The sequence below is a fragment of the Alcaligenes faecalis genome (genome assembly GCF_002443155.1).
GTDB classification, from domain to species: domain Bacteria; phylum Pseudomonadota; class Gammaproteobacteria; order Burkholderiales; family Burkholderiaceae_B; genus Alcaligenes; species Alcaligenes faecalis.
This window is the reverse complement of sequence record NZ_CP023667.1, coordinates 2,175,134-2,232,804: the sequence shown is the minus strand read 5'-3', so window position 1 is coordinate 2,232,804 and position 57,671 is coordinate 2,175,134. Positions and strand designations below refer to the sequence as shown.

General features: G+C 57.0%; 46 protein-coding genes (1 of these 46 cut by a window edge). 35 read left to right on the top strand and 11 right to left on the bottom strand.

The window, feature by feature from the left end; translation table 11 throughout:
- Positions 1–126: 126 nt before the first annotated feature.
- Positions 127–855: a helix-turn-helix domain-containing protein gene (locus CPY64_RS10475; protein ID WP_009455938.1), complete on the bottom strand. Its 729-nt coding sequence runs from the start codon at positions 853–855 to the stop codon at positions 127–129.
- 324 nt (positions 856–1,179) lie between these two features.
- On the opposite strand from CPY64_RS10475, the gene clpB reads away from it, so the two are divergent.
- On the top strand, positions 1,180–3,771 hold the full coding sequence (gene clpB, locus CPY64_RS10470; RefSeq protein ID WP_042481631.1) for an ATP-dependent chaperone ClpB: 2,592 nt from the start codon (positions 1,180–1,182) through the stop codon (positions 3,769–3,771).
- A gap of 320 nt (positions 3,772–4,091) precedes the next feature.
- Here the strand turns inward: clpB and CPY64_RS10465 are convergent, their stop codons facing one another.
- A complete protein-coding gene (locus CPY64_RS10465) occupies positions 4,092–4,790 on the bottom strand; it encodes an epoxyqueuosine reductase QueH (RefSeq protein ID WP_026483517.1) in 699 nt (232 codons plus the stop codon).
- A gap of 102 nt (positions 4,791–4,892) precedes the next feature.
- Positions 4,893–7,649: a bifunctional [glutamate--ammonia ligase]-adenylyl-L-tyrosine phosphorylase/[glutamate--ammonia-ligase] adenylyltransferase gene (glnE, locus tag CPY64_RS10460; RefSeq protein ID WP_042481628.1), complete on the bottom strand. Its 2,757-nt coding sequence runs from the start codon at positions 7,647–7,649 to the stop codon at positions 4,893–4,895.
- A 100-nt stretch (positions 7,650–7,749) separates the two neighbouring features.
- Between glnE and CPY64_RS10455 the strand changes: the two genes are divergently transcribed.
- Together CPY64_RS10455 and bla are read left to right on the top strand one after the other, a co-directional pair.
- On the top strand, positions 7,750–11,355 hold the full coding sequence (locus CPY64_RS10455) for a YhdP family protein (protein ID WP_042481626.1): 3,606 nt from the start codon (positions 7,750–7,752) through the stop codon (positions 11,353–11,355).
- 90 nt (positions 11,356–11,445) lie between these two features.
- Positions 11,446–12,321 (top strand): class A beta-lactamase, encoded by an 876-nt coding sequence (gene bla / locus CPY64_RS10450; RefSeq protein WP_042481623.1) that lies wholly within the window; start codon positions 11,446–11,448, stop codon positions 12,319–12,321.
- Positions 12,322–12,354: 33 nt separating this feature from the next.
- Here the strand turns inward: bla and CPY64_RS10445 are convergent, their stop codons facing one another.
- Positions 12,355–13,035, bottom strand: coding sequence for a GntR family transcriptional regulator (locus CPY64_RS10445; RefSeq protein WP_042481621.1), 681 nt, complete (start codon positions 13,033–13,035; stop codon positions 12,355–12,357).
- Positions 13,028–13,537: a V4R domain-containing protein gene (locus tag CPY64_RS10440; protein ID WP_042481619.1), complete on the bottom strand. Its 510-nt coding sequence runs from the start codon at positions 13,535–13,537 to the stop codon at positions 13,028–13,030. The genes CPY64_RS10445 and CPY64_RS10440 overlap by 8 nt, the downstream gene beginning before the upstream one ends.
- A gap of 160 nt (positions 13,538–13,697) precedes the next feature.
- On the opposite strand from CPY64_RS10440, the gene CPY64_RS10435 reads away from it, so the two are divergent.
- The 7 genes from CPY64_RS10435 (at position 13,698) to CPY64_RS10405 (ending at position 21,666) form a co-directional block, all read left to right on the top strand.
- Entirely contained in the window at positions 13,698–15,221 is a 1,524-nt protein-coding gene (locus CPY64_RS10435) for an ABC transporter substrate-binding protein (protein ID WP_042481616.1), read from the top strand.
- An 82-nt stretch (positions 15,222–15,303) separates the two neighbouring features.
- On the top strand, positions 15,304–16,317 hold the full coding sequence (locus tag CPY64_RS10430; protein ID WP_042481614.1) for an ABC transporter permease: 1,014 nt from the start codon (positions 15,304–15,306) through the stop codon (positions 16,315–16,317).
- Entirely contained in the window at positions 16,314–17,198 is an 885-nt protein-coding gene (locus CPY64_RS10425; protein WP_042481611.1) for an ABC transporter permease, read from the top strand. The genes CPY64_RS10430 and CPY64_RS10425 overlap by 4 nt, the downstream gene beginning before the upstream one ends.
- On the top strand, positions 17,198–19,084 hold the full coding sequence (locus CPY64_RS10420; RefSeq protein ID WP_042481608.1) for a dipeptide ABC transporter ATP-binding protein: 1,887 nt from the start codon (positions 17,198–17,200) through the stop codon (positions 19,082–19,084). The genes CPY64_RS10425 and CPY64_RS10420 overlap by 1 nt, the downstream gene beginning before the upstream one ends.
- A 32-nt stretch (positions 19,085–19,116) precedes the next feature.
- Positions 19,117–20,430, top strand: coding sequence for an aromatic ring-hydroxylating oxygenase subunit alpha (locus tag CPY64_RS10415; protein WP_042481606.1), 1,314 nt, complete (start codon positions 19,117–19,119; stop codon positions 20,428–20,430).
- A 5-nt stretch (positions 20,431–20,435) separates the two neighbouring features.
- Entirely contained in the window at positions 20,436–21,038 is a 603-nt protein-coding gene (locus CPY64_RS10410; protein WP_157766851.1) for an aromatic-ring-hydroxylating dioxygenase subunit beta, read from the top strand.
- A 7-nt stretch (positions 21,039–21,045) separates the two neighbouring features.
- On the top strand, positions 21,046–21,666 hold the full coding sequence (locus CPY64_RS10405; RefSeq protein WP_157766850.1) for a flavin reductase family protein: 621 nt from the start codon (positions 21,046–21,048) through the stop codon (positions 21,664–21,666).
- 213 nt (positions 21,667–21,879) lie between these two features.
- Here CPY64_RS10405 and gdhA read toward each other — a convergent pair whose 3' ends face one another.
- From gdhA to trxA, 3 genes are all read right to left on the bottom strand, one after another.
- Entirely contained in the window at positions 21,880–23,220 is a 1,341-nt protein-coding gene (gdhA, locus tag CPY64_RS10400; protein WP_042481600.1) for an NADP-specific glutamate dehydrogenase, read from the bottom strand.
- A gap of 141 nt (positions 23,221–23,361) precedes the next feature.
- Positions 23,362–24,618 (bottom strand): transcription termination factor Rho, encoded by a 1,257-nt coding sequence (rho, locus tag CPY64_RS10395; protein ID WP_009455931.1) that lies wholly within the window; start codon positions 24,616–24,618, stop codon positions 23,362–23,364.
- 69 nt (positions 24,619–24,687) lie between these two features.
- Positions 24,688–25,014, bottom strand: a complete 327-nt coding sequence (trxA, locus tag CPY64_RS10390) for a thioredoxin TrxA (protein WP_042481598.1) — start codon at positions 25,012–25,014, stop codon at positions 24,688–24,690.
- A gap of 234 nt (positions 25,015–25,248) precedes the next feature.
- Here trxA and CPY64_RS10385 point away from each other — a divergent pair, with 234 nt between their 5' ends.
- The 9 genes from CPY64_RS10385 to CPY64_RS10345 all read left to right on the top strand — a co-directional run bounded on the left by CPY64_RS10385 (position 25,249) and on the right by CPY64_RS10345 (position 36,746).
- Positions 25,249–27,210, top strand: a complete 1,962-nt coding sequence (locus CPY64_RS10385) for a DNA topoisomerase IV subunit B (RefSeq protein ID WP_042481595.1) — start codon at positions 25,249–25,251, stop codon at positions 27,208–27,210.
- Positions 27,211–27,230: 20 nt separating this feature from the next.
- A complete protein-coding gene (gene parC, locus CPY64_RS10380) occupies positions 27,231–29,540 on the top strand; it encodes a DNA topoisomerase IV subunit A (RefSeq protein ID WP_026483503.1) in 2,310 nt (769 codons plus the stop codon).
- 61 nt (positions 29,541–29,601) lie between these two features.
- Positions 29,602–30,636: a CDP-6-deoxy-delta-3,4-glucoseen reductase gene (locus tag CPY64_RS10375; protein WP_009455928.1), complete on the top strand. Its 1,035-nt coding sequence runs from the start codon at positions 29,602–29,604 to the stop codon at positions 30,634–30,636.
- A gap of 37 nt (positions 30,637–30,673) precedes the next feature.
- Positions 30,674–31,927 (top strand): D-amino acid dehydrogenase, encoded by a 1,254-nt coding sequence (locus tag CPY64_RS10370; protein WP_042481591.1) that lies wholly within the window; start codon positions 30,674–30,676, stop codon positions 31,925–31,927.
- A 7-nt stretch (positions 31,928–31,934) separates the two neighbouring features.
- Positions 31,935–33,248, top strand: a complete 1,314-nt coding sequence (locus CPY64_RS10365; protein WP_042481588.1) for an extracellular solute-binding protein — start codon at positions 31,935–31,937, stop codon at positions 33,246–33,248.
- A 103-nt stretch (positions 33,249–33,351) separates the two neighbouring features.
- Positions 33,352–34,341 (top strand): TrbG/VirB9 family P-type conjugative transfer protein, encoded by a 990-nt coding sequence (locus CPY64_RS10360; RefSeq protein WP_123794758.1) that lies wholly within the window; start codon positions 33,352–33,354, stop codon positions 34,339–34,341.
- The gene (locus tag CPY64_RS10355) at positions 34,338–34,928 is read left to right on the top strand and encodes a hypothetical protein (RefSeq protein ID WP_123794756.1); all 591 of its coding nucleotides are present in this window, start codon (positions 34,338–34,340) and stop codon (positions 34,926–34,928) included. The genes CPY64_RS10360 and CPY64_RS10355 overlap by 4 nt, the downstream gene beginning before the upstream one ends.
- A gap of 293 nt (positions 34,929–35,221) precedes the next feature.
- Positions 35,222–36,313 carry a hypothetical protein gene (locus CPY64_RS10350; protein ID WP_123794754.1) on the top strand — a complete coding sequence of 364 codons (1,092 nt, stop codon included), beginning with the start codon at positions 35,222–35,224 and terminating at the stop codon, positions 36,311–36,313.
- A complete protein-coding gene (locus CPY64_RS10345; protein WP_123794752.1) occupies positions 36,279–36,746 on the top strand; it encodes a hypothetical protein in 468 nt (155 codons plus the stop codon). The genes CPY64_RS10350 and CPY64_RS10345 overlap by 35 nt, the downstream gene beginning before the upstream one ends.
- A gap of 273 nt (positions 36,747–37,019) precedes the next feature.
- Here the strand turns inward: CPY64_RS10345 and CPY64_RS10340 are convergent, their stop codons facing one another.
- Both CPY64_RS10340 and uraH read right to left on the bottom strand, forming a co-directional pair.
- Positions 37,020–38,252, bottom strand: a complete 1,233-nt coding sequence (locus CPY64_RS10340; protein WP_042481574.1) for a urate hydroxylase PuuD — start codon at positions 38,250–38,252, stop codon at positions 37,020–37,022.
- Positions 38,253–38,310: 58 nt separating this feature from the next.
- Positions 38,311–38,664 carry a hydroxyisourate hydrolase gene (uraH, locus tag CPY64_RS10335; protein ID WP_026483497.1) on the bottom strand — a complete coding sequence of 118 codons (354 nt, stop codon included), beginning with the start codon at positions 38,662–38,664 and terminating at the stop codon, positions 38,311–38,313.
- A 232-nt stretch (positions 38,665–38,896) separates the two neighbouring features.
- Here uraH and CPY64_RS10330 point away from each other — a divergent pair, with 232 nt between their 5' ends.
- From CPY64_RS10330 to trmD, 7 genes are all read left to right on the top strand, one after another.
- Positions 38,897–39,625 (top strand): GntR family transcriptional regulator, encoded by a 729-nt coding sequence (locus CPY64_RS10330; protein WP_042481571.1) that lies wholly within the window; start codon positions 38,897–38,899, stop codon positions 39,623–39,625.
- A gap of 11 nt (positions 39,626–39,636) precedes the next feature.
- Positions 39,637–40,569, top strand: a complete 933-nt coding sequence (gene puuE, locus CPY64_RS10325; RefSeq protein ID WP_042481568.1) for an allantoinase PuuE — start codon at positions 39,637–39,639, stop codon at positions 40,567–40,569.
- Between the two features lie 284 nt (positions 40,570–40,853).
- On the top strand, positions 40,854–43,481 hold the full coding sequence (gene alaS, locus CPY64_RS10320; RefSeq protein WP_042481566.1) for an alanine--tRNA ligase: 2,628 nt from the start codon (positions 40,854–40,856) through the stop codon (positions 43,479–43,481).
- Positions 43,478–43,732 carry a sulfurtransferase TusA family protein gene (locus CPY64_RS10315; RefSeq protein WP_042481564.1) on the top strand — a complete coding sequence of 85 codons (255 nt, stop codon included), beginning with the start codon at positions 43,478–43,480 and terminating at the stop codon, positions 43,730–43,732. The genes alaS and CPY64_RS10315 overlap by 4 nt, the downstream gene beginning before the upstream one ends.
- A 136-nt stretch (positions 43,733–43,868) precedes the next feature.
- A complete protein-coding gene (rpsP, locus tag CPY64_RS10310) occupies positions 43,869–44,129 on the top strand; it encodes a 30S ribosomal protein S16 (RefSeq protein ID WP_009455906.1) in 261 nt (86 codons plus the stop codon).
- 32 nt (positions 44,130–44,161) lie between these two features.
- On the top strand, positions 44,162–44,761 hold the full coding sequence (rimM, locus tag CPY64_RS10305) for a ribosome maturation factor RimM (protein ID WP_042481562.1): 600 nt from the start codon (positions 44,162–44,164) through the stop codon (positions 44,759–44,761).
- Between the two features lie 88 nt (positions 44,762–44,849).
- A complete protein-coding gene (trmD, locus tag CPY64_RS10300; protein ID WP_042481559.1) occupies positions 44,850–45,608 on the top strand; it encodes a tRNA (guanosine(37)-N1)-methyltransferase TrmD in 759 nt (252 codons plus the stop codon).
- A gap of 222 nt (positions 45,609–45,830) precedes the next feature.
- Here the strand turns inward: trmD and CPY64_RS10295 are convergent, their stop codons facing one another.
- Positions 45,831–48,683: a valine--tRNA ligase gene (locus CPY64_RS10295; protein WP_042481558.1), complete on the bottom strand. Its 2,853-nt coding sequence runs from the start codon at positions 48,681–48,683 to the stop codon at positions 45,831–45,833.
- Between the two features lie 253 nt (positions 48,684–48,936).
- Here CPY64_RS10295 and ndk point away from each other — a divergent pair, with 253 nt between their 5' ends.
- From ndk to hisC, 9 genes are all read left to right on the top strand, one after another.
- A complete protein-coding gene (ndk, locus tag CPY64_RS10290) occupies positions 48,937–49,362 on the top strand; it encodes a nucleoside-diphosphate kinase (protein ID WP_009455885.1) in 426 nt (141 codons plus the stop codon).
- 148 nt (positions 49,363–49,510) lie between these two features.
- Positions 49,511–50,659, top strand: coding sequence for a dual-specificity RNA methyltransferase RlmN (rlmN, locus tag CPY64_RS10285; protein ID WP_042481555.1), 1,149 nt, complete (start codon positions 49,511–49,513; stop codon positions 50,657–50,659).
- On the top strand, positions 50,656–51,150 hold the full coding sequence (locus CPY64_RS10280; protein WP_042481552.1) for a helix-turn-helix domain-containing protein: 495 nt from the start codon (positions 50,656–50,658) through the stop codon (positions 51,148–51,150). The genes rlmN and CPY64_RS10280 overlap by 4 nt, the downstream gene beginning before the upstream one ends.
- A complete protein-coding gene (ispG, locus tag CPY64_RS10275) occupies positions 51,147–52,433 on the top strand; it encodes a flavodoxin-dependent (E)-4-hydroxy-3-methylbut-2-enyl-diphosphate synthase (RefSeq protein ID WP_042481550.1) in 1,287 nt (428 codons plus the stop codon). The genes CPY64_RS10280 and ispG overlap by 4 nt, the downstream gene beginning before the upstream one ends.
- Before the next feature lie 42 nt (positions 52,434–52,475).
- The gene (gene hisS / locus CPY64_RS10270) at positions 52,476–53,759 is read left to right on the top strand and encodes a histidine--tRNA ligase (protein WP_042481546.1); all 1,284 of its coding nucleotides are present in this window, start codon (positions 52,476–52,478) and stop codon (positions 53,757–53,759) included.
- Between the two features lie 2 nt (positions 53,760–53,761).
- Complete coding sequence (locus CPY64_RS10265) at positions 53,762–54,397, top strand: YfgM family protein (RefSeq protein ID WP_042481543.1); 636 nt, start codon at positions 53,762–53,764, stop codon at positions 54,395–54,397.
- 3 nt (positions 54,398–54,400) lie between these two features.
- A complete protein-coding gene (bamB, locus tag CPY64_RS10260) occupies positions 54,401–55,579 on the top strand; it encodes an outer membrane protein assembly factor BamB (protein ID WP_042481540.1) in 1,179 nt (392 codons plus the stop codon).
- Complete coding sequence (gene der, locus CPY64_RS10255) at positions 55,576–56,934, top strand: ribosome biogenesis GTPase Der (protein ID WP_042481539.1); 1,359 nt, start codon at positions 55,576–55,578, stop codon at positions 56,932–56,934. Before bamB ends, der begins: the two co-directional genes overlap by 4 nt.
- Positions 56,934–57,671 carry the 5' portion of a histidinol-phosphate transaminase gene (hisC, locus tag CPY64_RS10250; RefSeq protein WP_042481536.1) on the top strand. The gene runs 345 nt beyond the window's last position, so only the first 738 of its 1,083 coding nucleotides appear in the window; its start codon is at positions 56,934–56,936; its stop codon lies beyond the right edge, outside the window. Before der ends, hisC begins: the two co-directional genes overlap by 1 nt.

Sequence of the window (57,671 nt, the reverse complement as noted above, 5' to 3'; positions counted from 1 at the left end):
CTTAAAAGAAAAAAGCGCATGCAAATTGCATGTGCTTTTTTTGTGCGCAGTGTGTGCCCAGGAGCGGTGCAGCAGGCCGTAGCGCGTTCAGCAAGCTATTTGAGGCCTAGGCAAGGGCCAGGAGCTTTAATCGCACTCCGTGCCTGCCAGCGTACGCAGGGCGGCCAGGTCCAGCAAGTGGACTTCGCGCTGGGAGATTTTCAGCAAACCTTCGCGCGCAAAACGCGAGAACAGGCGGCTGACCGTTTCCAGTGTCAGGCCCAGGAAGTTGCCGATTTCTTCGCGGCTCATGCGCAGAATGAATTCGTAAGGGGAGTAGCCAAGCAGCGACAGGCGCTGGGACAGGTTCAGCAAGAAGGCGGCCAGGCGTTGCTCGGAACGCAGTCCGGCCAACGTCATCATCAACTGATGGGCGCGGTTGATTTCCTTGCTCATCAAGCGACGGAACTGCTGTTGCAAGATAGGCAGCTGGGCCGACAGACGGTCCAGATCATCGAGGCGGATCACACAGACCTCGCTGTCTTCCAGGGCGATGGCGTGGGAGACATGGCGATTTTCAACCAGACTATCCATGCCCAGGATTTCTCCTGGTAATAAAAAGCCCGTAATCTGGATGTGGCCGGTGGAATCTTCCAGCTGCATCTTGATCGAACCAGAGCGCAGGCCATAGATTCCCTCGACCGAGTCGGCCAGTCGAAACAGCACGCCGCCCTTGGGGATGCGGATGCGCTCCTTGACTAATTCGTCCAACCGCTCCATTTCATGCTTAGGCATCCCAAGAGGTAGACACACCTCATTGAGCATACAGCTGGAGCAGCGTATGGAGTCAGCGGTAACCGAGATACGTTTTTGCATAAGGAATAATGTCAGATGGCGAAACGCTAAATCTTTGAGTCAAATCAAGTGTAATTGTAGCTTTTTATTGGTTGGTATTCCCGCTAATCCTTAATATGTTTAGTTCTTAAGGCTCGCCCCATGCGGGAAATGGCTGCTCATGCCGGGTACAGCGTGGTCAGACTGCTCTTGCCAGGTTGTTGTTTAAAAGCGATCCAAACACTTGAATACTTGGTTTTTGTCCTTATCTTCAATTCATCCTGTTATTTGTTGCGAGATCTGGGCGAGCAGTATTTAGTAACTGTTTGCTTTAGCTTATCGCATATTTTCTCAAGTGAAAATTCTATGCGAATCGATAAATTGACAACGAAGTTTCAACAGGCTCTAGCCGATGCGCAGAGCCTGGCTGTTCGCGAAGACAACCCCTATCTGGAACCTGCCCACGTGCTGGTCGCCTTGCTGGCTGATGCCGACTCTGGCACAGGCAGCTTGCTGGCTCGTGCGGGCGTTGCCATTCCCCGTCTGGAAAACGAGCTCAACCGCCTGATCTCCAATCTGCCCAAGGTACAAGGGGCGGAAGGTCAGCAGCAGCTCAGCTCGGCTCTGCAAGCCGCCTTGGCCAAAACTGACAAGGAAGCCGCTCAGCGCGGTGACACCTATATCGCCAGCGAATTGTTCCTGCTGGCCTTGGCTGATGACAAGAGTGAAACGGGTCGTGCCCTGCGCGATGCCGGTTTGCAGCGTCGTGCGCTGGAGGCCGCTATTGAAGCCGTACGCGGTGGTGCCAATGTGAATGATGCCGAAGGTGATAGCAACCGTGAGGCGCTGGACAAATACACCACAGACCTGACCGAGCGTGCCCGTCTGGGCAAGCTGGACCCGGTGATTGGTCGTGACGACGAAATTCGCCGCACGATCCAGATTCTGCAGCGTCGCACCAAGAACAACCCTGTGCTCATTGGTGAGCCCGGGGTGGGCAAGACCGCCATTGTGGAAGGGCTGGCGCAGCGTATCGTGAACAACGAAGTGCCTGAAACCCTGAAGGGCAAGCGTGTTCTGGTGCTGGACCTGGCGGCTTTGCTGGCCGGTGCCAAGTATCGCGGTGAGTTTGAAGAGCGTCTGAAAGCTGTCTTGAAAGAGCTGTCCAAGGACGATGGCAAAACCATTGTCTTTATTGACGAGCTGCACACCATGGTGGGCGCCGGCAAGGCCGAGGGCGCCATGGATGCGGGCAATATGCTCAAACCCGCCTTGTCGCGCGGCGAGTTGCACTGTATCGGTGCCACCACGCTGAACGAATACCGTCAGTACATCGAGAAGGATGCCGCTCTGGAGCGTCGTTTCCAGAAGGTGCTGGTGAACGAGCCGGACATGGAGTCCACGATTGCGATTCTGCGCGGTTTGCAGGAGCGCTACGAGCTGCACCACGGTGTGGCGATTACCGACCCGGCCATTGTGGCCGCGGCCGAGCTGTCGCAGCGTTACATTACGGACCGCTTCCTGCCCGATAAGGCCATTGACCTGATCGACGAGGCTGCTGCCCGTATCCGTATGGAGATCGACTCCAAGCCCGAGGTCATGGACAAGCTGGATCGCCGCATCATACAGTTGAAGATCGAGCGTGAAGCCGTCATCAAGGACACGGACGAGGCCTCTCAGCGTCGTTTGCAGGCCATCAATGACGAGATGGAAAAGCTGCAGCGCGAGTACAACGACTATGAAGAGATCTGGAAAGCCGAAAAAGCGGCGGTTCAGGGCTCGCAAGTTGTTAAAGAGGAAATCGAGAAAGTCCGTGCCGAAATGGCCGAGCTGCAACGCAAGGGTCAGTTCGACAAGTTGGCTGAGCTGCAATACGGCAAGCTGCCCGAACTGGAAGAGCGCCTGAAAGCGGCTGAAGCCAATATGGACAAGGCTGATCAGGACAAACCTCGCTTGTTGCGTACGCAGGTCGGTGCCGAGGAAATCGCGGAAGTGGTTTCGCGTGCAACCGGTATTCCGGTGTCCAAGATGATGCAGGGCGAGCGTGAAAAGCTCTTGCAGATGGAAGACTACCTGCACAAGCGTGTGGTCGGTCAAGGTGAAGCAGTACGTTTGGTATCGGATGCCATCCGTCGCTCGCGTGCGGGTCTGTCTGATCCGTCCCGCCCATATGGTTCCTTCCTGTTCCTGGGGCCAACTGGCGTGGGCAAGACCGAGCTGACCAAGGCATTGGCCAACTTCCTCTTTGACTCCGAGGATCACATGATTCGTATCGACATGAGCGAGTTCATGGAGAAACACTCGGTGGCCCGCTTGATCGGGGCGCCTCCCGGCTACGTGGGCTATGAAGAGGGCGGTTACCTGACCGAGGCCGTGCGTCGCAAACCTTATTCGGTGATTTTGCTGGACGAGGTAGAGAAAGCACACCCCGACGTCTTTAACGTGCTCTTGCAGGTGCTGGACGATGGTCGTTTGACCGATGGCCAGGGCCGTACGGTGGACTTCCGCAATACAGTGATCATCATGACTTCGAACCTGGGTTCGCAGCATATTCAGCGTTTGTCGGGTGAGCCTTACGATGTGATCAAGGAAGTGGTGTGGGAAGAAGTGAAACAGCATTTCCGCCCCGAGTTCCTGAACCGTATCGACGAAGTGGTGGTGTTCCACGGTCTGGAAGCAGAACACATCGAGTCCATTGCTCGTATCCAGCTTGAACGTCTGGATCAGCGTCTGGCCCAGCGTGATATGCATCTGGAAGTCAGCGAGGCTGCTTTGGCGCAGTTGGCCAAGGCTGGGTTTGACCCTGTGTTTGGCGCACGTCCTTTGAAACGTGCTATCCAGCAGCACATTGAAAACCCGGTGGCACGCCTGATTCTGGAAGGCCGCTTTGGTCCTAAAGATGTGGTGCCTGTGGACTGGAAGGACGGCGAGTTTACGTTCACCCGTAGTATCCAGTAATCAGCAGGCTCTGATTTCTGCTGTGCTGGTGAGCGTTGAGCAGTAGAGCTGACCAGCACATGCAGTAAACCGTAGTTGAAACGGCAGTAAAAAAGCGCCTTGGGAAACCAGGGCGCTTTTTCTTTGGCTCTACGGAATGTTTCAAGCCTAGGTTGCTTTCCCTCTGATCCGAGCCACCCACTTGGTTTTTGGCAAAGACAAAGCTATTCAGAATCCTGGTGGAGCTTATCGATGCACTGCTCGTATAAGGGACAACTGTCAAGCAGAGGCTGTTTCAGCCAGGTGTGCTGAGTCCGTCAGGACGAACGGTCAGGCTTTGCTTAGGCGTTCTCGTGTGCCGGAGCCGGAGGCGGTGTCAGGTCCAGTTCATCCTTGCCGTAGAACTTCACACCGATCTCGACACGAGGGCGGCCTTGCGAACGGCGGTGGCGGTTGGTGTCCCGCAGCGAGTACACGCAACCGCAGTATTCCTGCTGATAGAAATTCTCGCGTTTGCTGATTTCCAGCATGCGTTGCGAGCCGCCACCTTTGCGCCAGTTGTAGGTCCAGTACTTCATCTCCGGATAACGGGCTGCGGCGCGTTCGCCACAGTCGTTGATCTGGTTCATGTCTTTCCAGCGCGAAATACCCAGCACGCTGGAGATGATGTCGTAGCCATTTTCATGGGCGTAGAGGGCCGTGCGCTCAAAGCGCATGTCAAAGCAGACCGTGCAGCGCTCGCCACGCTCGGGAGCGTGCTCCAGGCCGCGTACACGTTCAAACCAGTTATCTACGTCGTAGTCGGCGTCAATGAACTCGATGCCGTGCTGTTCGGCAAAGCGGATGTTTTCCTGCTTGCGCAGTTCGTACTCGCGTACAGGATGGATATTGGGGTTGTAGAAAAAAACGGTGTATTCAATCCCCGAGGCGTGCAAGGCCTCCATCACCTCGCCCGAACAGGGGGCGCAGCAGGAGTGCAGCAGCAATTTCTCGCGCTTCTCCGGCATGGTTAAAACTGGACGATTGAGCTGAGTGGACATGAATCTGAATCCGAGTAAAAAGGCGTCCCGAGTCGGTCGCACAATAAATCAATGCGACTATTGTAGATTCTTGGCAAAGTTTAGTGAAATCAATCTGTTGCCTTAGTACCCCAGGACCTCGTCCCATAGTCGCGTAACGGCCTGCCGCTCCTGGGTCAGCTCGGTTTGCGGCACACGGGCTTTTTCTGCTCCTTCCAGACGCAAAGCGTGCTGACGACGGCGCAGGGCGCGGTAGGCATCGGCCACCTCCTGAGCATGGTCGACCGCGATCAGGCCCGCCTGCGCGGCAATGCCCAGCAAGGCGATATTGCCCAGGTTTTCCAGCAGTTTGGGATGCTCGCGGCTATGGCACAGCACCAGATACTGGGTGATGAACTCCACATCCACCATGCCGCCACGGTCGTGTTTCAAGTCAAACAGCTCGCTGCGATTGGGGTGCCCGGCACTGATCTTGTCACGCATGTCCAGAATGTCGGCGCGCAGTTTGCGACGGTCCCGTTCCATCAGCAAGATGGAGCGGCGGATTTCATCGAAACGTTCCTTGATCTGGGCATCCCCGGTCACAAAACGGGCGCGGGTAATGGCCTGGTGCTCCCAGGACCAGGCACTGCGGGTTTGATACTGCTCGAAGGCATCCACGCTGACAGCCAGCAAACCGGCATCCCCATCCGGGCGCAATCGCAGATCAATATCGTAGAGACGGCCGGAGGAGGTCATGGCGGACAACCAACTGGTCATGCGGCGGGCCAGCTTGATGTAGCGCTCCACATTGTCCTGGCTGGGGTCGTCGTACAAAAACACCAGATCCAGGTCCGAGGCGTAGCCAATTTCCTTGCCGCCCAGCTTGCCATAGGCAATGACGGCAAAGCGGGGCGGGGTGTCATGTTCGGGGCCCAGGCTGCGGGGGCGCGTCAGAGGCCAGGTACGTTCCAGCGTTTCGGCCAGCATCATGTCGGCCAGGGCCGAGAGCTGGTCGGCCAAGGCCTCCACCGTCAGCACGCCTTCCAGATCCTGAGCCAGCAACTGGAAGGTGATCTGGTGCTGCCAGTCGCGCATCATGTTCATTTGCTGTTCGACGTCGGCCTGGCCATCGGGCAGGCGGCACGCGTCCAGATCGCGGCACATTTGCTCGGACAGGGCCGCAAAGTCCGGAATTTCCATCAGCGAATGCCATTCGATCAGACTGTCCAGCAGGAGCGGATACTGAGACAGATACTGCGCGGCCCAGGGGCTGGCCGAAACAATACGGGCAACGCGGGCCAGCGTGTCCGGGTATTCAGCCAGCAAAGCCAGATAGGCGCTGCGCTGGGCAATCAGCTCGATCAGGTTAAAGAGCCGGGTCGCCGTCATTTCCGGGTTTTCGGAGCGGTAGGCGTAGTCCTCGGCCAGAGGAATCAAGCGTTGTACGCGATCCAGGCTGGCGTTGGGCAGGCTGCGCAGGCGATGGCTGTTCAGCAGGGCCTGACGCAATTGTTCGATGCGTTCCTGCAAAGCCTGATCCTGCTCGGCGCTGTTGACTTCAGGGGCGGGGGCGGCCGCGGCAGGAGGTTCGGCACTGGCTTCCTCGCCCATACCTGCCAGACGGAAGGCATTGCGGAAGGTATGCGACACAAATTTTCGGTGCTGGCCTAGCTGCTCGTCGAAATCGGCCAGGCTCAGGTCTAAGGTGGCCGCCAATTCGGCGCGCAGTTCTTCGTCCTGGGGCAGCAAATGGGTTTGCTCGTCCTCACGGTACTGCAGGCGGTGTTCGACACGCCGCAAGAAGGTATAGGCGGCCAGCAGCTTGTCGCAGACCTCCTGGTCCAGCAGTCCGGCCGCGCATTGACCGCGCAAAGCCTTGTGCAGGCTAGTTGTTTGCAGGGAAGGCTGTCGTCCACCGCGTATCAGTTGATTGAGCTGAACCACAAACTCAATTTCTCGAATCCCGCCATCCCCCAGCTTGATGTTGTGCCAGGTCTCCACGCCATTGCGGTTCAGGGCGCGGCGTGTCCAGTCCTGACGGATGCGCTCGCGCAGGCCGCGTAGGGCGGACAGGGCATCAAAGTCAAAATATTTGCGGTACACAAAAGGGGTACGCAGCGCTTCGAAGTGATGCACATCACCCGCGCTGCGGCTGCCTTCAAAGGCCTGGGCCTTGATGGGGCGGGCCTTGATCCAGGCATAGCGTTCCCATTCCCGGCCCTGGTTGACCAGATAGTTTTCCAGTGCCTGCATGCTCCAGGCCAGCGGCCCGGAATCGCCGTCCGGGCGCAGGCGCAAGTCGGTACGAAACACCTGGCCGAAGGCATCCGTATCGGACAGCACGGGCATCATGCGCTGGGTAACTTTGCCGTAAAACTCGTGATAGCTCAGGGGGCGGCGGCCATCGGTTTCGCCGTCCTCGTCGTAAAGCATGATCAGGTCAATGTCCGAGGAAACGTTTAATTCCCTCCCGCCCAGCTTGCCCATACCCAAAATAATCATCTCCTGGGGCAGGCCAGTTTCCGAATTTTTAGGAATACCGTGGATTTCCGCCAGTTGCTGCGCCACGGTTTCATAGGCTTGTGCCACGGCAAGATCAGCCAGGCTGCTCATGGCCTGCATGACTTCTTCCAAGGGCGCCAGGCCATTGATATCGCGGATCATCAGCACCAGGAAAACCCGCTCGCGCAGTTGGCGCAAGGCCTGGCGCACTTGTGCCAGACGATCATTATCGGGTTCGGGCAGCAAAGTCCTATACCATTGCGTAATCAGTGCGGGGGTGACAGGGTGCTGGGCTTGCTCTTCCAACCACGTTCCAAATTGTGGTTGAGCGTTTACTTTTCGACGCAAGGGGCCGGACCATTGCATCACGGGCTTCAATATAATGGACTGGCTCATACGATAAGAGGCTTTTCGGATAAGGGGGAACGGCAAGTGAAATGACTTGTCTGACTAGGCCGGAAATGACCGCATCTAACTATACTCGGGAATTGATTGCATGGTAGTTCGAGGGCTTGTGCGACTGGCGCTGGTGCTCTATTTTGCGCTGATGCTAAGCCTTGTCGGGCTACGTTATTTGTTCGTGCCCCAGCTGGACAATCTGCGTCCCTATCTGGTGCAGAAAATCAGCGAACAAACCGGCCTGCAAGTCCGGATTCAAGAATTAAAAGGCGACTGGCAGGGCTGGAATCCCCATCTTTCCGTGACGAATCTGTCGCTGGCAGAACCCGGGCAGGAGCCCATGTTGCAGTTGCCCAAGCTGCAGGCCGATATCAGCTGGAAGTCCTTGTTCAGTGGTTCGCTGCAGTTGCGTCAGCTGGATGTGCAGGGTTTGACGATTCCGGTACGGCGCGACCCCCAGGGACAGATTCTGGTGATGGGCCAAGTGCTGGATTTGAATGATGAGAGTGCGCCCTCAGAACCGGAAGCATGGCAAGGGCCGGTTCGCTGGCTGCTGGAGCAGCGTGGTATCCGCATTCAGGGCATGTCCTTGCAATGGCAGGATGATATGCGCGGCGCACCTGCCTTGCACCTGCCCGCGATTGAATGGCAGATTGGCTATCGACAGGGCTGGCACGAGGTGAACCTGGCTACCGCCTTGCCAGCCAATCTGGGTGAATCCCTGGCCCTGTCCTTGCGTGTACAAGGCAAACGTCGTCTGCCTGAAAATGTGGATGTGCTGGATCTGCCTTGGGAAATGACGGCACAGGCCAAGGCAGTAGACGCACCCGCGCTGCGCCCATGGCTGGACGTGCCAGTGGCCTTGGACAGGGGCTGGGTCAATATGCGTGCGCAGGCCAGCCAGCCCAAGGCCGAGCAGACCATACAGATGCAACTGCTTGCTCAAGTGCGGGATATGGCCGTACTGACTGAGAGCGAAGATCGCCTGCAGCTGGAGCAGGCCAGTCTGGAGCTGGAGGGTGGTCTGAACGATTTGCAAGCACTGGCCCAAGGCAAGCAAAGTGGTGATGTCCAGTGGGCGCTGGCAATGACTGGCTTTGGCCTGCGTGTGCCGGATTTGTTTGCCCAATACCTGGCGGTGGATCAGCTCAATGCTCAAGGGACCGTTCACCGCGATGAGCAGGCCAGACTCAGCGTCAGCAAAATGAATCTTGCTTTTCGCAATCCTGACCTGGATGCGCAATTAACAGGAAGCTGGCGTGAGGATGCCAAGTTCGAGGCCGGTGTGGCCGATTGGCAGGGGCAATTCAAGCACCTGAATCTGGCGGCTTTGGTGAATTATCTGCCTTTGACGGTCAACCCTCTGGCGCGCGAATGGATGCAGGCTGGATTGGTGCAGGGGGCAGTGCGAGACGGAACAATCCGGCTGCAAGGGGGGCTGGATACCTTTCCGTATGGCTTGAGTCCGGAGGATGGCAGTTTTGAAGTGGCTGGTAGATTGGACGATGGGATTGTGGATTATCAGCCCGCCCGTCCCCAGCGTTTGGCCTGGCCGCGTCTGGAAGGCGTGCAAGGCAGCATACGCATGCATAACGACAATCTGGACATTGTGGCCCAGCAGGCGCGTATGCCTATCGCCAAGCAGCAGGATATTGCACTGCGCGATATTCAGACCCACATTACTTCCTTGGAGCAAAACAGCTTTTTGAAGCTTGAGGGCGTGTCGCAGGCTCCGGCGACCAGTTATCTGGCCCTGGTTCATCAATCGCCCTTGAATGCCTTGCTGGATGGTTTGCTGGTCGACAGTCGCGTCAAAGGGGATTGGACCGTACCCATCAATTTGCAGATTCCTCTGGATAATGCGGACGACACCCAGGTACAGGGCCAAATCCAGATGAGCAATGGCGAGTTTCAGTACATGCCTGAAGCCCCCTCGTTTACGGCCTTGAGCGGCGAACTGGCCTTTAGTGAAAAGGGTGTCAGTGCCCGGACGCTGACGGGCAAGATGCTGGGCGGTGATACCCAGATCAGCGGTGTGCTGGAACCCGGCAAGCCCGGTTTGCAGCTCAATGGTGTGCTGACTGCGCAAGGTCTGGAGCAGTACCTGGAACTGAAGGGCGTACAGCGCTTGCAGGGCCAGACTCCCTACAAGGTGCTGATGAAGCTGGATGCCAAGAGCTCTTTTTCCTTTGGTGTGGAGTCCGATCTGACGGGGCTGGCGCTGAACTTGCCCGAGCCTTTCCACAAGCCTGCCGAGCGCGCAGCCAAATTGAAGGCGGATTGGAGTAGCGACTCCGCCGCAAAAATGGACCGTTTGCAGATCAGCCTGGAAGATAGACAGACCTTTTTGCTGAACTTGTTGCATGCCCAAGGCTCGCGCCAAGGCAGCTATTTTCAAAGTGGCAGCATGGGGACGCCGGGGCTGGTGAACTGGCCCAAACGCGGTCTGGAACTGCATAGCCGTCATGACCGTATGGATCTGGATGCCTGGGAGAGGGTGGTCGAGGAGTTTGGTCAGAATCTGGATGGCAGTCCGTTGACGCCTTCGGGCCGTCCCTTGCTGCCTTTGCTGGAGCGGGTGCGCCTGCAAGCGGATCAGGCATTTTTCAGAGGGCAAGTGCTGGATCAGCTGGAGATGGAAAGCACGGAAGATGCCGCTGGCAGACTGTTTTTGCGCCTGAAGGCCAAGCAGGCAGAGGGGCGTTTGCAGGCCCAGCATCAAGATGGTCGCTACATCGGCATGTTCAATGCCAATTTCTCTCATTTGTACCTTGATAGTGGCAGGCCCGATTGGGCCTGGCCCGACGCTGAACAGCCCATGAATGACGATCTGCTCTTGCCCGCAATCTCGTTCAAGGTGGATGACTTGCAGATACAGGGCGTGCGCTTTGGCAAGCTGGAAGCCAAGGGCAAGCCTGCTGGAAAAGGAGCAAAGTGGACGCTGGAGAACTTTTCCTTGAATGCCCAAGGGATGCAACTGCACGGTTACGGCTCTTTGGCATTGACTGGGCCGCAGCGCGGGCTGGAATTGGTTGCCAATAGTCAGGTGAGCAATCTGGGACAGTTTGTAGATGTCAGCGGTTTGCTGACCGAGTCCATCAAGGATGGCGACGGAACCGTGCAGGCGGCCTTGTTCTGGGGCGATTTTCCCTGGTCTTTTGACAAGCGCAACATTCGCGGCCAGTTCAATGTGGATTTGCGTAAAGGGCGTTTTATCAGCCTGAAATCACGCTCGGCCAAATTGCTGGAGCTGCTCAGCCTGCAGTCCATCTCGCGCTTGAGCCGCCTGGATCTGGACTTGTTCGGTGCGGTGAAGGAGGGGTTTGCATTTGATAGCCTGACCGGGCGCATGAACCTGTCGCAGGGCAAGCTGGAACTGGACAATTATCAGATCAAGGGCCCGGCGGGGGCGATCAGCCTGAAGGGTTGGGTTGATATCAAGGACGAAACGCTGGACTTGATTGCCGTGGTGGACCCGAATCTGGACATGAGTGGCGCAGCGATTGCGGCTTATTTCACTGTCAACCCCATGGTGGGGGTAGGGGCCTTGCTGACGCAGTGGTTGATGCAGATTCCGATGAGCAGTCACCTGTCGGTTACCTACGCCGTTACGGGCAAGATTGACGATCCCCAGCTGAAAGAGCTGGAGGTGCCGGCGGTCAGTGCCGCGAAACAAGAGAAACAGCCGCGTGTTGAACCTTGATGCCAGCGACCTGACTCATAGCGAGTTTCCCTGAGTTCGAGGTGCTGCAAGTTGTTTGCGTGTTTTAACCCCTTTGTGAAGGATGGGCCGATGAGTGCACATAGACTGAAACGACTGGCAGTGACATGGATTCTGGCTGGCTGGTCTGTCCATGCTGTCGGGGCGCAAACCCATCCGGTGGTTCAGGCGGCACAAGAGGCTGAGCAGTCCTTGCAGGCCCGTATCGGTCTGGCCGTGCTGGATACGGCAGATGGCCAGCTTTGGCAGTATCGCGCCGACGAACGTTTCCCCATGGCCAGCACCAGCAAGGCCTTGATTTGTTCCGCCTTGTTGGCCAGAGGTCCGGGTGCGATGAAGACGGCCTGGCTAATTAAAGAGGAAGTTGTTCAGTCTTACGCCCCTACGACGGAAAACCTGATCGGCCAGTATGTGTCAGCGGCCCAATTGTGTGCGATTACGATGCGCAACAGCGACAATACCGCCGCCAATGGGGTGCTGGAGATGCTGGGTGGACCGCAGGCCGTCACCTCCTTTCTACGCACTATCGGCGATACGGTGACGCGTCTGGACCGTAATGAGCCCAGCCTGAATGAAGCCACGCCCGGGGACCTGCGCGACACAACGACCCCGCAAGCCATGGTGCAGACCTTGCAAAGTCTGGTCCTGGGCGATGCGCTTAAAACCTCAGACCGTGATCGGCTGACTGATTGGCTGCGCCATAACGAAGTGGGTGGGCCTTTGCTGCGGGCGGGAGTACCTGAAAGCTGGACCGTGGCAGATCGAACGGGAGCAGCAGGATACGGCACGCGTGGGGTGGTGGCGGTGATGTGGCCACCAGAGCGTGCGCCGCTGGTGGCTGCTGTCTACATCACGGAAACGAAAGCCTCGATGGAAGCGCGCAATGCGGCCATCGCGGCTATCGGCAAAGTAATTGCACAGGCAGTGGATCAGAAAGCACAGCCTTGAATCAGCTGGTGGGTACTGGCGGGGACAGGCCACTTAGCCGGCCTGACGCTCCAGCATTTCATCCAGCGTTGCGTAATAGCTCATGGAGGCATGACGCAGATTCGTGCGTACATGCTCGCGCGCCTGTTCCGGATCTTTATCCAGAAAGGATTGCAGGATGCCACGGGTCGCCTGCATGGACAGTTCCCGATAGCGCGTATCGCGCAAGGTGGCCAGACGTACCGCTTCTACGTGGTCACTCAGGCGAAAAATCATGGTGCTCAAATGCGGGTTGGGGCATAGCGAAATCCAGCTTTCCCGAAACGCATCGTTGGCAATCATGTATTGCATGGGGTCGGCGGCAGCATGGGCTTTTTCTGAGGCATTGGCCGCCTTGTTCATCAAGGCCAACCCTTCCAGATTGGCTTGCAAGCAGGCAGCAGCGGCCGCTTCAGGCTCGAGCAACATGCGTATTTCAAAAATCTGCGCAATATCGGCCGGGGTGAAGCGCCGCAGCATGAAGCCGCGCGAGGTGCCCTCCAGCAATCCTTCGTTGGTCAGTTGCAGCAGGGCTTCGCGCACAGGCATGCGCGAGACTTGCAGTTCCGCAGCAATTTCATGGTCGACCAGACGGTCGTCATAGCTGATGTCGCCACTGCGCATGCGGCTGCGCAGGTGTTTGTAGACCTGCTGGCGTATGTTCAGTTTGGGGGCGGCAGGCTGGTTTTTATTCATTGGTTTTGGGTAAGACGGTGAACAGGCAGTCGGCATGGCGTCCCTGTGCGCAGCAGTGTGTTTCCTGCACCTGGACGGGCTGATCGTAGATCAGTTGGCCGACGGCTGTAAGCATACCAACGATAGGCCGGCACAGGGGCCGATCATGGGAGCCAAATCCCCAGGCAAAGGGGCTGTTGTGCACGCGAACCTGCAAAGCTCCCGTGGCCTCTGTTTGAATGTCCCAGTTCCCCCAACCCAGCTGTGCCGAGATGTCGGCAATGCTGTCCAGCAAGGCCTGTGGGTCGTGATTAATGGCTTTCCAATACGCTTGGGCAGACAAACCACCTTGTTCCATTACGGCCTGCCCCAATGCATCCAGCGCCTGCGTTCGGGCGGGTTCATCCAGCCGGCGAAACAGCCCCATCAACACGTCGACACGCATCATCAAGTAGCGCCGATCAGCGTCCAAAATCTGGCCCTGTGCCGTATCCCAGCTTAATTTGTCTTTGAATTCAGTCATTTTAAATGAAAAGTATATTGTTTTGTTTTTAGATAATAGGTTGATATTAAAGCAAATAAATTATAGGGAAAACCATTATCTATTTAATTTAAGAATAAACTATATACTTTTTCGCAAGGCGGACTAGCGCTGGAATGAAGTGCATAACAAAAGGGGACACATGGTGAAAGCGTTGCGAAAAAGCGTAGTGGGGCTGGCCTTGGGGGCTGCCTTGATGATGGGCTGGGGGACGGCCAGCCAGGCAGCCGGGAGCGAGCTGAAAATTGCGTTTCCGGTTGATATTCCGTCCTGGGACCCGACCTCGGTTACCTTTCCGGCTGGCCAGTCGATTTACAAGGCCGTGTTTGATTCACCCCTGTTTGTGGGTGACGATCTGAAGGTGGCGCCACGCCTGATCGAGTCCTGGGAATGGGCAGACGAGCAAGGTCAGGCCTTGAAAGTAAAGCTGCGCGGCAAGGTGAAATTCCATGACGGCAGCGACATGACGGCCGAGGATTTGAAATTCACCTTCGATCGTGCAATCAACAAGAAAACACTGGCTCTGAACGGCATGTTGCCCACTCTGAAGTCGGTGGAAGTGACCGGCCCGCTGGAAGCCATTATTCATTTCAGTTCGCCCACGCCAACGGCCCCCAAAGGCCTGGCCTTCTTGTCGGCCTATATCCTGCCCAAAGCCTATTTCGAGAAGGTAGGGGAAGAGGAATTCCTGAAGCGCCCAATTGGCGCAGGCCCATACAAGCTGAGCGATTATCAGCGTGGTTCCCGCATCACTCTGGAAGCCTTTGAGGACTACTGGCAAGGTGCGCCAGACCTGAAGCAGGTCGTGTTTGAAATTGTGCCGGATTCCTCGGCACGCGTCGCTGCGGTTGAGTCCGGTCGGGCTGATGTCTCGGTTCAGATCCCGGTGCGCGAAATTGCCCGTCTGGAGAAGAATCCCAAGCTGGAAGCCAAGGTCTACCCGTATAGCGAGATCTACATTTTGCAGATGCCCAGCTATGTAGAAAGCTTTAAAGACGTGCATGTACGTCGTGCCATGAACATGGCCATCGACAAGGCCGGTCTGTCCCGTGCTTTTTACAAAAATGTCGCGCAGCCCTTGTCGGTTCTGGCCACCAAAGGCTCGCCCGGCGATGTGCCTGATCTGAACATTCCTTTCGACAAGAAAGCAGCCGTAGAGGAATTGGCCAAAGCGGGTTACAGCACGGAAAAACCGTTGACCATTACCTTGTACTCCACCAATAACACCTTCCCATCGGACTACGATGTGGCCCGTGCGGTGGCGCAAATGTGGAGCCAGATTGGTGTGCAGACCACGGTTGAGGAAATTACCGTGGCCAAGTATCTGGAGCTGAGTCATTCGTCCAAATTGACGGGTGTGATGCTGTACAGCTGGGCCAATGCAACGGGCGATCCGGAGATTTTCACGGGCCGCATTCTGGATCCGCGCCTGCGTTTTTCCACCTGGAAAGAAGAGCGTTTGGCGGGCACCCTGGATGAGCTGAACCGGCAGATGGACGAGGACAAGCGAGTAGCCGGTTATCAGGCGCTGAATCGTGAAGCGGCGGAACAGGCCTGGAGTCTGCCGGTGCTGCAGTCCATCTCCACCATTGCCTACAAAAAGGGCTTGAAGCTCAACACCTATCAGACGGGCTACATCCTGCCGCAGGAATATTCCTGGCAGTAAGCCTTTCATGCACCCCGCAGCATCGTGCTGCGGGGTGGTCTACCGGGTTCCTCCCGGCGTATTTTCTCCTGCGGTTCTCTTCATGAAAAACGTTTGCTTCCTGATGGCGCGCAAGCTCGTCTTCGTGCTGGTGACGGCGTTCCTGCTGTCCATGATCGTGTTCTTCATGCTGCGCGTCATTCCCGCTGACTCTCTGGGCATGATGCTGCCTCCTTCGGCCACCGAAGCCGATGCGCAGGCGCTGCGTGTTGAGCTGGGCATGGATGGCTCGGCCTTGCATCAGTACCAGGTTTGGTTGAGCGGAGTGTTTCGCGGCAATCTGGGCAACTCCATCTTCTTTCATCAGCCAGTGACAGGCTTGCTGGCCCAGGCTTTGCCACCCACGCTGGAGCTGGCCTGTATCAGCTTGCTGATGGCTTTGCTGATCTCCATTCCCGGCGGCCTTGTTCTGTACTTGCTGGACAAGAAAAAGATCGAATTTGTGGCCGACTTTGTGCTGGTGCTGCTTCTGTCAGTGCCGTCCTTTCTGTGGGGCATTATTTTGATCGTGGTGTTCGGTGTGCTGTTCCCGGTCCTGCCCTTTATGGGGCGGATGGAAGGGACACCCGCTGTGGATGGCGGCACGGGCTTTCTGCTGTTTGACCTCTTGATACGCGGTCAGTGGCAAGCCTGGTGGGATGCCTTTTCGCATTTGCTTCTGCCCGCCCTGGCCTTGGCCCTGGCTTTCAGTCCCATCGTGATTCGTGTGCTGCGCTCCAGCCTGATTGAAACGGCCAATAGCCAGTACGTGAATGTCGCCCGTCTGCGTGGTGTGCCGGAATGGCGCGTGCTGCTGGTGCACATGCTGAAAAACGCGGCCCTGCCTACCTTGACCCTGATCGGCGTGCAATTTGGCTTTTTGTTTGGCGGCACCTTGCTGATCGAAGTCATTTTCTCCTTCCCCGGTATTGGCAATCTGATGGTGCAAGCCATCAAGAACCACGACCTTCCCCTGATTCAGGGCGTGGCCCTGGTGTTCTGTTTGATGGTGTTGGCCGTCAACTTCTGTGTCGATGGCTTGTACAGCGTTATGAATCCACGTCTGAGGTCCGCATGAGCGCGCATCCACATTCTTTCTGGCAAGCGCGGCTGCGGCCTGTGCTAGCCCATCCCAAAGTGCTGGTTGGCGGCACTCTGGTCTTGATCTTTGCTCTGGTGGCCTTGTTTGCCCCCTTGCTGGCGCCCAACGATCCTAATGCACAGGACTTGCTGGCCACGCTCTTGCCTCCCGCGTGGCAGGACGGCGGTCTGGCGCAGTATCCCTTGGGAACGGATGGCCTGGGGCGATGTATTTTGTCGCGCCTGATCTATGGTAGTCGCGTGGCCTTTCAGGTTGCAGTGACTGCCGCCGCCGGCACCATGGTGCTGGGCACGGTGTTGGCGATTTTGGCCGGTTATATCGGTGGCTGGTTCGACCGGGGAGTCAGCTCCCTGGTGGTGTTGTGGATGGCATTCCCGCCCGTGGTGTTTTCCATGATGTTGATGGTGGGCTTGGGCACGGGTCTGTTCAATGTGATTCTGGCCGTGGTGCTGGTGGACTGGACCCGTTTTTATCGCGTGGTTCGGGCCGAAGTGCTGGTGGTGCGTCAGCGTGATTATGTGTATGCCGCGCATTTGCTGGGCTTTTCCCACCTGCGCATCATGCTGCGCGAAGTGCTGCCTAGCGTGGCGCCACTAATCGTCACTTTGTTCAGCCTGCAAATGGGGGTGGCTATTGTGGTTGAAGCCATCCTCAGTTTCGTGGGCCTTTCTGTTCCTTCTGATGTGGTGGCCTGGGGCGTGATGCTGGCTGATGGTCGTGACCAGATTTACCAGGCAGGCTGGGGTCTGATGGCGCCAGTGATTGGCATTGTGTTTGCAGTGCTGGGTTTCAATTTGCTGAGTGATGGTTTGCGCACCACGCTGGATCCTCGGCTCAAGCAACGAGGAGCGCACTGATGAGCGTGCCGGTTATTGAATTCAAGCAAGTCAGTGTCTCGGTGCCGGTACAAGGGCAGTCGGTAGAACTGCTGCGCAAGGTCTCGTTTGCAGTGCAAGCAGGCCGCACCTTGGGTCTGGTCGGGGAGTCCGGCGCGGGCAAGAGCATGATAGGGCGGGTGATCTCGGGCATGTTGCCCAGCAACCTGCGTCTGTCCTCGGGCCAGGTCTGTTTTCAGGGCTCAGTGGTCACGGGTGCACAAATGCGTCGTCTGCTGGGTCGCAAAGTGGCTTTTGTGCCGCAGGAGCCCTTGTCCTCGTTGAATCCGGTGCTGACCATACGCCAGCAGATGTTCGAGCACTTGGCTCGACTGGGTATTCCCCGTGCATCCCGCGAGCAATATTGCCTGGAACGTCTGCATGAAGTGGGTCTGCCTGATCCACCGTCCTTGCTGGGACGCTATGCCCATGAGCTTTCCGGCGGACAGTGCCAGCGTATCTTGATTGCCATGGCTTTTTCCGGCGACCCGGAATTGATTGTGGCTGATGAGCCGACAACGGCTTTGGACGTGATTACCCAAGCGCAAATCATCCGGATTCTGCGCGATGTGCAGCAGCGCCATCAAACCGCCGTGATTCTGATCACCCACGATCTGCGCATGGCTGCTCACGTCTGTGACGAGGTGGCCGTGCTGTATGCCGGGGATGTGGTCGAACAAGGTCCTGCTGCAGATGTTTTGGATACACCTTTGCATCCTTATTCCTGGGCCTTGAAGAACGCGACGCCAGCATTGAATGGCCCTTTGTACGCCTTGCCGTCGCTGGCCGACATCATGCCTGGCTTGAAAGACATGCGGGATCTGCCGGGTTGTCGGTTTGCCCGTCGTTGTCCTACGCGTAATGCGGTCTGTGAACAGCGCGCGCCAGAGTTGGAAGCGGTGAAACCCGGTCATTGGGTCAGTTGTGCCGGTCCCTGTATGACGCGTGATGTGGCGGCGCAAGCCCAGCTGCATGTCCTGCCGCAAGGGCCTTCTGACGAGTCCGCCCCGCTGGTTGAATTTCAGAGCGTGGAGCGTAGCTACCGAGTGACACGCAATGGTCGCCGTAGCCTGATGTATGCCTTGCGGCCCCTGTCATTGAGCGTGCGCCCCGGCGAGATGGTTGGCGTGGTGGGGGAAAGCGGCAGTGGCAAAAGCACCGTCGCCCGTTTGATGGTGGGTTTGTTGCAGCCCAGCGGTGGCCAAGTGCTGGTGCAAGGTCAGTCCCGCGAGCAGTTTGCCAAAGGGCAGGGCGAGTCCTTGTCGCAGACGATTCAGATGGTCTTTCAGGACCCGGATTCGGCCTTGAACCCACGCCGCAGCGTACAGCAACTGGTAACGCAGGTACTGGAGTTGCAGCCGGGGATGACGCCCGAGCAGCGTCGTCAGAAAGCCGACGAGTTGATGGCGCAGGTGGGCATTGCCCAGGATGCGGGTTTGCGTTTCCCCTCGGAACTGTCCGGTGGGCAAAAGCAACGCGTGAACATTGCCCGCGCCTTATGCGTGCAGCCGCGTCTGTTGGTGGCGGACGAGATTGTGTCTGGTCTGGATGTGTCGGTGCAGGCGCTGATCTTGAATCTCTTGCTGCGACTGAATAAGGAATTGGGCATCGCAGTGGTGTTCATCTCGCACGACTTGTCCGTGATTCGCTATTTGTGCACACGAGTGCTGGTGATGAAAAACGGTGAAGTCGTGGAGCAAGGAAATACCGCCGAGGTGTTTGCCGACCCGCAGCATCCCTATACCTGTCTTTTGCTGGGCAGTGTGCCGCCGGATGATTCCAGCCAGATCTGGCCTGCGCCTCTGGATTGTCCATCCCAAGCCGTGGGAAAGGTTGCACCCGCTTTAGTACCCGCTATGGCGGTCTGAATCCCGTTTTACTCGTATTTACAGGAAGCACTATGAGTTATGCCAATAACGAGGCCGCCTTGTCGGGCCTGACCCAGGACCATCAGGTCCATCGGGATGCCTATCTGGACGAGGACGTCTTTCAACTGGAAATGGAACGGCTGTTCAGCCGTGCCTGGCTCTATGTGGGCCATGAAAGTCAGGTGCCCAAAACGGGCGATTATGTATCGGTGACCTTGGCACAAAGCCCCGTCATCATGCTGCGCCATAGCGATGGCTCGGTGCGGGTGGTGATGAACCGTTGCGCCCATAAGGGGGCCAGACTGGTCAGCGAACCCAGCGGTAATGTGGGCAAGATGCTGCGTTGTCCATACCACGCCTGGACCTATAGGCTGGATGGCTCGCTGCTGGCGGTGCCGCTGAAAAATGCCTATGAAAACACGGAGTTTTCACAATGTCCGGCTGCGGGCGGCCTGTCCACCCCGGGGGCGGTAGAAAGCTATCGCGGCTTTGTGTTTGCCCGCCTCAGCAAGGAAGGGTTCAGCCTGCAAGAGTATTTCGGTGATGTGTTGCAGGCCCTGGACAATATGGCGGATCGCTCTCCGGAAGGGGAGTTGCAGGTGGCTGGCGGTTCGATTCGTACCGTCATCAACTGCAACTGGAAGATGTACATGGAGAACATCAACGACACCGTGCATCCCATCTCCACGCATGAGTCGGCCTCCAGCTCGGCAGCCAAAGTGGGTGAAGTGTTCAAGGAAGAAGACCCCACCGCGCTGGAGCAATTGCTGCCCTTCGGTTCGGGCTATGACTTCTATTCACGTATGGGCGTGGAAACGTACCCGAACGGGCACAGCATTCTGGGCACCAAGTTCAGCATTCATACCGACTACTCCGGGATTCCAGGTTACGAAGCCATGATGAACGAAGCCTGGGGCGAGGAGAAAGCGGCTCGGGTGCTGGGCTTCAATCCACAAAATGTGGTGTTTTACCCCAGCATGGCAGCCAAGGGTTCGCCGCAGATTATTCGTGTATTGCGACCTTTGGCGGTAGACCGAACCTTGCTGGAAGTGTGGGTGTTTCAGCCCAAAGGGGCACCGCGTGAAATGCTGGATCGCGGCCTGACTTATAGCCGTCTGGTTTACTCCCCCATGAGTGTTGTCGCCCATGACGATGTGCACTTGTTCGAGAGCCAGCAAGCCAGCCTGAAAGCCCAAGGCAATCCGTGGGTGAATCTGCTGCGTCAATACGATGCGCAGGAAGGTGAGCAGGGCAAGGGCAGCTTTGACGATGCGAATAATGAATGGGTCATACGCAACCAATACCGTGCCTGGAAGCAAGGCATGAAGCAGCAGGAGCAGGAGTGATGGGGATGGCGCAAGAGCAGGGCCAGCGCAGTGGCCAAGTACAGCATGCATTGCAAGAGGGGCAGCAACAGCAACAACCATTGAATCCGCAGCAAAGCCAGGGGCAAGGTCAGCGTCTGGACCAAACGACGAGCCTGCAACAGAGCCTGCAGAACTTTGTATGGCAAGAGAACGCCTTGCTGGATGAGGGGCATTTTGATGATTGGTACGAGCTATTCGCGCAAGATGGCCTGTACTGGATTCCCGGTGAATCCGGCCAGGAAAGCCCGGAAGGGCGCATGTGCATTGCCTTGGAAAATCGTATGTTGATGCGCTTGCGTATTGATCGCCTGTCGCATCACCGTGCCTTTTCCTTGCAACCCGGTGTACGTGGCCTGCGTGTGATTCAACATCCACGCGTTCAGTCCGAACATCCTGACGAGGACGGCTGCTATACCGTGCGCACCAATCTGATTTACTCGGAGTATCAGAAGCAAAAAACCGAGGTTCTGCCTGCCACTGCCTCCTACCGTTTGCGCGCCGTCGATCAGGCTTGGGAGATCGTGGAGAAGCGGGTGGACTTGTTGAGTGTGGATGGTTATTTACCCACCATTCAGCTCTTCATTTAGGCCACCCATGCACACGACTGACATATCACCCCGCTATCGCAGTCTGTCTTGCGAGGGCATGGACGACAGCATGGCTTACCGCCTGCTGACGTCCCTGATCGTGCCGCGTCCTATTGCCTGGGTATGTACTATGGAGGAGTCGGGCAGTGTGAATCTGGCGCCGTTCAGCTCCTTTAATTACGTGGCGCACAGCCCGCCCATGCTGGCGATAAATATCAACCGTAATGATGACGGTAGCTTGAAGGATACGGCCCGTAATTTGCAGGCCAGTAAAGAATGTGTGGTGCAGTTATGCCGCGAGTCTGATCTGGCGGCGGTTCACGCCAGTGCTGCTGCCTTGCCGCCCGGTCAAAGCGAGGTACAGGAGTTGGGCAGGAGTCTGGTGCCCAGCCAGCATGTGCGCGTGCCTCGCCTGGGTGGGGCCGCCGTGCAGATGGAGTGCAAGCTGGATCAGGTGGTGGATTTAGGGCGTGGCGTGAACCAGCTGCATATTATGGAAGTGCTGGCTTTTCACGTTGATTCGTCCTTGATGGACGAGAAGGGGAAAGTAGATCTGGAGGTGTATCGGCCTTTGGCTCGGTGGGCTGGGCCGTATTATGCACAGCGTGGGGATATTTTTCTGCCTTGATGTTGTTGCCTGGTTTCTGGTCTGGTTTCCGGCCATGTTTGTAGACAAGCAGGGCTTCGCTACGACCATGGTGGGTGACTCTACACGGGTAACTGGACCAGGACTTTCAAGGGCAGATAATTCCAAACCTGCGACAGACACTTCCGGTTTGGCCATAAACAAAAAAAACCGCCTTGTGGGCGGTTTTTTTGACTACTGAGCAAGGCGCAAAACTTAATAAACACCTTGATGACGCATGGCATTGGCGACTTTGACAAAGCCGGCAATATTGGCGCCGTTAACGTAGTGGATGAAGTCGCTTTCTTGACCATAGTTCACACAATTTTCGTGGATGTCACGCATGATGGAGTGCAGCTTTGCGTCAACTTGTTCGCGTGTCCAGCTCAAACGCTGGGCGTTTTGGCTCATTTCCAGACCAGATACGGCAACACCACCTGCATTGCTGGCTTTGCCTGGGGCATACAGAATCTTGGCGTGGATAAAGGCATCGACTGCGTCCAGCGTGCTGGGCATATTGGCGCCTTCGGCAACGCAACGCACACCGTTCTTGATCAGGACTTCAGCATCTTTGCCATCCAGCTCATTTTGGGTTGCGCAAGGCAGAGCGATGTCCACAGGGACGTGCCAAGGACGTTTGCCTTCTTGAAAGAGCAAGCCGTGTTCTTTGGCGTAATCCACCAGACGACCACGTTGCACATTTTTAACGTGCATCAGGGAAGCCAGTTTTTCGCGGGTAAAGCCGTCCATGTCCACCACGCAACCTTGCGAGTCGGAAACGGTAACCACTTTTGCGCCCAGATCCAGACATTTTTCAATGGCGTATTGAGCCACATTGCCCGAACCGGACACCGAAACTGTCATGCCGTCAAAGGACAGGCCTTTGCGAGCCAACATTTCTTGTGCGAAATATACGGTGCCATACCCCGTGGCCTCAGGACGAATCAAGCTGCCGCCAAAGCACAAATCCTTGCCGGTGAACACACTGGCTGCGCTGTTGGAGAGTTTTTTCATCATGCCGGCCATAAAGCCCACTTCACGTGCGCCCACGCCGATATCACCGGCAGGAACGTCAGTATCTGGACCCAGGTGACGGTACAGCTCAACAATCAGGGCCTGGCAAAAGCGCATCACTTCGCCATCCGATTTGCCCTTGGGATCAAAGTCCGAGCCGCCTTTGCCGCCGCCCATGGGCAGAGTGGTCAGGGCGTTTTTGAACGTTTGTTCAAAGGCCAGGAACTTCAGAATGGACAGGTTCACCGAAGGGTGAAAGCGCATGCCGCCCTTGAAAGGACCGATGGCATTGCTGTGCTGAATACGGAAACCGCGATTGACCTGAACCTGACCGCGATCATCTACCCAGGAAATACGAAACTGGATGGTACGTTCGGGTTCGACCAGACGCTCGAGCAGACCATGATCGGCGTACTGGGGGTTTTTCTCGATGAAGGGCCACAAGCTGGTCATCACTTCCCGTACGGCCTGCATGAATTCAGGCTGGTTGGGGTCGCGGGACTGCACTCTGGCTAGGAACTGTTCTAGAGAGATAGATTTCATTGCAAGCGAACTCTGTTTGCAATACTGAGATTTCGAGTAGAACTCAGCAGATTGAAAGAATGGATGCACGGGAATGCACCCGATCATACGCCCATCGCAAGCAAGCCTCTCGTATAGAGAGGCTTGCGCAGGATGTTCGATTTACTTCTTCATCATGTCGAAGAATTCGGAGTTGGTCTTTGTGGCCCGGATTTTGTCCAGGATAAACTCCATGGCTTCAATTTCATCCATCCCATGGATGAACTTGCGCAGGACCCAGACCTTTTGTAGAAGGTCGGGCTTGATCAGCAACTCTTCACGACGTGTACCTGATTTGTTCAGGTTGATGGCAGGGTAAATGCGTTTCTCGGCCAGACGGCGCTCCAGATGGATTTCGGAGTTGCCGGTACCTTTAAATTCTTCATAGATGACTTCGTCCATGCGGCTGCCAGTTTCGATCAGGGCAGTACCGATGATGGTCAAGGAGCCACCTTCTTCCAGATTACGGGCAGCGCCAAAAAAGCGTTTGGGGCGCTGCAGGGCGTTGGCGTCCACACCACCGGTCAAAACCTTGCCCGAAGCAGGGACCACGGTGTTGTAGGCGCGAGCCAGACGAGTGATGGAGTCCAGCAGGATCACCACGTCTTTTTTCAATTCAACCAGGCGTTTGGCCTTTTCAATGACCATCTCGGCCACTTGCACGTGACGCGTGGCGGGTTCATCAAAGGTGGAGGCCACCACTTCGCCGCGCACGGTGCGCTGCATTTCGGTCACTTCCTCGGGGCGCTCGTCCACCAGCAGGACGATCATGATGGCCTCGGGGTAATTGGTCGTGATGGCGTGAGCCATGTGCTGCATCATCACGGTTTTACCGGATTTGGGGCTGGCCACGATCAGGGCGCGCTGGCCTTTACCGATAGGCGAGAAGATATCCAGGATACGACCTGTGATGTTCTCTTCGCTTTTGATGTCGCGCTCCAGGCGCATGGGCTGATCGGGATGCAGCGGGGTCAGGTTCTCAAACATGATGCGATGTTTGATGGCCTCGGGCTGCATGCCGTTAACCTTGTCAACTTTTACCAGGGCAAAGTAGCGCTCGCCGTCTTTAGGGGTACGCACTTCACCTTCAATGGAGTCACCCGTGTGCAGATTGAAACGACGTATCTGCGAAGGGGAGATGTAGATATCGTCTGTGCTGGCCAGGTAAGAGGTTTCTGGCGAACGCAGAAAGCCAAAACCATCAGGCAGGACTTCAAGCACCCCGTCGCCGAAAATCTGCTCGCCTTTTTTGGCGTGCTTTTTCATGATGGCGAACATCAGCTCTTGCTTGCGCAAGCGGTTCGCGTTGTCGATTTCCAGAGTGGCAGCCATTTCTAGCAGCTGCGAGACGTGCAGAGCTTTTAATTCGTTCAGGTGCATGGGAGTGGGGAAGGGCTTTCAGCAGCAGACCGCAGGCCAGCAAAGGGCCTGCGTGCGGTTAATCAGAGATTACAGGGAGCTGTCGAGAAACGCGCTAAGTTGGGACTTGGAAAGTGCGCCGACTTTAGTCTGGGCCACTTTGCCGTCTTTAAACAGCATGAGCGTTGGAATACCGCGAACACCGAATTGAGCAGGGGTGTCGGGATTTTCATCGACGTTGAGCTTAGCGATGATAACACGACCTTGGTACTGTTCGGCTGCTTCATCCAGCAAAGGTGCAATCATTTTACAGGGACCGCACCATGCAGCCCAGTAATCGACCAGAACGGGAAGTTCGGCTTTGAGGACGTCGCTCTCGAAGGAGGCGTCTGTAACGTGAATGATGGAGTCGCTCATGGCAAGATGCAAAAAAATTAAAAGATAACGAAAAACTATACGTGTGGCGTGACCTGAGCACAATGTATTCTACGGCCAATTGCGACGGTCTTGTTGCCAATTTTTGACAGGATACCATTGCGTCTGGTTGATAATGTGCATTCACTGCGCAACGCGCGCCAATAAAGCGTTTCCCCACTGGCGCCTAACCACTCGTAAAATAGCGTTTTTCTGTACGATCTACCGGGAATCAAGTTGTCTACTACACGTTACGACGAATCTTCTATACGGGTGCTCAAAGGGCTGGAACCGGTCCGTCAGCGCCCGGCCATGTATACCCGCACGGATAATCCCCTGCATATTGTGCAGGAGGTCATCGATAACGCGGCCGACGAAGCCCTGGCTGGTTTTGCCCGCACCCTGACTGTCACCTTGCTGGAGGACGGCGGCATACAGGTTGAAGACGATGGGCGCGGTATTCCCGTTGGCTTGCACCCTGAAGAGAATGCACCGGTGGTGGAACTGGTGTTCACCCGTCTGCATGCCGGGGGTAAATTCGACAAGCTCAATGGTGGGGCTTATGCCTTCTCCGGCGGTTTGCACGGGGTGGGTGTCTCGGTGACCAACGCCTTGTCGCGTCGCCTGGAAGTGCTGGTCTGGCGCGATGGGCAAGCCAATGAAATCGTGTTTGCCGACGGCGAGCTGGAACAGCCCCTGACCCAGACGGGCACAGTGGGCAAGCGCAAGACGGGAACCCGCGTGCGGGTCTGGCCCGATCCCAAATATTTTGACTCTGCCCAGATTCCCCTGGCTCAACTGACTCATATCCTGCATAGCAAGGCTGTCTTGCTGGAAGGCGTGACGGTAGAGCTGGTGCAGCAGAAAACCGGCCAGCGCCAGCAATGGTGCTATGAAGACGGTTTGCGCGGCTATCTGCAGGAAGAGATGGACGGCGTGGAGCTGCTGGTGCCCCTGTTTGAAGGCCGTCAGTACGCCCCGCAAGACGATGACAATTTCTCCGCCGGCGAAGGTGCGCATTGGGTGGTGGCCTGGGCGCTGGACTCCAATATTGTGCGTGAATCCTATGTCAACCTGATTCCAACCCCAGCGGGGGGAACGCACGAATCGGGCTTGCGCGATGGCTTGTATCAGGCCGTGCGCAGTTTTGCCGAGCTGCACAGCCTGATTCCCAAAGGCGTCAAGCTGCAGGCTGAGGACGTATTTGCCCGTGCCAGCTTTGTGCTGTCGGCCAAAGTGCTGGACCCGCAGTTTCAAGGGCAGATCAAGGAAAAGCTCAATAGCCGCGACGCCGTGCGTCTGGTCAGTGGTTATGTGCGCAATGCGCTGGAACTGCATCTGCACGCGAATGTGGATCAGGGCCGCAAATTGGCTGAAGTGGCGGTGCGTCAGGCTCAGGCCCGTACCCGTTCGGCGCAGAAAGTGGAGAAACGCAAAAGCTCGGGCGTGGCCGTGTTGCCCGGCAAGCTCACGGACTGCGAGTCGCACGACCTGGAAAGCTCCGAACTGTTTCTGGTCGAGGGTGACTCGGCTGGTGGTTCGGCCAAGATGGGCCGTGACAAGGAATTTCAGGCTATCTTGCCCCTGCGCGGCAAGGTTCTGAACGCTTGGGAGGTCGATAAGGATCGCTTGTTCGCCAACCAGGAAATTCACGATATTTCCGTGGCTATCGGTGTGGACCCGCACGACGCCCAGTCCGAGCCGGATTTGTCCGGCTTGCGCTATGGCCGTATCTGTATCCTGTCTGATGCGGACGTGGATGGCTCGCACATTCAGGTGCTGTTGTTGACGCTGTTCTTCCGTCACTTCCCCAAGCTGATCGAGGCTGGTCATGTGTATGTGGCCCGTCCTCCCTTGTTCCGTGTAGACGTGCCTGCCGCCGGAAAACGCCCGGCCCGCAAGATCTACTGTCTGGATCAGGGCGAGCTGGATGCGATTCTGGAAAAACTGCGCAACGAAGGCATACGCAACGAGTCCTGGAGCATCAGTCGCTTTAAAGGTCTGGGTGAAATGAGCGCGGAACAGCTGTGGGACACCACCATGAATCCCGATACCCGTCGCTTGTTGCCCGTACATTGGGGCGAAGATGGGCTGAGCGGCACGCAAGCCATGTTCACCATGCTGATGGGCAAGGGCGAGGCCTCTGCCCGCCGTGCCTGGTTGGAAGAAAAAGGCAATTTGGCCGATCTGGACGTCTGAGCCCGACTTAAGAGTTATTTATGGACAGCAATCAATTGGATTTTGAACCGGCGGGATCGGACGATAGCATCACGCTGGCAACTTACGCGGAACAGGCTTATCTGGATTACGCCGTTTCAGTGGTACGTGGACGAGCTTTGCCCGACCTGACCGATGGCCAGAAGCCGGTACAACGCCGCATTCTGTACGCTATGGATGCCATGGGCCTGGGCCCAACGGCCAAGCCCGTGAAATCGGCTCGTGTGGTGGGGGATGTGCTGGGTAAATATCACCCGCACGGCGACCAGGCCGCCTATGACGCCATGGTGCGTATGGCGCAGGATTTTGTGCTGCGTTATCCGCTGGTGGACGGGCAGGGCAACTTTGGCTCGCGCGACGGCGACAATGCCGCCGCCATGCGTTACACGGAAGCACGCTTGACGCCGTTTTCCCGTCTGCTGCTGGACGAGCTGGACGAAGGTACGGTGGACTTCATCCCCAACTACGATGGCAGCCAGAAAGAGCCGGTGACCTTGCCAGCACGCTTGCCCATCATGCTGCTTAACGGCGCATCAGGGATTGCCGTCGGGATGGCAACCGAGATTCCGTCGCACAACCTGCGCGAAGTGGCCCAAGCTTGCGTCAGCCTGTTGCGCAACCCGAATTTGAGCGATCAGGAAATCCACGAGATCGTCCCCGGCCCAGACTTTGCCGGTGGTGGTCAAATCATTTCCGCCGCTGACGATATTGCGGCGGTGTACGCCCAGGGCCGAGGCTCCATCAAGGCCCGTGCCCGTTGGGTATTCGAGGAAATGGCACGTGGCCAATGGCAATTGGTCGTGACTGAATTGCCGCCCGGCAGCTCCTCCCAGCAGATTCTGGAAGAGATTGAAGAGCGCACCAATCCCAAGGTCAAGGCCGGCAAGAAATCGCTGAGTACCGAGCAACAACAAACCAAAGCCTTGATGCTGAACATGCTTGACGCGGTGCGCGACGAGTCTGGCAAGCAGGCGGCGGTGCGTCTGGTGTTTGAACCCAAGTCTCGCGCTATTGATCGGGACGAGTTCGTGACCACCTTGCTGGCGCAAACCAGCCTGGAGCGCAACGTCTCCATCAACCTGGTGTGTATTGATACGGATGGCCGTCCCGGTCAGCGTTCCTTGCGCCAGGTTTTGCTGAATTGGCTGGAGTTTCGTCGCCATACGATGGAGCGTCGTACTCGCTACCGTCTGGACAAGGTCACCGACCGTATCCATGTGCTGCAAGGGCGCATGGTGGTGTACCTGAATGTGGACGAGGTTATTCAGACTATTCGTGAGTCCGACGAGCCGCGTGCAGCCCTGATGGAGCGCTTTGATTTAAGCGAACGTCAGGCCGACGATATTCTGGAAATGCGTCTGCGTCAGTTGGCACGTCTGGAAGGCTTCAAGATCGAGAAAGAGTTGAAGGAACGTCTGGACGAACAGGAGTCGTTGCAAAAGCTGCTGGACGATCCCAAGGCCTTGAAACGCCTGATGATTCGTGAAATCGAAGCCGACGTTAAAACCTACGGTGATGACCGTCGTACCTTGATTGAAGCGGCCGAGCGTGCTGTGCTGGAAACCAAGGTGGTTGATGAGCCAGTTACCGTGATTGTGTCGCGCAAAGGCTGGCTGCGTTCACGCCAGGGCCACGGTCACGACGCTTCGCAATTCAGCTTCAAGACGGGCGATGGCTTGCGCGATGCGCTGGAGTGCCGCAGTACTACGGATCTGGTGGCGATCGGTACCGATGGCCGGGTCTATACTGTTCCGGTCTCCAGCTTGCCTTCAGCGCGTGGCGACGGACAGCCCATTACCTCCATGATTGAAGTCAGCCCCAGTGCGCCTATCGAGCACATTCTGGGGGCGCCTCTGGATCAGAACTACTTGCTGGCTGCCTGCGACGGCTACGGTTTTGTGGCCTCCCAGGGTGACATGAACACACGCCAGAAAGCGGGCAAGCAGTTTGTCACTGTCGAGGAGGGCAAAAAGCTGCTCAAGCCTTTGGCCTTGCGTCCGGACGATCAGTACGTGGGCCTGCTCAGCGAGCAGGGACGCTTCCTGGTGGTGGATATCAAGGAACTGAAAGTGCTGTCCAAGGGGGGGCGCGGCACGGTGCTGATCAAGCTGAACGAGGGCGATACGCTCAGTCAGTGGGTGGCCTTTGGCGAGGCCGGTCTGGCCGTCAGCGGGGTGAACCGCAAACGTCCGTCCACCATCGTGATGGATCTGGACATGCTGGCCAATTATCTGGGCAAGCGGGCAGGCAAGGGCAAGGCCCTGTCGCTCAAATTGAACGACCCTGTGCTGCATCGGCCTGAAGAGTCCTGAATTTGCATAGCCGCCGGAGGCTGAGCCTCCGCCTGATAGATTTCTTTTTTGAGTGTTGGATATGAGTTTTAAAGTCACGGTTCAGCCCAGCGGGCACAGTTTTGACGTACAGCCCGGACAGTCTGTGCTGGATGGCGCGCTGAATGCAGGCATTGTCTTGCCCTATAGCTGCCGTAATGGCACCTGTTCGTCTTGCCGTGGCAAGGTCATCGAAGGTGAATACGATGCAGGCCGTGCGCCCGAGCAATTGCTGAGCGAAGAGGATCGCGCGGCAGGCTACACCCTGTTCTGTCAGGCCAAGCCCAGCAGCGACATGCTGATCGAGTCCCACGAAATTCGTATGGCGACCGATATCCAGATTCGCAAGATGCCGTCGCGCGTGGTGGGCCTGGAAAAAGTACGTGATGATGTGATGGTGGTGCGTCTGCAAATGCCATCGTCCGAGCCATTCCGTTACTACCCAGGCCAGTATCTGGAATTCATCCTGAAGGACGGCAGCCGTCGCAGCTACTCCATGGCCACACCGCCACGGGAAGACAATCAGGTGGAATTGCATATTCGTCACATGCCCGGCGGCGTGTTTACCGATCACGTATTCGGTGCCGGTGCCACCGCCATGAAAGAGCGCGAAATTCTGCGTGTGGAAGCGCCTTTGGGTTCTTTCTTCCTGCGTGAAGACAGTGCTGCACCTATGGTGTTCCTGGCCAGCGGTACGGGTTTTGCTCCGATCAAGGCCTTGATCGAGCGTCTGATTCAAACCGGCAGCCAGCGCGAAGTGGCTCTGTACTGGGGCGGGCGTCGACCCAAGGATCTGTACCAGTCCGAACTGGCCGAGAAATGGGCCAGCGAACTGCCTAACTTGCGTTTCATTCCGGTGATTTCCGACGCTCAGCCTGAGGATGGCTGGACAGGCCGTACGGGCTTTGTGCATCAGGCGGTACTGGCTGATTTGCCGGATCTGTCGGCCTGGCAGGTGTACGCCTGTGGCGCGCCGGGCATGGTTGAAGCGGCCCGCAAGGATTTTGTGGAGCAGGCTCAACTGAATCCGGACAATTATTTTGCAGATGCCTTTACGTCGCTGGCAGACGTAAAGTAAGTGTCTTGATCAATAGCTCAACAAGCGGACAGTACACATGAAAGTAGCAGTTCTGGGCAGCGGCATTATTGGGGTATCAACTGCCTGGTGGCTCAGCCAGCAAGGTTGTGAGGTGGTAGTCGTGGATCGGGGAACCGGTCCCGCGCAGGAAACCTCGCGTGCCAATGGCGGGCAAATCTCGGTGTCCTATGCCGAGCCCTGGGCCAACCCGAAAATGCCGTTCAAACTGCTGAAATGGTTGTTGCAGGACGATGCTCCCTTGTTGTTCCGTCCGCGTCTGGACCTGCGCCAGTGGCGCTGGTGCTTGTCTTTCCTGCGAGAGTGCCTGCCAGGGCGAGTTGCGCCCAATGTGCGCGCTCTGGTGGCCATGGCGGAATACAGCCGCAGCACACTGAAGCAATTGCGTCCCAGTCTGGATTTTGATTATCGCCATCAGGAAAAAGGCATCATCACGTTTTACCGGGATGCCCAAAGCCTGGATGACTCGCAGCAAATGGCGGACGTCATGCGCGATATGGGCGTGGACCGTCGCATCATGAGCGTGGACGAACTGGTGCAGCTGGAGCCGGCCCTGGCCTCGGCTCGCGGCCAGATCGTGGGGGGCGATTACACCAAAGATGATGAATCCGGCGATGCAAACCAGTTCACCTGCGGTTTGGCCGCCATGGCCAAGCGGGCCGGGGTGGAGTTTCGCTTTTCCACCCAAATCACCCGTCTGCTGACGGCCAAGGGCCGAGTGGTGGGCGTCGAGGTCATTGGTTCGGACGGTGCGTACGAGTTCATACAGGCAGACGCCTTTGTGGTGGCCATGGGCAGTTTCAGCCCCACCGTCTTGCAGCCGCTGGGGATTGCCTGCCCCGTTTACCCGGCCAAAGGCTATTCGGCCACTTTCCCGGTGCTGGTCCCCGAAGGGGCACCTATCGTCAGCCTGACGGATAAAGATAAAAAACTGGTGTTTTCCCGCCTGGGCGATAGCCTGCGGGTGGCGGGAACCGCAGAATTGTCGGGCTATTCGCGCAGTTTGAACCCCGCGCGTTGTCAGGCTTTGTTAACGCACGTAGCTGATCTGTTCCCAAGAGCATTGGATTTTGATAATGTTCATTTCTGGTCAGGACTGCGTCCTGCCACAGCATCAAATGTCCCACTGATAGGCCGTTCCTCCATTCCCAACCTGTACCTGAATACCGGACATGGCACCCTGGGCTGGACCATGGGTATAGGCTCTGGCCGAGCCTTGGCGGACCTGGTCATGGGACGCAAACCCGAACCTGAATTTCCTTTTTTATCTTGAAGGATGTATGAAAAATCTACGCGGATTACTGTTGAAACGTGGTGTTATGGCTTTGGCGATGGCAGCGGGTGGCTCGGCCGCTTTGCTGTTCGGGTCGACCGCCCTGGCAGCCGTTGATATTCAGGTCTGGACCGCTTTGAACTCGCACAATCAGGACGAGTTTGAACGCTTGGTTCGGGATTTCAATCGTAGCCAGAGCGACGTCAAGGTGTCGGTCAAGGCGCATGACACGGAAGCCTCGTTGGAGCAGGTCATGCAAGCGGGCAAGGACTTGCCCAATCTGGTGCAGTTAGGCGAGATGTCCGGCCTGGACGAGGTTGCTGACCGCTCCTACATCATGCCCATGCACACCTTGCTGGCTCGGGAAAAAATGGACAATGTGTCCTGGTTCCTGGCCTCGAACTCTTTTGTACGCAATGGCCGTGGCCAATTGCAGGGCTTTCCTTACATGGCCGAAATTCCGGTCATGTATTACAACCTGGACGCCTTTGATAAAGCCAAGATCGAACCTGCGGTGCCCAGCCGTGTCTGGCTGGATCTGCAGGCCCAGCTGGTCGATCTGGCCAATAAAGGCTCGCGCCGTTGTCCTTTGACCTCCGATCAGTCTGTCTCCATCAACCTGGAGAACCTGGCCGCGGTCAATAACCAGATTTACGGTCTGGCACCCGGCGCCAAGGTCAAAGGCAAAGTGGGCTTTGACTTTGACGTGATGTACATCCGCCACCTGTCCATGATGATCAGCTGGGTGAAATCCGAGCTGATGGTCAAGCCTGGCACCTTGCCTGAGTCGCCCCAGCGTTTTGCCAAGGGCGAATGTGCCGTCATGTTCTCCAACTCCGGCCATATTGGTGAATACAGCGACACGCGCGGCCTGAAATACGCTGTGACCGGTCTGCCTTACTACCCTGAAGTCACCCAAACCCCCGGCAAGCCTTTTGTCACGGGGTCGGCTCTGTGGGCGGTGAAAGGCCATAACGCTGAACAGAACCAGGCCTCGGCCCGCTTCATCAGCTGGTTGGCCCAGCCAGAGAACGCCGCTCGCTGGTATCAGAAAACAGGCTTTTTGCCTGTAAGCCGTGAAGCCTTTAACGCGACAGGTAGCGACTACTACAAGGACAAGGGTGACTGGATGCACCTGGTGGGAGCTTACAGCAGCGGTACATCGGGCACAGCCAAGGGCAACTTCCGTAACTACCGTCAGATCCGTGCCGTGTTCAATCAGAGCCTGGAAAGTGCGCTGGATGGTCAGCAACCGGCCATGACGGCATTGCGTACCGCCGCCACGGAAGCCAACCGTCTGGTGGCTCAGAAAGGACGCTGATTTATCTGTGCGTACAAGCCGATCTAGCGGCTTGAGCAGGCATCCTTGAAGATAAACCCCATGCCCTTGACGGGACATGGGGTTTTTTCTTTGGGTGCTTGCCATGCGTTTTCTTGTCCGTTGCTGCGTCTTGCTGATGTGTGGCCTGGGGCTGCCTGCCTGTCAGACTAGCCAGGGGCCTGATGGCTCGTTGGCGGATCCGGGGGCACGCGTCTTCAACTTCGATTGGCGCTTGTCGGGTGATCCGCAAGTGGGACCTATGCAGGTGTTTGATAACGGGACGCGCATCTGGCTGCATTTTGCACCGGAGCAGACGCTGCCAGCGGTGTTTGGACGCAGAGACAGGCAGGAAAAACTGCTGTCGTTGAAGCCTTCGGGGCAGTTTCAAATCATCGAGGGCTCGTGGGCGGAACTGATATTCCGGGCCGGGCGGACACAGGCGCAGGCTCGTTTAGGGCGCAAGAATGCCCATGGCGAAGGTTCCGCATTACTTGACGCAGAGACATCGGCTCCCTTGCCACATGGCCGCAGCCAGCAGAACGATCAGCAGCAAGCCCAAGCAAGTCTCTCCCAGCGTGGCGATTCTCCACCCAGCCACTCCCCGTTAAGTCGTTCCGATACCCGCTCTTCAGAGCCAAGCCATGTGTTTTCTGGAAAGCTTGTGCCAGATTTGATGGCGGTTCAGGTGAAAGAGGGTGAGTCTGCTCCTGCGAACTTATTGCAGACACAGGCCTTTCAAGCCCGCTCAGAGTTGCTGCGGGTCTCAGTCCCTGTTGTGGATACAGAGTCCAAGGAAGAGCCTGTTTTTGAACTGCGAATAAAGGATAGAACCTTGAGGCAGGCTTTAGTCCGATGGGCCAAGCAAGCGAACTGGGTATTTGCACCTGAGCATTGGACCCTGAAGGTCGATTTTCCCATCAAGGGGACGGCTCGCTTTGAGGGAGGGTTTGAGGCTGCTGTGGCCCAATTGTTAGCGGCGACTCAACTGAATGCTCATCCTTTGCAGGCCTGTTTTTACTCGAACCAGGTGCTTAGGGTTCTGGCTTGGCCGCAAGCCTGCGATCCCAGCGTGCCACCCGAGGGGCAGTCATGAAGTACCTCTGGCTTTTGTCTTTGCTCGTGATGGCGGCTTGCACCTTGCAGACAGCAGGACAGCATGTCGATCAACCGTGGCTGGAGGATGCCGTCGTACTGGATGGCAACAGCTCATCCTCCATGACCCATACCCAGTCTGTTGACAAGCCTTGGCTGCTGGGAGAGGCCGTGCCTTTACGAAAACAGGCTGTCTTGCCATCAGCATTGCGTTCCAGACAAACCTACAGTTTTTCTTTGGAAACGCCTTTGCCCAATATGGATGAACTGGCGCGTCGTTTGTCTTTATTGTCTGATCTGACCGTGTTTATCAGTCCACAGGCTCGCTTGCTCTTGACGCAGCTCCCGCTGCGAGCAGGCGTGGGGGAGGAGTCAGAGTTGACTCAGCAACGAGGTCTGATTTTTGAACAACTTCGTTTGCCAGCCTTATTGGATCAGATTGCAGCGGTATATGGCTTGGGGTGGCGTTATCAGGCTGGCCGTATTGAGCTGTACCGCAACGAAACAGATCGCCTGGCTCTGGAGCAGAAGTCCGGATTGCAGCCAGTGGATGGGGCTGGAGGATCAAGCGATCGGGGTATGAAATGAGTTCTGCCTCGTTCCAACGGGAGTACTGGTTCGGATTGCAGTGGGTGAATGCCGGGGAAGGTGTGCGGCAGACTCAAGCCCATCGGATGAAGCAATCGTATTGGACTTGCTTGATGGGAATGGGCGGGGGGCTGAAAGAACCGGCAGGTGAACAAACAGAAAGGCAGGTAACGGGTTGGGTTCCCAGTTGTTGGCTGAACAGCCGGAGGACCCAGTCAGTCTTGCGTTTGGCTCAGAACGGGCCTTCAAGAGCCAGATTGACGCAAGTTCAGGCCTATTCTGCGGCTGCTTGTATGGCTGCTCATCATCCTCAAGAGGCGGTTTTCCTGTTGTGGACGGTGGCTCCCGGCCGTTTGTGGTTTCTGGTACTTGAACATGGCCTAGTGATGGAGGGGAGCGATTGCCTTCTGGCCCAGGTCGGACAGGTACAGACCTTGCGGCAGGCTATGTTGGCGCGTTATCCCTCCATCCGCGAATTGCGGCAACCAGATGATTTATGGGTCTGTCTGGAGCAGGGCAGAAGACCGCAGGGCCGTATGCAGCGCCAAGCCGTCAGGCGTATTGGGTGGTATGAAAAAATCCCGCTCCGTCTGGTGGTTTTATCCGTGCTGGTGATGGCGACGCTTGGCGGCGTGCTGTCCGTTGATCTGCGGGGACGCTTGGCTGCTAACGCGTCTGACTGGAGGCAAGGCGCCGCCCAGGAAGAGTCTGGTTTGACCAGTGTCCAGGCGGTGCTGGGCTTGATTGAGGAGCTCCCTGCACAGGGAACGGACTGGCAATTGCAGCAGGTAGATTGTCGCCGTCAGGCCGCTTTGTGGGAGTGTCAGGCGCATTATGGGTTTGAGGATGTGCAACGTTTTAGTGCGGCCATGCAGAGCCAGACTCGCGAGCCGAATGTGCTGGAGTTCACCGCATTGGGACAGGGTGAGTTGTATATCCGGCGGGGGTATCAGGCATTGATTCCTCATTCTCTGGCAACGCAGGATCAGGAGCGAATGCCAGTTGAGGCATCCCGAAGCTGGCATGCCGAGCTGGCCGCCTTGATGCCCGCTTTTATGCGCCTGTCAGTGTCTCCGGCTCAATGGGTCGAATCTGCTGATGAGAATGAGCAAGTGGGGGTAGGTGGGTGGCGTCGCTCCTGGCTCAGTCACTCGCCTTTGCGTTCGGTGTATTTGCTGGCGGCCCAGCTTCCTGATCTGCAATGGGAGCGCTTGAGTTTGTCATTGAATCCGCAGTCCTACCCCTCGCTGCTGGGCAGCGCTTTTATCGTGGAGCTGGAAGGCTATGTTTATGAATCTGCGCAGCGGGATTGGGCCGATCAAGATTGGGCTGATTATATGCAGACCACTTTTGAGCATTCTGTTTGGTCTGACACTGATGTTTAGTGCACCGGCTTTGGCAAGGGAAGCAATAGTGACGATAGTAAGGGAGATGTTGTTGCTGGAAGCCGAGCAGGCTCGTCAAAATATGTCGTCGGATTTGAGGCAACAAAAGGGACGGGAGGGGGCAGGTCTGCCTGATGTAAGCAAGCTCAGATCCAGCATTCCCGTCACTGCATTGAAGCTGAAGGCTATCTATGGAAGAGATACGCAGTTGCTAGCCGAAGTGCAGCATGGGCAACGCCTGCTCCTGTTTCAGCAAGGACAGCTGTGGCCGATAGGGCGGGAGCGCGACAGGACCATGCGCCTCTTGTTTCTGGATAGTCGTTGCATTGAGCTTGAAGTAGGGCTGTCCCCGGATTCGAGTTTGTCAGCCGCCTCGGATCAGGAGCAGCAGCAAGCGAAGCTTCAAGTCACCAAACTATGTTTGCCTTCCTGACGCGGGAGAGTTTGACATGCGTTTGGCAGAATTCGGGATGTCCTGGCCGCTGTCACTGGGCTGCTGCTCAGTTTCCAAGTCCGCCTATTCTTGAGCCCCCATGTCATTGGCTTTTGTACGCTTGCGCATCCTTGCTCATCGCTTCGCTAGCAGACCTGGTGGGCCATTCAACCGCCCTCCGAACAAGAAAAAACCCCGACATGATTTTCATCATATCGGGGTTGGAAGTTACTACGGAGCTTGTCGCTCGTCAGGCTTTAGCCTTGTTCTGCATTAGTCGCGGGTACCGCTCCAAGCGGCAATGGCAGCACGCTCTTCGTCGGTCATTTGCGTCATGTTGCCCAGGGGCATGTACTTGGAGTGCACCACGGTTTTCACCTGTTCGGCGTGCAGCACCGTGTTGTCGATGGTATCGAGCAACATGCCAGCAGGAGCCGCTGTGAAGCCGAAGTCGGCATTGGGCTTGGCCGCGTGGCACTGAACACATCGTGCATCCATGATTTCCTGAACACGGGCAACGCTGATGGTTTCAGCACCGCTCGCCGCTTCTGGTGCACTGGCAACTTCACCTTTCAGGCTGGCAGGTGCAGCCAGGTAGCCAACGATCAGCAGCAGCACAACACCAGCAGCCGGGTAGGCAGGCTTTTTGATGCCAGCATGCATCAGCACGAAGTATTGACGGATCAGGGCGCCGGCAAAGATGAACAGCACCATGATGATCCACGCATTGGGGTTGTTATACGTGAACGAGTAGTGGTTGCTCAGCATCAGCAGCAGAACGGGCAGCGTGAAGTAGGTATTGTGTACCGAACGCTGTTTGCCGCGCTTGCCGTCCAGTGGGTTGGGCGCTTGACCGGCTTTCAGTGCCTTGACCATGCGGCGCTGGCCGGGAATGATCCAGAAGAACACGTTGGCCGACATGCTGGTGGCCATGACAGCGCCAGTCAGCAGGAAAGCAGCACGACCCGAGAAGATGTGCGCGCTCAGGTAAGCCACTGCCACCATCATGATGGCCACCGCCACGCTCAGCAGGCCGTCGCGGTTCATGTTGGGGCTGATCAGGCGGCACAGGCCGTTATAGACCACCCAGCCCAGCACCAGGAAGGCAATGGCCATGACGTTGGCTTGAGTGCCGGTCATTTGAGCCGCCCATTCCCAGGGACTGTTGGGGTTGACCAGATAGAACTCGGGCTTGGTCAGGTAGAGCAGGGCGAACAGGAAGAAACCGGACAACCAGGTGGTGTAGGACTTCCAGAAAGACCAGTGCAGGTCATCAGGCAGTTCGGCCGGGTTGGTCAGGTATTTCTGGTTGTGATAGAAGCCGCCGCCGTGGACAGCCCACATCTCGCCAAACACACCGCGTTTCTTGCTTTCTTCGCCTTTAGGCGGTTTCAGGCCGTTGTCCAGCATCACAAAGTAGATGGACTCGCCGATCCAGGCGACAGCCGCAATCACGTGCAACCAGCGCAACAGCAGGTTGCCGTACTCAAGTAGGTAAGCGTACATAAAGATCTCGTATCAGAGTGGTTTCGTATAGAAGCGAAAAGTCGACTTGGATACGCGATCAACTGCCGCGATAGGTGGACCAGGACCAGGGGGTCACGACCAGAGGTACGTGGTAATTGGCATTGGCATCAGCGATACCAAAGCGAATGCCGACCTGATCAACAAAGCGTGGCTCGGGCAGAGTCACACCGCTGGCGGCAAAGTAGTCACCTGCATGAAACACCAGTTCGAAAACGCCCGTGTGCATGGCCTCGCCTTGCAGCAGGGGCTCATCACAGCGACCGTCGCTATTGGTGTGAGTGGTTTTGATCAGAGTACGTTGATCGTTTTCGATGGAATAAAGATCGACGCGCACGCCGCTGGCTGGGCGTCCTTGAGTCGTGTCAAGGACATGGGTTGATAGCTTTCCCATAAATGTCTCCGGTTTATGGTGATCAAAAAAGGTCCAGCGAGCCCAGTTTTGAGAACCGGCCGGGGGCCAACGGTGCAAGGATCAGTGCGCTGGGTTGAGGCCCCGAAACTGTCGCTCTGTTTGAGGAATCAGATTGTCGACAATTTATGTTGACGATTTTGTCGGGGTACCGAATAATTGTCAATAGTCAATAACGAGAAATTCTATGCTTCAGATACGGCGGCAAGAGGGGATGAGCAGTGAATCCCAAGCGCCCAGCGCCTCCTCGCTGCTAGAGGGAGGCATGGCAGATAGCGAGGTCGGGCGTGTTTATAGCCAGATCTTTGATGCGGTCGTTGACCGTCGTCTTTTGCCTGGAACCAAACTGACGGAAGCCACGCTATGCACGATTTTCGAGTGCTCGCGGGCGACCGTTCGTGCGGCGCTGGCTGCCCTCGAACACGACAAGATTGTGGTCATTGAGCCCAATCGGGGTGCTTTTGTCTGGAAGCCGACGGCCAAGCAAACACGGGACGTGTTTGAACTGCGGCGTGATCTGGAAGCCTTGATTCTGCAAAAACTGATCAGCTACCCGGATCTGCCGGAGCGTCTGGCTGGCCTGTATGAAATGGTGGAGCGTGAACAGCACGCCTTTGAACATGGCGACCGCATCAGCTGGTTGCGCCTGTCCAATGCGTTTCACGTGATGCTGGCGCGCTGCGCTGGCAATGATGAGCTGACCGAGTTGATGCACGCCTTGTGCGCCCGCACCACGCTCATCATTGCGTATCACGATACACCGGGCGAACAGGCGTGCTCGTTTTACGAGCACAAAGAGATTTTGGACAAGCTTAGTCAGGGCGATGCCGAAGGCGCGCATCTGGCTATGCATCATCACTTAAGTGATTGTGAACATCGCATGAGCGAAGCGGGTGATGGCAATGCTGCCGATCCTTGGCTGGCCCTCAGCGTAAAACGCTAAACGGAGACGGTATGTCCTTGAGTAAGTACCCTCGTGACCTGGTCGGTTACGGTAAAAACGTGCCCCATGCACAATGGCCTGATCGGGCGCGCATTGCGGTGCAGTTTGTCTTGAATTATGAGGAAGGCGGCGAGAATTGCGTCCTGCACGGTGACCCGGGCTCCGAGCAGTTCCTGTCCGAAATTATTGGTGCGGCCGCTTACCCGGACCGTCACCTGTCCATGGAATCCATTTACGAATACGGCTCGCGTGCCGGTGTCTGGCGGATTCTGAACGAGTTTGAGAAGCGTGGCCTGCCCATGACCGTGTTTGGGGTGGGCATGGCGCTGGAGCGTCATCCCGAGCTGGCACAGGAATTCGTGCGCCTGGGTCATGAGATCGCTTGCCATGGCTACCGCTGGATTCACTACCAGAACGTGTCCGAAGAAGTCGAGCGCGAGCATATGCGCCAGTGCGTGAAAGTGCTGACGGACTTGCTGGGTCACCATCCCGAAGGCTGGTATACCGGCCGCGATAGCCCAAATACCTTGCGTCTGGTGGCTGAAGAGGGCCAGTTCCTGTACAGCTCCGATTACTACGGTGATGATCTGCCGTTCTGGACCGAGGTTCAGCTCAGCGACAATACGGTCAAGCCGCAATTGATCGTGCCTTACACCCTGGACAGCAATGACATGCGCTTTGCGGCTCCTCAGGGTTTCAACACCGGCGATCATTTCTTCTCTTACCTGAAAGACGCGTTTGACGTGTTGTACGAGGAAGGTGAAGAAGCGCCCAAGATGCTGTCCATCGGTTTGCATTGCCGCCTGATCGGCCGTCCTGGCCGCTTCCGTGCTTTGCAACGCTTTCTGGATTACGTGCAATCGCACGAGCGCGTCTGGGTATGTCGTCGTGTGGATATTGCTCGCCACTGGGCCGAGCATCATCCCTACCAGCCCAAGGCCTGATCGGCCCCAGGCCAAGGTTAGCGCTCTCTGGCCTGTCATGACGACCTCCTGATTCCGGGCAGGGTCGTCTCACGTTCCGACTCTCCGGGGTCGGAATTGTTGTTTCTGCCCGCTGAAAACAGTACTATTTGACGCTTACGCAGCCGCTCGTACAGGGAGTGTGGCGTCCGGGCTTCTCACTGCTATGCCGGGGCGGCAGGTGTTGTGCCAGCGCAGCGCGCGCATGGGCTGCAAGGCTGATCGTCTTATAATAGGCAGTTAAATTTTCCATCGCGTTGCATGTAATGAAAACCTCAGAAATTCGTCAGAAGTTTCTTTCTTTTTTTGAATCCAAGGGACACCACATCGTTTCCTCGGCTTCGCTGGTGCCAGGCAATGACCCTACCTTGCTGTTCACTAACGCAGGGATGGTGCAGTTCAAAGATGTGTTCACGGGCAAGGAAACCCGCCCCTACAACCGTGCCACCAGCTCTCAGCGCTGTGTGCGCGCCGGTGGCAAGCACAATGACCTGGAAAACGTGGGCTACACCGCTCGTCACCACACCTTTTTTGAAATGCTGGGCAACTTCAGCTTTGGCGACTACTTCAAGCAAGACGCCATTCGCTATGCCTGGGAACTGCTGACGACGGTTTACAAGCTGCCTGCAGAAAAACTCTGGGTCACCGTCTACCAGGAAGACGATGAGGCCTACGATATCTGGGCCTCGGAAATTGGGGTGCCCAAAGAGCGCATCATCCGCATCGGTGACAAGGGCGGCGTACGCTACAACTCGGACAACTTCTGGCAGATGGCCGATACCGGTCCCTGTGGCCCTTGCTCGGAAATCTTCTACGACCACGGTGCCGACGTCTGGGGTGGCCCTCCCGGATCGCCTGAAGAAGACGGCGACCGCTACATTGAAGTATGGAACCTGGTGTTCATGCAGTTCGAGCGTTCCGCCGACGGCACCATGACACCGCTGCCCAAGCCTTGTGTGGACACCGGCATGGGCCTGGAGCGTATTTCGGCTGTGCTGCAGCATGTGCACTCCAACTACGAAATCGACCTGTTCCAATCCCTGATTCAGGCCGCCGCACGCGAAACCAAGACCAGCGACCTGAGCAATAACTCGCTCAAGGTGATTGCTGACCACATTCGTGCTTGCAGCTTCCTGATCATTGACGGGGTGATCCCCAGCAATGAAGGCCGTGGCTATGTGTTGCGCCGCATTATTCGCCGCGCCTTGCGTCACGGTCACAAGCTGGGTCAGAAGGGCTTGTTCTTCTACCGTTTGGTACAGGATCTGGGTCTGACCATGGGCGAAGCCTACCCTGAGCTGATTAGCCAGCGTGAGCGCATCGAACAAGTGTTGCGCCAGGAAGAAGAGCGTTTCAGCGAAACGCTGGAAAATGGCATGCGCATTCTGGAAGGCGCTTTGGCCAACCTGCCAGAGAATGCCAAGCTGGACGGCCAGACGCTGTTCACCTTGTACGATACCTACGGTTTCCCCGTGGACTTGACCGCCGACATCTGCCGCGAGCGTGGCATTGAGGTCGATCTGGACGGTTTTGAAGTCGCCATGGAAAACCAGCGTCAGATGGCACGCGCTTCGGGCAAGTTCAAAACATCCGAAGGCCTGAGCTACTCCGGCGTGCAAACTCGCTTTGATGGTTACACCACCCTGGAAGGCAGCGGCACGGTTACCGCCTTGTATGTGGACGGCACCTCTGTGCAGTCCGTGGCCCAGGGCCAGCAAGCAGTAGTGGTTCTGGATGCCACCCCTTTCTACGCTGAGTCCGGTGGTCAGGTGGGGGATGCCGGTATCCTGAGCGATGCCAAGGGCCTGTCCTTTGAAGTGCAGGATACCCAAAAGATTTCCAATCAGGTTTTCGGGCACCAGGGAGTGCTGAACGCTGGCACGCTGACCGTGGGCCAGACTGTTCAAGCCCAGGTGGATACCGAGCGTCGTGAGCGTGTGATCCGTAACCACTCGGCCACGCACTTGATGCACAAGGCCTTGCGTCAGGTGCTGGGCGGTCACGTGCAACAACGTGGCTCCCTGGTGGACGCTGAGAAAACCCGTTTTGACTTTGCGCACGATGCCGCCATGACAGCCGAGCAAATCGCTCAGGTTGAAGCCATTGTGAACGATCAGGTTCTGGCTAACCAGGCCGTGCAAGCCCAGCTGATGTCGTTTGACGACGCCGTCAGCGGCGGTGCCATGGCTTTGTTTGGTGAAAAGTACGGCGACGAAGTGCGTGTACTGGATATCGGCTTCTCGCGCGAGCTGTGTGGTGGTACTCACGTTCAGCGCACGGGCGATATCGGCTTGTTCAAGATTGTCTCGGAAGGCGGTGTAGCCGCTGGTGTGCGCCGTGTCGAAGCCATTACCGGCACCAACAGCCTGCACTGGGTGCAAGCGCAGGAGCGTTTGTTGAATGACGCCTCCGCCAGCCTGCGCACCCAGCCAGAAGGTCTGGTGGCTCGTATCAGCGCCTTGCAAGGCCAGATCAAGGATCTGGAGCGCGAGCGCGAACAAATGCAATCCAAGCTGGCGGCTTCTGCCGGCCAGGATCTGCTGGCCCAAGCCGTACCCTTGAATGACAGCAGTCGCCTGCTGGTGGCTACGCTACAAGGCGTGGAAGCTAAAGCCCTGCGCGAAATGGCCGATCAGTTGAAGAACAAGCTGCAGTCGGCCGTGATTCTGCTGTCCATCGTTGCGGACGGCAAAGTCAGCCTGGTGGCTGGCGTGACGCCTGACCTGACCTCCAAGGTCAAGGCGGGTGATCTGGTGGGCTTTGTGGCCTCGCAAATGGGCGGGAAGGGCGGTGGTCGTCCTGATATGGCCATGGGCGGTGGTACCGATGCTAGCGTCTTGCCACAGGCTAATGCTTCGGTGCAGGCCTGGGTCCAAAGCAAGTTGGGAGCGTGACGATGTCCGAGCCCGGCGCTTTGCCCAACAGCGATCTGCAGGTGGATGCAAGCGGGCTGAAATGCCCCTTGCCCATCTTGCGTGCCAAGAAAGCCTTGGCGCAGCTGGAATCCGGGCAAGTGTTGCAGGTCATCACGACCGATCAGCACGCCATTCAAGATTTTCAGGCTTTTTGTCGCCAAACTGGCAACGAACTGTTGGCTCAAGACCAGCAAGCCGAAAAAACTCTGCATTTTTTACGCCGTCGTTAAGCCGACGGCGGTAGAATACTGCTTTGTCTGTTGCGTATCTAGCACTGAATCTGCTATCTTAGCGTGTTACTTTTGGCATGCTTGCCAGAATAGTGCTAGAATTTTTTGTTTACCTTACACAATAAAGGGATTATCAATGGTGGTAATTCGCTTGGCCCGTGGTGGCTCCAAAAAGCGTCCTTTTTACAACGTAGTAGCCGCCGAGGCGAGCCAACGCCGTGATGGTCGCTTCATCGAACGTCTGGGTTTCTACAACCCCGTCGCTGGCGAAGGTCATGAAAACCTGCGTCTGCAAATGGACCGCGTTAAGCACTTCACCGACAACGGTGCTCAGGTTTCGCCTGCTGTGGCTCGCCTGTTGAAAGAATACTCGGCTAAGGTTGCTTCGGCTGCCTAAGTTGATTCACCTGTTTTTCAGTAGCGTTTAGTGTGAAGCAATCTGCGATTCCTGCTGACCTTGTTGAGCTCGGTCGTATTGTTTCCGCTTATGGTGTGCGTGGTTGGGTCAAGATCCAGCCGCACTCCATGCAAACCAAGGCGCTGCTGAATGCAAAAACGTGGTGGTTAAAAACGCCCCGGCCTGAATCTCAGGCGGGCGTTTTTGCGTCTGCGTCACCCAGACAAATACAAACCGCAAAGCAGCATGGTGCAACCATCGTGGCGCAGTTTGAGGGTCTGGATAATCGAGAGCTGGCTCAAGCTCTCAAGGGGCATACCGTTTGGGTATCCCGTGCCGCTTTCCCCAAAGCGGACGAAGACGAATTTTATTGGGTCGATCTGATCGGCTGCCGCTTCTTTGGCGAGCAGGACGGCCAGGCTGAAAGTCTGGGCGAAGTGGTGGAAGTGCTGGATAACGGCGCGCATTCCATTTTGGTCGTGCATCGTGGCTCCTGGGATGCCGAAGGCGTCTTTACGCCTGCAAAGGACGAGCAGGGCAAGCCGCTGGAAGAGCTGGTTCCCTTTGTGCAAGCCATTGTGCATACGGTGGATATGTCCGCCCGCGAACTGCACAGCCACTGGGCGATTTGATCGTTTCAATCCTGCGCTGTTGCAGTGCTCTGGTCTGATTGGCTGGATCTTGCAAGGCGTATCTGCTTTTTTCTCTTGCCGAGTCCTCATGCGATTTGATGCCCTGACCCTGTTCCCGGACATGTTTGATGTGGTCAGCGAGGCTGGTGTCACCGGCCGTGCGCACAAGCAGGGTATCTGGCAGATGCGGACCTGGAATCCGCGCGACTACACCACCGATGTGCACCGTACTGTAGACGATCGTCCTTACGGCGGTGGCCCAGGCATGGTGATGCTGGCTGATCCTCTGAATGACGCCCTGGATCAGGCTTTGGCTGATCGTGGTGATAGCCCGGAAGTGATTTTGCTGAGCCCTACAGGGCGACGCTTTGATCAGACTGTGGCTCAGGAGCTGGCTCAGGGCCCTGGCGCGGTTCTGGTGTGTGGTCGCTATGAAGGGATAGATCAACGTTTTATTGATGCGCGTATCACCCAGGAACTGTCTTTGGGTGATTTTGTGCTGTCTGGCGGTGAAATAGCATCACTGGCGATTATTGATAGCGTGATTCGGCTCTTGCCCGGCGTGCTGAATGATGCTGATTCGGCTCGTCAGGACTCTTTCCATGCCGACAATAGCGGCTTGCTGGATAGTCCTCATTACACCCGTCCCGAGATATACCGTGATCAGGCAGTGCCCGAAGTCTTGATGTCTGGTCATCATGGTCGCATTCAGGCATGGCGGCGTGAGCAATCCCTGCGTTTGACAGCCTTGCGTCGGCCCGAGCTGATAGAGCAAGCCCGCCAGCGTGGCGAGCTCAGTAAGGCGGACGAACGCTTTTTGGCCTCTTTGGCTTCGCTCGACGGATAGCGCCACCTAAGCAAGCGTCTACATCCTATTGGCCCAGCTTTAAGCGGGCCATGTTGTTATTGGCTGAAGTATTGTGCTGTATCGGCTTGGCTGAACCGTGGTTCTAGACTTTTTAGGGCGGCTTCTCCGATCGCTCTGTACTGCATTGATCATGGATGGGATTAAAAAAAGCCCTGCAATATTGCAGGGCTTTTTGCTATCGTCCGCGCTTGGGTCAGGCGATTAGCCCAGACGATCAAACTGCTGTTTTACCTTGGCCAGTGTTTCACCGAACTGAGCCACACGCAGGCGCTCTTGTTCAACCACGGCGGCGGGTGCGCGTTCCACAAAACTGGCGTTGCCCAATTTGCCTTCGGCCTTGCTGATTTCGCCTTGCAGACGTTCGATTTCCTTGGACAGACGGATACGCTCTGCTTCCACGTCAATCTCTACGTGCAGCATCAGCTGGGTTTTGTCGACCACTTGCACGGGAGCGCCGGCATCGGTAGGCAGTTGCTCCACGATGTCCACGCTTTCCAGCTTGCACAGGCTGGCCAGGTAGGGGCTGTTGGCGCTCAGGATGGCGGCGTCACCTTGGGCAACCAGCGGTACACGCTGGGCAGGCGACAGGTTCATTTCGCCGCGCAGGGCGCGAATTGCATCGACCTGGGCCTTCAGCTCGGCAACCTGGGCTACAGCCTGCTCATCAATCGCGGCAGGGTTGGCAATCGGGTAGGGCTGGACCGAAATGCTGGTGGTTTCATTGGCAGCACGTTTGCCAGCCACCACCGAGACTTTCTGCCACAGCTCTTCCGTGATGAAGGGGATGATGGGGTGCGCCACGCGCAGCACGACTTCCAGCACACGGATCAGGGTGCGACGGGTGCCCAGTTGCTGCTCGGGCGTGCCGTTCTGGATCTGGGTCTTGGCCAGTTCCAGGTACCAGTCGCAGTACTCGTCCCACACAAAGTGGTAGATGGCGTTGGCAACGTTGTCAAAACGGTAGTCGGCAAAACCGCGCTCGGCATCCTGTTCGAGGCCTTGCAACAGGCTGATGATCCAGCGATCCGCAAAGCTCAGTTCGGCGGGCGCGTCGGTGTGCAGCTCATGACCTTCGGTGTTCATCAGCACAAAGCGGGTGGCGTTCCACAGCTTGTTGCAGAAGTTGCGGTAGCCTTCGCAACGCTTCATGTCGAAGTTGATGTTGCGGCCCAGCGTGGCATAGGCGGCCATGGTAAAGCGCAGTGCGTCCGTACCGAAGGCAGGGATGCCATCGGGATAATCTTTCTTGGTGCGTTTGGTGATGCTTTGAGCCTGCTTGGGGTTCATCAGGCCAAAGGTGCGCTTGTGTATCAGGCTTTCCAGATCGATGCCGTCGATCAAATCCACTGGGTCAATGGTATTGCCCTTGGATTTGCTCATTTTCTTGCCTTCCATATCGCACACCAGTCCATGAACATAGACGGTGTTGAACGGAACGCGGCCGGTCAGGTGCATGCTCATCATGACCATGCGGGCCACCCAGAAGAAAATAATATCGAAACCAGTCACCAGCACGCTGGAGGGCAGGTAACGGGCCAGATCCGGGGTTTCTTCAGGCCAGCCCAGATCGGTAAAGGGCACCAGGGCGGAGGAGAACCAGGTATCCAGCACGTCTTCATCGCGGCGCAGTGGGCCGGTCACGCCAGCGGCGCGGGCTTGTTCCAGAGCGTCCTCTTCGGAGCGGGCGACAAACAGGCTGCCGTCTTCGGCGTACCAGGCGGGAATCTGGTGACCCCACCACAGTTGACGTGAAATACACCAGTCCTGAATATTGTTCAGCCACTGGTTGTAGGTATTGGACCAGTTGTCAGGGTAGAAGCGCACACGGCCATCGGCCACCACGTCCAGGGCAACCTGGGTGATGCTCTTGCCGGGGTGCAGCGAATCTTCCGGAGCAGGCTTGCTCATGGCCACAAACCACTGGTCGGTCAGCATGGGTTCGATGACCGTATTGGTACGGTCGCCGCGTGGCACCATCAGCTTGTGGGGTTTGACCGCTTTCAGCAGGCCCTGGGCTTCCAGGTCGGCCACGATTTGCTTGCGCGCAGCAAAGCGCTCCAGGCCTTGGTAGGCTTCGGGAGCGGTGTCGGCAATATGGGCATCCAGCGTCAGGATGCTGATCATTTCCAGGCCGTGGCGTTGGCCAACGGCGTAGTCATTGAAGTCGTGGGCCGGAGTTACCTTCACTACGCCGGTACCAAAGGCCGGGTCTACGTAGTCGTCTGCAATGATCGGGATGGAACGGCCAACCAGGGGCAGGGTCACGGTTTGACCGATCAGGCCGATATAGCGTTCGTCCTCCGGGTGCACCATCAGGGCAACGTCGCCCAGCATGGTTTCAGGGCGGGTGGTAGCAACGGTCAGGTGGGTCAGGCCGCCTTGGGGGGTAGTCAGCGGGTAGCTGATTTCCCACAGGTGGCCGTCTTCTTCCTCGCTGACCACTTCCAGATCAGACACGGCGGTGCCCAGCACGGGGTCCCAGTTCACCAGGCGCTTGCCGCGGTAAATCAGGCCTTGCTCGTACAGGCGGACAAAGGTTTCCAGCACGCCACGGGACAGATTGTCGTCCATGGTGAAGTATTCGCGGCTCCAGTCACAGGACGCGCCCAGGCGGCGGAACTGGCCGGTAATGGTATTGCCCGACTTCTCTTTCCACTCCCAGACTTTTTCCAGGAATTTCTCGCGACCCAGGTCGTGGCGGCTGATGTTCTGGGCATCAAGCTGGCGTTCCACGATGATCTGGGTGGCAATCCCGGCGTGGTCGGTGCCGGGAATGTAGACCGTATCGTCGCCTTTCATGCGGTGGTAGCGCGTCAGGCCATCCATGATGGTCTGATTAAAGGCGTGGCCCATGTGCAAGGTCCCAGTGACGTTTGGTGGCGGGGACTGGATCACAAAGGGTTCGGACTGGTGATCACCCAAGGGCTGGACGTGTTGGCCTCCCTTGAAAAGGTCGGCTTGCTCCCAGCGCGCGTACCAGCGCGTTTCGATTTCCTGGGGGTCAAAGCTCTTGGATAACTGCTCGTCGGAGGTCGTTGCGGATGAGTTGGTCATGGTGATGCGGTCTGCCTGCCCCTTATTGCACGGTTGGTGCCAGATAGGGCGGGACTAATCCTGGGTAAAAAACGAATTTAAGATGCACTATTTTAAGATGTGGCCGTGCGTCTTTGGCGTGGTAAAATGCCGGGTTGCCGTAAATCTGATGAAAGTGCTTGTTTTCATTAAAAAATTTAGCGCGAACCGTCGGATCTGCATTTTGCTTTACGCAGCAAAGACTACACTATATTGTTCTTATTTGGATTTTCACATGGCTATTGAACGCACTCTGTCCATTATCAAGCCCGACGCTGTTGCTAAAAACGTGATCGGTCAGATTATTTCCCGCTTTGAAGGCGCTGGCCTGAAAGTGATCGCTGGTCGCCTGGTTCACCTGTCCCGTGGCGAAGCCGAGCGCTTCTACGGCGTGCACGCCGAGCGTCCTTTCTTCAAGGATCTGGTTGACTTCATGGTTTCCGGTCCTGTGTTCGTTCAAGTTCTGGAAGGCGAAGGCGCCATTGCCAAGAACCGCGAACTGATGGGCGCTACCGACCCCAAGAAAGCTGACGCCGGCACCATCCGTGCTGACTTCGCTGAAAGCATCGACGCTAACGCTGTTCACGGTTCCGACGCTCCTGAAACCGCTGCTGTCGAAATCGCTTTCTTCTTCCCAGAGTGCAACGTTTACAGCCGTTAATTCGTTAAACCGCGCAGTACTGGCGGCACTCTGAGCAAGACTTGCCCGGCTCACCGGAATCGGTGTGCCGGGCAAATCCGCAAAAAGAGGCTTTTTTGCACTCCTGCAAGAAAGTAATAGCCAGAACGCGTGAAGGTATTATTTTTTTATGTCATCGCTCGAACCTACCAATCTTCTGGGCCTGGGCCCGGAGCAACTTGTTGAACTGGTCGCCCAATGGGGTGGCAAGCCTTTCCGCGCGCGCCAATTGCAGCGCTGGATACACCAGCGTCAACAAGACGATTTTGGGCAGATGACGGATCTGGCGCGCGAGTTCCGCGAGCAGCTGACGGCCAATTGCGTTGTCACCGCGCCCAGCATGTCGCACGAACATATTTCTTCCGACGGCACGCGTAAATGGCTGTTTGACGTAGGCAGCAATAATGCCGTCGAAGCGGTTTTCATTCCCGAGGACGACCGGGGCACCCTGTGTATTTCCAGCCAGGCTGGCTGCACCGTGGCCTGTCCATTCTGTTCCACGGGTTACCAGGGTTTCAATCGCAACCTGACGACTTCTGAAATCATTGGCCAGCTTTGGTTCGCCCGTCGTGCCTTGCTGAATGCGCCCGAAACCGCCCGCATTGGCGATGCCGAGCAAACCAGCACGCGTGTCATCAGCAATGTGGTCATGATGGGCATGGGCGAGCCTTTGCTTAATTACGACCAGGTGCTCGGTGCCTTGCGACTGATGCTGGACGATAATGCCTACGGTCTGTCGCGCCGCCGCGTGACGGTATCCACCTCCGGGGTGGTGCCCATGATGGATCGTCTGGCCAAGGATTGCCCGGTGGCGCTGGCTGTGTCGCTGCATGCGCCCAATGATGCGCTGCGCGACCGTCTGGTGCCGCTGAACAAGAAGTATCCGCTGGTCGAGCTTCTGGATGCCTGTAATCGCTATCTGGAGCACGCACCGCGTGACTTCATCACGTTTGAATACATCATGCTGGACGGCATCAACGATACCGACCAGCATGCGCAGGAACTGTTGGACATCGCGCGCATTGTGCGCTGTAAATTTAATTTGATTCCTTTCAATCCTTTTCCGCAGTCCGGTCTGAAACGCTCCTCAGCTGCACGGGTCAAGCAGTTTGCCCAGCGTCTGATGGATGGTGGGGTGGTAACCACAGTGCGCAAGACGCGCGGCGATGACATTGCTGCCGCTTGCGGACAGTTGGCGGGCGATATTCGTGATCGCACCCGTATCGAACAGCGTTTGCCTGATCGTGCTGTCATTCAAATCAAACAGGAACGTGCATGAGCGAGACTCTGGTCCCCTCCAACCAATCGGCTCCGGAAGCGGGCTCAGGTGTAGGCCCGACATTGCGTGAGCTGCGCCTGGCGCGATCCTGTACGCTGAACGAAGCCTCCACCCGCCTGAAGTTTTCGGTTCGCCAGCTCGAGGCCCTGGAGGCTCAGGAGTGGGACCAGTTGCCCGGTGGCCAGCCTTTGCGCGGCATGGTGCGCAACTACGCGCGCTTTTTGGAGGCCGACGTATCGGCTGTGCTGGTCATGCTGGAAGCTCAGGTCAGTGATACCGCTGCGCCCAGGCCCGTACCGCGCAATCATTCCGGTTCGGGCTTGTCCAGTGCGGATTTGAGCCTGTATGCCGACTCGCGCGGCGGTTTTGGCTGGATCTGGATTCTTATCATTATTGTTTTGCTGCTGGTAGCCGGTTTTTACGCCATTGATCGAGGCTGGGTTCCCGAGGAATGGCTGGTGTTTGATTGGCTCAAGGATTTGAAGAAATGACGCAGGGTCCCGAAACTCCCTCTGCTTGCCAACCTCTGCCGGTTGGTGCTCAACCCAAACGGGTGACGCGCACGGTGGATGTGCGCTGGGGCGATCATGTCGTGAAACTGGGGGGCTCGGCGCCGGTCGTGGTGCAGTCCATGACCAATACGGATACGGTCGATGCCATTGCAACGGCTATCCAGGTCAAGGAATTGGCGCGAGCCGGCTCCGAACTGGTGCGGATTACCGTCAATACCCCGGAAGCTGCGCGTGAAGTGCCGGCTATTCGTGAACAGCTGGACCGCATGGGTGTGAATGTTCCCTTGGTGGGGGACTTTCATTACAACGGCCACAAGCTGCTGGCAGACTTCCCGGAATGTGCGCAAGCCTTGTCCAAGTACCGGATCAATCCGGGCAATATGGGCGGGGGCAAGCGTCGGGACGACAACTTTGCCAAGATGATTGAAATCGCCTGCCGTTACGACAAGGCCGTGCGTATCGGTGTGAACTGGGGCAGCCTGGATCACGAGCTGATGGCCCGCATGATGGACGAGAATAATCAACGGGCACACCCCTGGACGGCGCAAGCTGTCATGCGTGATGCCCTGGTGTTTTCGGCCATCAGCAATGCCCAGCGTGCCGAAGAGCTGGGTCTGGACGGCAAACGCATTGTGCTGTCCTGCAAGGTCAGCCATGTGCAGGATTTGATTACGGTTTATCAGGATTTGTCTTCGCGCTGCGATTACGCCCTGCATCTGGGTTTGACCGAGGCGGGGATGGGCAGCAAGGGGATTGTGGCTTCTACGGCCGCCTTGTCCGTCTTGCTGCAGCAAGGCATTGGTGACACCATTCGTATTTCCCTGACGCCCGAACCCGGTGGCGATCGTGCCCGTGAAGTGGTCGTGGCTCAGGAAATTCTGCAGACCATGGGGTTGCGCGCCTTTACTCCGATGGTGGTGGCGTGTCCGGGTTGTGGTCGCACCAGCAGTACGGTGTTCCAGGAGCTGGCCAACGATATTCAAAGCTATTTGCGTGACCAGATGCCTGTCTGGAAAGATCTGTATCCCGGCGTGGAAACCATGAACGTCGCGGTGATGGGCTGTGTGGTCAATGGTCCGGGGGAAAGCCGCCACGCCGATATCGGCATCAGCTTGCCGGGAACCGGGGAAGTTCCTTCGGCACCCGTCTATGTGGATGGCGAGCGGGTGGTGACCCTGAAGGGTGATACTATCGCTCAGGAATTTCAGACCATTGTCCAGAATTACGTTGAGCGCCGCTACGGCAAAACATCAACGGTTTGATCAACACGCTTGTCAGTCTATGGCGAGCAAACCATTAGAATTATGACGCAGCAGTTTCAAAAGCTCCGCGCCCTGACGGGCATGAAAGACACCTTACCGGGTGAAAGCGCACAGTGGGAAGCCCTGGAGGCTCTGGTGCGGGAATGGTTGGCCAGCTATGGCTATCGCAATATGCGTACCCCCGTGCTGGAACATACCCAATTGTTTGCTCGTGGTATTGGCGAAGTCACCGATATTGTCGAAAAGGAAATGTATTCCTTTACCGATTCGCTCAACGGCGACAAGCTCACCATGCGTCCCGAATTTACGGCGGGCATGGTGCGCGCCACTATCGAACATAATCTCTTGTACGATCGCCCTCATCGCGTTTATGCGATGGGACCGGTGTTTCGCCATGAGCGCCCGCAGCGTGGCCGCTACCGTCAGTTCCACCAGATCGACGTGGAAGCGCTGGGTCTGCCCGGGCCGGATGTGGATGCCGAGCTGATCGTCATGTTGTCCCGTTTGTGGAAGAAGCTGGGTCTGACGGATATCCGTCTGGAACTGAACTCCCTGGGCCAGGCTGAAGAGCGTGCCGCCCACCGTGCGGCCTTGATCGAACACCTGGAAGCCCACAAGGATGTGCTGGACGAAGAAGCCCAGCGTCGCATGTACACCAATCCCTTGCGCGTGCTGGATACCAAAAATCCGGCCATGCAGGAAATGGCCAATGCAGCTCCACGCCTGTTCGACTTCCTGGGTGAAGAGTCTCGTGCTCACTTCCAGGGCGTATGCGATCGTCTGGATGATGCCGGTATTCCCTACACACTGAACCCGCGTCTGGTGCGTGGTCTGGATTACTACAACTTGACCGTGTTCGAGTGGGTAACGGATCGCCTGGGTGCACAAGGGACGGTATGCGGCGGAGGCCGTTACGACGGCCTGATCGAATTGATGGGTGGCAAACCTTCGCCCGCTGTGGGCTTTGCCATTGGTATGGAGCGCTTGCTGGATCTGTGCTCGCAAGATGGCGAGCAGCCAGCCATTCCCGAATGTCAGGTGTATATGGTTCACCAGGGCGAGGCAGCCCAGCGCAAGGCCTCGCTGTTGGCCGAGCAACTGCGTGATGCCGGTTTGCAGGTGATTGTCCATGCAGGCTCCAGCGGCTTCAAGTCCCAGTTCAAGCGGGCTGATGCCAGTGGCGCGCAGGCCGCCGTTATTTTGGGTGACGACGAACTCCAAAAAGAACAGGCCAGTGTGAAATGGTTGCGTGCTGCGGATGGCGCCGAGCAGCAACAGTCTGTTGATTTTTCTGAACTCGCCAGTGTTTTGTCAGCAAGGATTTGAGCATGGCCTACGATCTTGAAGAACAGGAAAAACTAGATGCCATGCGAGCATGGTGGGACCGCTGGGGCACCTTGTGCATCGTGCTGGCTTTTGCTGCCTTGGCAGCAGTGGCGGGCTGGCGCGGTTGGCAGTGGTATCAGGGCCATCAGGCAGGTCAGGCCATGGGTTACTTTGAAGCGCTGGAAAGTGCGGCTGCCCAGACAGGCGAAGAGGCCGATGCCCGCGTGCTGGCTGCCAGCACGACCTTGCGTAACGATTTTCCCAAGTCCGGCTACACCTCCCGCGGTGTCTTGCTGGCTGCTCAGGCTTTGCAGCAACGCGGCAATCTGACGCCTGCTCGTGAGCAACTGGAGTGGATGGTCAAAACCAACCACGACCCGGCGCTGACTCCGCTGGCACGTTTGCGTCTGGCCGGCATCTTGCTGGAACAAAAGAATTATGATGAGGCCCTGGCTCAACTGACGAATCCTCCTGCCAGTTTTGCCGGTTTGTTTGCGGATCGCAAAGGCGATATTCTGGCCGCTCAAGGGCAGAATGATGCAGCGCGCGAAGCCTGGAAGCAGGCCGTGGAGTTGCTCAAGCAAGACCCTATTTCGCAGTTGGTTCAGATCAAACTTGATGCCCTGGCAGGAGCTTAATTCATGTCTCTTCCTACTATTCGCAAATCCCCATCCTCTGCCATGCGTGTCCTGCGCCTGAGCGCGCTGGCCCTGAGTCTGACCGCATTGGCCGGTTGCTCCATGTTCTCCAGCAAGGATCCACGTTTCGAGCCGACTCCCTTGACCGAATACACCCCTGGTGTGGCCGCCAAGATCAGCTGGAGCACCTCTATTGGTAGCGGCGCGGATTCGGGCTTTGCACCGCAAGTGACCGGTTCTTCGGTCTATGCCGCAACGGTATCCGGGCAGGTCAGCAAGGTGGATCTGGAGACGGGCCGTGTGCAGTGGTCGGCCAATGCCGGCAAGAAGTTGACGGCCGGTGCAGGTTCGGACGGTGTAGTGACTGCGGTTGCTTCGGTAGACGGGAACGTGATTGCGTTTGACGACTCGGGCAAGGAATTGTGGCGCAGCCGCAGCAGCAGCGCCGTGAATATGCCTCCTGTTGTTGGTGCCGGTGTGGTTGTGGTGCGTACCAGCGACTACCGCCTGCAAGCCTTTGATGCCAGCACGGGTGATCTGCGCTGGAGCCTGCAGCGCCCCGGTCCAGCCTTGTCGCTGAAAACCAGCATGCAAATGCGCATTATCGACGGCTTGTTGCTGGCAGGCATGCCCAACGGTCGCTTGATGGCGATTGACGCGGCTCAAGGTCATCTGGTGTGGGAAGGCAGCATTTCTGTCTCCCGCGGCGCGACCGATCTGGAGCGCATTAATGACGTCGTGGGTGCTCCCCAGGTCGTCGATCCCCTGCTGTGCGGTGCAACCTACCAAGGTCGCGTTGCCTGCTTTGACGTCTCCCAAGGTGGGCGTCTGGTGTGGGATAGGGAATTTTCGGCCGGTACCGGTATCGCAGCGGACAACCATATGTTGTATGCCGCCAATAGCCGCGACCAGATTGAAGCGTTTGCCATGACAGACGGGCAAACCATCTGGACGCAGAATGCTTTGCGTAACCGTGGTCTGGCTCCTTTGGCCGTCATGCCCCAGGCGCTTGCCGCCGGTGACATGGAAGGCTATGTTCACTTTCTATCGCGACTGGACGGCACCTTGTTGGGCCGGGTCAGTGTCGGCGGTGGTGCCATTGTGTCGCCTTTGATCGGAACCCCGCGCGGGGTCCTGGTTCAGACCGGCAATGGTAATTTGGTCTTGGTTGGAATCAATTGAAAAGCGTTTCTTTTAAGCCCGTAGTGGCTTTGGTCGGTCGGGCCAACGTCGGCAAGTCCACTTTGTTCAACCGCCTGACGCGCTCGCGCGCGGCTCTGGTGGCGAACTTCCCTGGTCTGACCCGCGACCGCCATTACGGCGAAGGCCGGGTTGGCAGCCGTCCCTATATCGTGGTCGATACGGGCGGTTTCGAGCCCGTGGCCAAAACCGGCATGTTGCTGGAGATGGCTCGCCAGACCCAGCAAGCGATTGCCGAAGCCGACGTGGTCGTGTTTCTGGTCGATGCCCGTGAAGGCGTCAATGCACTGGATCTGGAAATTGCGCAGCTGCTGCGCAAGCTGGGTCAGAAAGTGCTGCTGGCCGTCAACAAGGCCGAAGGCATGCGTTACGAGGCCGGTGGCGTGGAATTCCACGAACTGGGCTTGGGCCAGCCTTATCTGATCTCCGCCTCCCACGGCGATGGCGTGGAAGAGCTGATCAATCTGGCACTGGAGCAAGTGCCTAACCCTGAGCCTGAAGATGATGGCCAGGACGATGATGAGTTTCAGCACCGCATCAAGCTGGCGATTGTGGGCCGCCCCAACGTGGGCAAATCCACCCTGATTAATACCCTGGTGGGTGAAGATCGCGTGATTGCGTTTGACCAGCCCGGTACGACGCGTGATGCCATCGAAATCGAGTTCGAGCGTAACGGGGTGGAATACACCCTGATCGACACGGCCGGTTTGCGCAAGCGCGGCAAGGTATTTGAAGCGGTCGAAAAGTTCTCCGTTATCAAGACTTTGCAGGCGATTGAAGCGTGTAACGTGGTCTTGCTGATGATTGACGCTCACACAGAAATTTCCGACCAGGACGCCAGCATTGCGGGCTTTGTGGTGGAAACCGGCCGTGCGCTGGTGGTGGGCATCAACAAGTGGGATGGCCTGGACGAGTACCAGCGCGAGTGGATCAAGCGCGAGTTCGATCGCAAATTGCGCTTCCTGAACTTTGCCAAGATGCACACCTTGTCGGCGCTGAAAGGGCAGGGGATCAATCCTTTGCTCAAGTCGGTCAATGCCGCGCATGCTGCTGCTTTCTCCAAGCTGTCTACCCCCAAGCTCACTCGCGTCATGCAAGAAGCGGTGGAACAGCAACAGCCGCCACGCAAGGGCATTTTCCGTCCCAAGTTGCGGTATGCTCACCAAGGTGGCATGAACCCGCCGATCGTGGTGATTCACGGCAACGCCCTGGATGCCATTTCGGACAGTTACCGCCGTTATCTGGAGACGCGTTTTCGCGAGGCCTTCAAGCTGGAAGGCACGCCTTTGCGCATCGAATTCAAATCATCTAAGAACCCTTATCTGAAGGACGCGTAATGAGCCGTTTGTGGAGTGATCATGTAGCGGGGCTTTCACCCTATGTACCGGGTGAGCAGGTCAAGCTGGATAACCTCTTGAAGTTGAACACAAACGAACATCCTTTCGGTCCGTCGCCCAAAGCGCTGGAAGCGATCCGCCAGGCGGCGACCGATGACTTGCGTCTTTACCCTTCCTACAGCGCGCAGGAACTGCGTGACGCCGTGGCGCACAACCACGGCGTGAAAGCTAACAATGTCTTTTTGGGCAATGGCTCGGACGAAGTGCTGGCCCATGTGTTCAGCGCCTTGTTCCTGCGTGGCGTGCGTCCGGTCCTGTTGCCCGATATCACGTACAGCTTCTACACCACCTACTGTTCGTACTTCGGGGTGCCTGCTGATATTGTGCCGCTGAGCGAAGACTTCACGCTGAATGTGCAGGACTATGTGCGCAAGCGCAGCCTGCCACCAGCTGGCATTATTTTTGCCAACCCCAATGCGCCTACCGGGATTCCTTTGTCCTTGACGGATATTGAAACCATTCTGGCCGCCAACCCGGACACCACGGTGGTGGTGGACGAGGCCTACGTCGATTTCGGCGGTACGTCTTCGGTTGGTCTGCTGGAAAAGTACGACAACCTGGTGGTCATCCAGACCATGTCCAAGTCGCGTGCTTTGGCTGGCTTGCGTGTGGGTTATGCCTTGGCCAGCGCCGATATCATTCAGGCCCTGGAACGCGTGAAAGACAGCTTTAACTCC

Coding starts and splice junctions, on each gene's coding strand:
- CPY64_RS10475 (WP_009455938.1), bottom strand. CDS start 855: ATGCAAAAACGTATCTCGGTTACCGCTGACTCCATACGCTGCTCCAGC.
- clpB (WP_042481631.1), top strand. CDS start 1,180: ATGCGAATCGATAAATTGACAACGAAGTTTCAACAGGCTCTAGCCGAT.
- CPY64_RS10465 (WP_026483517.1), bottom strand. CDS start 4,790: ATGTCCACTCAGCTCAATCGTCCAGTTTTAACCATGCCGGAGAAGCGC.
- glnE (WP_042481628.1), bottom strand. CDS start 7,649: ATGAGCCAGTCCATTATATTGAAGCCCGTGATGCAATGGTCCGGCCCC.
- CPY64_RS10455 (WP_042481626.1), top strand. CDS start 7,750: ATGGTAGTTCGAGGGCTTGTGCGACTGGCGCTGGTGCTCTATTTTGCG.
- bla (WP_042481623.1), top strand. CDS start 11,446: ATGAGTGCACATAGACTGAAACGACTGGCAGTGACATGGATTCTGGCT.
- CPY64_RS10445 (WP_042481621.1), bottom strand. CDS start 13,035: ATGAATAAAAACCAGCCTGCCGCCCCCAAACTGAACATACGCCAGCAG.
- CPY64_RS10440 (WP_042481619.1), bottom strand. CDS start 13,537: ATGACTGAATTCAAAGACAAATTAAGCTGGGATACGGCACAGGGCCAG.
- CPY64_RS10435 (WP_042481616.1), top strand. CDS start 13,698: ATGGTGAAAGCGTTGCGAAAAAGCGTAGTGGGGCTGGCCTTGGGGGCT.
- CPY64_RS10430 (WP_042481614.1), top strand. CDS start 15,304: ATGAAAAACGTTTGCTTCCTGATGGCGCGCAAGCTCGTCTTCGTGCTG.
- CPY64_RS10425 (WP_042481611.1), top strand. CDS start 16,314: ATGAGCGCGCATCCACATTCTTTCTGGCAAGCGCGGCTGCGGCCTGTG.
- CPY64_RS10420 (WP_042481608.1), top strand. CDS start 17,198: ATGAGCGTGCCGGTTATTGAATTCAAGCAAGTCAGTGTCTCGGTGCCG.
- CPY64_RS10415 (WP_042481606.1), top strand. CDS start 19,117: ATGAGTTATGCCAATAACGAGGCCGCCTTGTCGGGCCTGACCCAGGAC.
- CPY64_RS10410 (WP_157766851.1), top strand. CDS start 20,436: ATGGCGCAAGAGCAGGGCCAGCGCAGTGGCCAAGTACAGCATGCATTG.
- CPY64_RS10405 (WP_157766850.1), top strand. CDS start 21,046: ATGCACACGACTGACATATCACCCCGCTATCGCAGTCTGTCTTGCGAG.
- gdhA (WP_042481600.1), bottom strand. CDS start 23,220: ATGAAATCTATCTCTCTAGAACAGTTCCTAGCCAGAGTGCAGTCCCGC.
- rho (WP_009455931.1), bottom strand. CDS start 24,618: ATGCACCTGAACGAATTAAAAGCTCTGCACGTCTCGCAGCTGCTAGAA.
- trxA (WP_042481598.1), bottom strand. CDS start 25,014: ATGAGCGACTCCATCATTCACGTTACAGACGCCTCCTTCGAGAGCGAC.
- parC (WP_026483503.1), top strand. CDS start 27,231: ATGGACAGCAATCAATTGGATTTTGAACCGGCGGGATCGGACGATAGC.
- CPY64_RS10375 (WP_009455928.1), top strand. CDS start 29,602: ATGAGTTTTAAAGTCACGGTTCAGCCCAGCGGGCACAGTTTTGACGTA.
- CPY64_RS10370 (WP_042481591.1), top strand. CDS start 30,674: ATGAAAGTAGCAGTTCTGGGCAGCGGCATTATTGGGGTATCAACTGCC.
- CPY64_RS10365 (WP_042481588.1), top strand. CDS start 31,935: ATGAAAAATCTACGCGGATTACTGTTGAAACGTGGTGTTATGGCTTTG.
- CPY64_RS10360 (WP_123794758.1), top strand. CDS start 33,352: ATGCGTTTTCTTGTCCGTTGCTGCGTCTTGCTGATGTGTGGCCTGGGG.
- CPY64_RS10355 (WP_123794756.1), top strand. CDS start 34,338: ATGAAGTACCTCTGGCTTTTGTCTTTGCTCGTGATGGCGGCTTGCACC.
- CPY64_RS10350 (WP_123794754.1), top strand. CDS start 35,222: ATGGCTGCTCATCATCCTCAAGAGGCGGTTTTCCTGTTGTGGACGGTG.
- CPY64_RS10340 (WP_042481574.1), bottom strand. CDS start 38,252: ATGTACGCTTACCTACTTGAGTACGGCAACCTGCTGTTGCGCTGGTTG.
- uraH (WP_026483497.1), bottom strand. CDS start 38,664: ATGGGAAAGCTATCAACCCATGTCCTTGACACGACTCAAGGACGCCCA.
- CPY64_RS10330 (WP_042481571.1), top strand. CDS start 38,897: ATGAGCAGTGAATCCCAAGCGCCCAGCGCCTCCTCGCTGCTAGAGGGA.
- puuE (WP_042481568.1), top strand. CDS start 39,637: ATGTCCTTGAGTAAGTACCCTCGTGACCTGGTCGGTTACGGTAAAAAC.
- alaS (WP_042481566.1), top strand. CDS start 40,854: ATGAAAACCTCAGAAATTCGTCAGAAGTTTCTTTCTTTTTTTGAATCC.
- rpsP (WP_009455906.1), top strand. CDS start 43,869: ATGGTGGTAATTCGCTTGGCCCGTGGTGGCTCCAAAAAGCGTCCTTTT.
- trmD (WP_042481559.1), top strand. CDS start 44,850: ATGCGATTTGATGCCCTGACCCTGTTCCCGGACATGTTTGATGTGGTC.
- CPY64_RS10295 (WP_042481558.1), bottom strand. CDS start 48,683: ATGACCAACTCATCCGCAACGACCTCCGACGAGCAGTTATCCAAGAGC.
- ndk (WP_009455885.1), top strand. CDS start 48,937: ATGGCTATTGAACGCACTCTGTCCATTATCAAGCCCGACGCTGTTGCT.
- rlmN (WP_042481555.1), top strand. CDS start 49,511: ATGTCATCGCTCGAACCTACCAATCTTCTGGGCCTGGGCCCGGAGCAA.
- CPY64_RS10280 (WP_042481552.1), top strand. CDS start 50,656: ATGAGCGAGACTCTGGTCCCCTCCAACCAATCGGCTCCGGAAGCGGGC.
- ispG (WP_042481550.1), top strand. CDS start 51,147: ATGACGCAGGGTCCCGAAACTCCCTCTGCTTGCCAACCTCTGCCGGTT.
- hisS (WP_042481546.1), top strand. CDS start 52,476: ATGACGCAGCAGTTTCAAAAGCTCCGCGCCCTGACGGGCATGAAAGAC.
- CPY64_RS10265 (WP_042481543.1), top strand. CDS start 53,762: ATGGCCTACGATCTTGAAGAACAGGAAAAACTAGATGCCATGCGAGCA.
- bamB (WP_042481540.1), top strand. CDS start 54,401: ATGTCTCTTCCTACTATTCGCAAATCCCCATCCTCTGCCATGCGTGTC.